The organism is Streptomyces xingningensis (genome assembly GCF_054957865.1).
In genome coordinates this window covers 1-49,294 of the sequence record NZ_JBDJPF010000056.1, presented here as the reverse complement: position 1 = coordinate 49,294, position 49,294 = coordinate 1, and the positions used below count along the sequence as shown (strand labels likewise).

Sequence of the window (49,294 nt, the reverse complement as noted above, 5' to 3'; positions counted from 1 at the left end):
AACCAGGTCTTGGGAACCGACGTCACGCATGGGCCCGGATTAACCAACAGGGTCCCCCGAAGGGCGCCGGGCCTCGGCGTTTCTCAGTTGGGCCCGTACTTGCGGCCGGTCGTCGACGACACCCGGGACAGCGCCGCGCGCGGTACGAACTTCGACAGGCCGGTCAGCGCCTTGTAGCGGGGATCGGGGACGGACAGCGACTTGCCCCGGGCCAGGTCCTTCAGCGCGGCGTCGACCAGCCGGTCCGCGTCCAGCCACATCCAGCCGGGAATGTTGTCCGTTCCCATCCCGGCCCGCTGGTGGAATTCCGTCCGCACAAAACCGGGGCACAGCGCCATCAGCCGCACCCCGCTGCCCGCCAGGTCCCGCGCCGCCCCCTGGGTGAACTGCACCACCCACGCCTTGCTCGCCCCATAGGTGCCGCGCGGGACGAAGGCGGCCACCGAGGCGACATTGACCACCCCGCCGCGCCGCCGCTCGCGCATCCCCTTGGCCGCGGCCGACGTCAGCCGCAGCACCGCCTCGCAGTGCACCTTGAGCATGGTCAGCTCGTCGGCCATCGGCACTTCGAGAAAACGGCCCTTGTTGCCGAAGCCGGCGTTGTTGACCAGCAGATCCACCGGGTTCCTGCGGTCCGAGAGCCGGGCTTCGACGGCCGCGATGCCCTCCTCCCGGGAGAGGTCCGCGCGGAGCACCTCCGCCTCCACCCGGTGCCGGTCGTGGAGTTCGGTGGCGTGCTCGTGCAGCCGCTTCTCATCGCGGGCCACCAGCACGAGGTTATGGCCGTCGGCCGCCAGCCGCCGGGCGAAGGCCGCGCCGATGCCGGCCGTCGCCCCCGTGATCAGTGCAGTCGTCATGCGGGAACGTTAGTGCTCCGCGGCTGCTCCGTGTGCTCCGGCGGGAGCCTGCTGACGCGCCAGATACGCCAGCGCCCGCTCCCGGAGCTCGGTGTTCAGCCCGTCCCCGACGGCCAGCAGCCGGGGCAGCAGCGCCCGCTCGGTCGTCAGCGAGCGGAAGACCAGCGAGACGGTCACCTGATGGGCCGGGCGGTGGGTGACGGTGACGGGATCACCCGCACGGACCTCCCCGGGCTCGATGACTCGCAGATACGCGCCGGGAGCCGCGGTCCGGGTGAACCGCTTGATCCAGCCCGTCTCGCCCAGCCAGTCCGCGAAGGTCCGGCAGGGGATGCGCGGCGCGGTGACCTCGAGCAGCAGCCTGTCGCCTATCCGCCAGCGCTCGCCCAGCAGCGCGCCGGTCACCTCCAGGCCGCTGGTGGTGAGGTTCTCGCCGAAGGAGCCGCTCGGCAGGGCGCGCCCCAGCTCCCGCTCCCAGGAGTCGAGGTCCTCGCGGGCGAACGCGTACACCGCCTGGTCGTTTCCGCCGTGGTGGCGCCAGTGGGCCACCGTGTCACCGGCCAGACCGCTGCCCGCCGTGCCCTTGGGGCCGGGCGCGGCCACCGCGACCGGGCCGTCGGCCGGGCGCTTGTCGATGCCGGTGGCGAGGCCACCGGTGAATTCGCCACGGTGGCCCGGGCGGTCGTCCGCCGTCCGGTCCCGGCCGATGTTCACGGAGAGCACGCGCATGACAAAAGGGTAGTCCGTCCTCAAAGCCCCGAGCGGCGATTTTCCGCCATCCCCAAGCTGGGCTTATGCTCGGTGGCATGATCGAGGCTCGCCATCTGAGGGTGCTGCGCGCGGTGGCCGCCACCGGTTCGTTCTCGGCCGCGGCCCGCGAGCTGGGCTGCACCCAGCCCGCCGTCAGCCAGCAGATGAAGGCCCTGGAGCAGGCGACGGGCACGCCGCTGCTGATCCGTACCGGCCGCGAGATGCGGCTCACCGAGGCGGGTGGCGCGCTGGTCCGGCACGCCGCGGGAATCCTGGCCGGGCTCACCGCCGCCGAGGAGGAGATCGCCGCGATCGCCGGGTTGCGGGCGGGCCGGGTGCGGCTGGTGTCCTTCCCCAGCGGCAGCTCCACGCTGGTGCCCAGTGCCCTCGCGGAGATGCGGTCGGCGCACCCCGGCACCCGGGTCTCGCTGGTCGAGGCCGAGCCGCCGAAATCGGTGGACATGCTGCGCTCGGGCGACTGCGACATCGCGCTGTCCTTCCGTTACCCCGAAGTACGCGGCGCCGATCCGGCCGCGGGTTCGGAGTGGGAGGGCCTGGTCGTACGGCCCCTGCTGACCGACCGGCTGATCGGCGTGATCCCGGACGGCCACCGGCTCGTGGGCGCCGAGCGGATAGGGATCGACGAGCTGGCGCGCGAATCGTGGATCGCGGGCTGTCCGCGGTGTCGCCGGCATCTGGTGGAGGTGTGCGAGAGCGCGGGCTTCACCCCGCGGATCGACTTTGCGACGGATGACTATCCGGCGGTGTTCGGGCTGGTGCGGGCCGGTCTCGGGGTTGCGGTGATGCCCGAGCTGGCGCTGGAGTCGGTACGGCCCGAGGGGGCCCGGACGGTGCCGGTCGAGCCCGTGGTGGAGCGCGAGATCGTGGCCCTGACCCTGCCGGACCTGGCGCGGGTGCCCGCCGTCTCGGTGATGCTGGACCGGCTGGTGGCGGCGGCGCGCCGCTGAGCGGTGCCGCCGGGTGACGGCGGCTGAAGCTCCTGGCCGATGAGGTGCTTGGCCGATGGGGGGCCTGGTCGGCGAGGCGCTTGGTCGGCGAGGTGCTGGCTGAAACGTTTCTTCGCTGAGTGGCGCCAGTCAGGCGCTCAGGGTGCTCGTCGCGGAGATGGGCCGGTGCCGGGCCCGTCCCATGAGCTCCTCGCGTTCGTCCTCGGTGAGACCGCCCCATACGCCGTAAGGCTCGCGCACCGCCAGCGCGTGCGCCGCGCACTGGGCGCGCACCGGGCAGCGCATGCACACCTCTTTCGCCGAGGTCTCGCGGGCGCTGCGGGCCGCGCCGCGTTCGCCCTCGGGGTGGAAGAAGAGGGAGCTGTCGACCCCGCGGCAGGCTGCCAGCAGCTGCCAGTCCCATAGGTCGGCGTTGGGGCCGGGGAGGCGGGAGAAATCTGCCATTGCTTGTCCCCTTCGAAGCGAACCGTCGAAGTGATCTGTTGCCATATGAGCAGATGAAAATATGACTCTTTGTCGAATCTAGCCACAGTCACCAATAAATGGGAAGAAGAGCGGGTCCAAGCGGGCAAATGGTGCATGGATCGAACGATGAGCCGAGCGCCCCCCGTGCGCCCTGCTCCGTGTCCGCGCCCTCACGTAGAGTGCCGAACACGGCCGACCGAGCCCGTAACTCTTTCGGGTGACCGTCGTTGAGAGGGCGGAGGCGGTTGGCGAAGCAGTGGTCGGTCAGGTGTGTGAGCCGACATCCACGCTCGCCAATCGCACAGGTGACGATCAGTACCAGCCTGGAGGCTCAAGGTGACGCGCATCAGCTGCGGAGGACGGCCATGACATCCGTCCTCGTCTGCGACGACTCCCCGCTTGCCCGAGAGGCGCTCCGTCGCGCGGTGGCGACCGTGCCCGGCGTCGAGCGCGTGACGACGGCGGCCAACGGCGAGGAAGTCCTCCGCCGCTGGGGCGCCGATCGTTCGGATCTCATTCTGATGGACGTACGCATGCCCGGTCTGGGCGGCGTGGAGACCGTGCGGCGGCTGCTCTCCGCCGACCCCGGTGCCCGCATCATCATGCTCACGGTGGCCGAGGATCTGGACGGGGTCGCGCTCGCGGTCGCCGCCGGGGCGCGGGGCTATCTGCACAAGGACGCCTCGCGTGCCGAGCTGCGGGCCACCGTGACCCAGGCGCTCGCCGACCCGACCTGGCGGCTCGCCCCCCGGCGGCTGCGCTCGGCCGAGATGGGTGCGGCCCCCACCCTCACCGCACGGGAGATCCAGGTGCTCGAGGGCATGAGCCACGGCCGGTCCAACGCCGAGATCGGCCGGGAGCTCTTCCTCTCCGAGGACACCGTCAAGACGCACGCACGGCGGCTCTTCAAGAAACTGGGCGCTTCCGACCGGGCGCATGCGGTGGCGCTCGGATTCCGCTGGGGCCTGGTCCGCTAGGCGCTGTGACGTGCAGCGCTGTGGGGGAGTGACGCACCCCGCCCGCCCCGGGGCGGGCGGGGCGAAGCGTTGCGGCTCCCCGGCCCGCTGCATGTTTCCCGCGCGCTGCCGCATCCTTGAGCTATGGAGTTCCTCGGGGACGGCTCGGTCAGGCGTGATGGGAGGGCGCGGGAAATGACGGTCGGCGCACCCGCTCAAGACGTGACGGTGCACAACCACGGACACGATGCCGCGGAAAGTCCGGCGCCAAGGCACCATGGACCGATGCGCGACAACGACGAGGCGAGTCCCACGGTGGCCGCGGGCCCCGGGGAGATCGGCACCCTCGTCGCCCGCGCCGTCGAAGGCGACCGGCAGGCGACGCACGACCTGCTCGCCCTGGTGCACCCTCTCGCGCTGCGCTACTGCCGCACCCGGCTGTCGCGACTGCCGGGCGACGCCCGCCACTTCGTGGACGACCTCGCGCAGGAGGTCTGCCTCGCGGTGCTGTGCGCCCTGCCGCGCTACCGCGACACCGGGCGGCCCTTCGAGGCCTTTGTGGTGGCCATCGCCGCGCACAAGGTCGCCGATCTGCAGCGGGCCGCCATGCGCCACCCCGGCAGCACGGCCGTGCCCTCCGACGAGATGCCCGAGCAGCCCGACGACTCCCTCGGCCCGGAGGAGCGGGCGCTGCTGAGCAGCGATGCGGAGTGGGCCAAGAAGCTGCTCGCCAACCTCCCCGAGAATCAGCGCGAGTTGGTCCTGCTGCGGGTCGCGGTGGGGCTGACGGCCGAGGAGACGGGGCAGATGCTGGGCATGTCCCCGGGCGCGGTGCGGGTCGCCCAGCACCGGGCGCTCAGCAGGCTCCGGGCGCTGGCCGAGCAGTAGCGGGGCGGCGGTCCCCGGGGCCCCGGTGCGTCTCGGGGATTCTCCGTAGGAACCTCCAAGTGACGCGAGACTCAGCACTCGTGGAATGGGACACCTGTTGGCGCCCGTTAGCATGGGAGTCCTCGCTGAGGCAAGGGGGTCCGGGGGCCGCGGCGGTAGCCGCCACAGTTCACGCCCCGGTCAATACCGCATTTGGGAAGGTGTCATGACTGACAACATCGACGGAATGCCCGAGAAGTTCGCGATGCTCGGTCTGACTTACGACGACGTCCTGCTGCTGCCGGGCGCCTCCGAGGTGCTGCCGAACGCCGTCGACACCTCCTCCCGGGTCTCGCGCAACGTCAGGGTGAACATCCCGCTGCTGTCCGCCGCCATGGACAAGGTCACCGAAGCGCGCATGGCGATCGCCATGGCCCGCCAGGGCGGCGCCGGTGTGCTGCACCGCAACCTCTCCATCGAGGATCAGGCCAACCAGGTCGACCTCGTCAAGCGTTCCGAGTCCGGCATGGTCTCCGACCCGATCACGGTCCGCCCCGACGCCACCCTGGCCGACGCGGACGCGCTGTGCGCGAAGTTCCGCATCAGCGGGGTGCCGGTCACCGATGCGGCGGGCAAGCTGCTCGGCATCGTCACCAACCGCGACATGGCCTTCGAGCTCGACCGCGGCCGTGCGGTGCGCGAGGTCATGACCCCGATGCCGCTGGTCACCGGCAAGGTCGGGATCTCCGGCGAGGACGCGATGGGGCTGCTGCGCCGCCACAAGATCGAGAAGCTGCCGCTGGTCGACGACGCGGGTGTGCTCAAGGGCCTCATCACGGTCAAGGACTTCGTCAAGGCCGAGCAGTACCCCAACGCCGCCAAGGACGCCGAGGGCCGACTGGTCGTCGGTGCCGCGGTGGGTGTCGGCGCGGAGGCCTTCGAGCGCGCCCAGGCGCTGGTCGAGGCCGGTGCGGACTTCCTCGTCGTGGACAGCGCCCATGGCCACAGCCGGGGCATCCTCGACATGATCGCCAAGGTCAAGTCCAACATCAACGTCGATGTGGTGGGCGGCAATGTCGCCACCTGGGACGGCGCCCAGGCGCTGATCGACGCGGGTGTGGACGGCGTCAAGGTCGGCGTGGGCCCCGGCTCGATCTGTACCACCCGGGTGGTCGCCGGCATCGGCGTGCCGCAGGTCACCGCGATCTACGAGGCCGCCCAGGCCTGCCACGCGGCGGACGTGCCGCTGATCGGCGACGGCGGTCTGCAGCACTCCGGCGACATCGCCAAGGCGATCGCGGCGGGTGCCGACACGGTGATGCTCGGCTCGCTGCTCGCGGGCTGCGAGGAGTCGCCGGGCGAGATGGTCTTCATCAGCGGCAAGCAGTTCAAGTCGTACCGCGGCATGGGCTCGCTGGGCGCGATGCAGTCGCGCGGCCAGGCGAAGTCCTTCTCCAAGGACCGCTACTTCCAGGACAACGTCCTCTCCGAGGACAAGCTGGTGCCCGAGGGCATCGAGGGCCAGGTCCCCTACCGCGGGCCGCTGGCCTCGGTCGCGCACCAGCTCATCGGCGGCCTGCGCGCCTCCATGGGCTATGTGGGATCCGCCAATGTGCAGGAGCTCAAGGACAAGGGCCGCTTTGTGCGGATCACCTCGGCGGGACTGAAGGAGAGCCACCCGCACGACATCCAGATGACGGTCGAGGCGCCGAACTACTCGTCGCGCTGAGACGATAGCTGTGGTCTACCTGACAAGGGGGTCAGATGCTGTATGCGGTGAAGTTCAGCGAGGACGCTGCCCGTGTTCGCGACTCGCTGCCTGCTGATCGCAGAACGTTGCTCGAGCGGGGGCTCGAATTGCTGGTTCGGGATCCGCGGCCGGAGATTTCGGTCCCCCTCTCCAAGGACGAGAGCGCGCGATCTCTGGCGCTGACGCAGAACATCGCCATCGAGTACTTCGTCAGCGATGGGCTGCTGATGGTCCTCGTGATTCACGTCGTGGACTTCACCCAGGTTCTCTACGAGCAGTGACAATGGTCCCCGCCCCGCACCGTCCCGCTCGGGGATACTGGTGGGCGGTAGACCGTATGGAAAGGCCACAATGTGACTGAGATCGAGATCGGGCGCGGCAAGCGCGGCCGCCGGGCGTACGCGTTCGACGACATCGCCGTCGTCCCGAGTCGCCGTACCCGCGACCCGAAGGAGGTCTCGATCGCCTGGCAGATCGACGCCTACCGCTTCGAGCTGCCGTTCCTGGCCGCCCCGATGGACTCGGTTGTCTCGCCCGAGGCCGCCATCCGCATCGGTGAGCTGGGTGGCCTGGGTGTGCTCAACCTCGAGGGCCTGTGGACCCGGTACGAGGATCCGGAGCCGCTGCTGGCGGAGATCGCCGAGCTGGACGAGCGCACCGCGACCAGGCGCCTGCAGGAGATCTACGCCGCTCCGATCAAGGAGGAGCTGATCGGGCAGCGCATCAAGGAGGTCCGCGACTCCGGTGTGGTCACCGCCGCCGCGCTCTCCCCGCAGCGCACCGCGCAGTTCTCCAAGGCCGTCGTCGACGCGGGCGTGGACATCTTCGTCATCCGTGGCACCACCGTCTCCGCCGAGCACGTCTCGGGAGCCGCCGAGCCGCTGAACCTCAAGCAGTTCATCTATGAGCTCGATGTGCCGGTGATCGTCGGCGGCTGTGCCACGTACACCGCCGCGCTGCACCTGATGCGCACCGGTGCGGCCGGCGTGCTCGTCGGCTTCGGCGGCGGCGCGGCGCACACCACCCGCAATGTGCTGGGCATCCAGGTGCCGATGGCCACCGCGGTGGCCGATGTGGCCGCCGCCCGCCGGGACTACATGGACGAGTCCGGCGGCCGGTACGTCCATGTCATCGCCGACGGCGGCGTGGGCTGGTCCGGCGACCTGCCCAAGGCCATCGCCTGCGGTGCGGACGCCGTGATGATGGGCTCCCCGCTGGCCCGGGCCACCGACGCACCGGGCCGCGGCCACCACTGGGGCATGGAGGCCGTGCACGAGGACGTGCCGCGCGGCAAGCGCATGAACCTGGGTGCGGTCGGCACGACCGAGGAGATCCTGCTCGGCCCCTCGCACACCCCGGACGGGTCGATGAACTTCTTCGGCGCGCTGCGCCGGGCGATGGCGACCACGGGCTACAGCGAGCTCAAGGAGTTCCAGCGGGTCGAGGTGACGGTCGCACCGTCCTCGCACGACAAGCGCTGACGCATCGTAAGGACGGGGCCCGGTCGCTTCGGCGGCCGGGCCCTTGCCGTGGCCGCACCCGTCAACTCCGTATAAAGGTTCGGGGATAGGGGATACTGGCGACTTATGGCGCAAAGTAAGTCGTTCAGCGGCAGGGACATGGGCATCGACCTCGGCACTGCGAACACGCTGGTGTATGTGCGGGGAAAGGGAGTGGTGCTCAATGAGCCCTCGGTGGTCGCCGTCAACGCCGATGACGGCAGCGTGCTTTCGGTCGGTTCCGAGGCCAAGGAGACCATTGGGCGGACGCCGTCCAACATTGTGGCCGTGCGTCCGCTGCGCGATGGCGTCATAGCCGACTTTGAGATAGCCGAGCGGATGCTGCGGCACTTCATCAAGAAGGTCACCGGCAACCGCCGCCTCTCCCGGCCGCGGGTGGTGGTGTGCGTGCCCTCGGGCATCACGGGGGTCGAGCGCCGGGCGGTCATCGAGGCCGCCTCCCAGGCCGGGGCCCGGGCGGTGCACCTGGTCGAAGAGCCGATGGCGGCCGCGATCGGCGCGGGGCTGCCGGTCAGCGAGCCCACCGGCTGCATGGTCGTCGACATCGGCGGCGGCACCACCGAGGTCGCGGTGATCTCGCTGGGCGGCATCGTCACGGCGCGCTCGGTGCGGACGGCGGGCGATGCCATGGACACGGCGATCACCTCCTATGTGAAGAAGGAGTACGCCCTCGCGATCGGTGAACGCACCGCCGAGGAGCTCAAGATGAGCATCGGCTCGGCGGCGCCGGTGGCGGACTGGTCGGCGAGCGGCGGCTCCGAGGAGACGCAAGGCCTGCGGCCGGCCGACCGGTTCACCATCCGGGGCCGCGACCAGGTCAGCGGTCTGCCCAAGACGCTGGAGCTGACCACCGATGAGGTCCGGCACGCACTGGCCGAGCCGGTGGACGCGATCGTGATGGCCGTGCGCCAGACCCTGGACGAGACCCCGCCCGAGCTGGCGGGCGACATCATGGACCGCGGCGTCGTGCTCACCGGCGGCGGCGCGCTGCTGCGCGGGCTGGACGTCCGGCTGAGCAGGGAGCTCGACATCCCGGTGCTGGTCGCCGACGAGCCCCTGGACTGCGTGGCCATCGGCACCGGCCGGTGTATCGAGGACTTCGCCTCGCTGCGGACCCTGCTGGACGCCCAGCCCCGGCTGCCCGCGAGCGGGCGGCTGTAGTAGCTGTAGTACCAGCCTCGTTCACAGCCGGTGTGCCGCACCGGCGGGGCTCGCGCCCCGGGTGTCCAGCAGCAACTGGGCCTTGACCGCGAGCCCCTGGAGGTCATACGTGCGGTGCTGCTGGAGCAGGACCGTCAGATCGGCGGCGGCCGCGGCCTCGTAGAGGCAATCCGCGCGCGGCACCGGCCGGCCGAGGACACGCCACTGCGCCACCTGGGGATCGTGGTAGCTGAGCTGCGCGCCCAGCTCCATCAGCCGGGAGGCGATCTCACGGGCGGGTGAGCCTTCCTGGTCGGCGACATCGGCCTTGTAGCCGACGCCGAGCAGCAGCACCCGCGCGCCGCGTGCCGACTTGCCGTGCTCGTTCAGGAGCGTGGCGCAGCGCTGGGTGACATAGCGCGGCATGCGCCCGTTGACCTCCTGGGCCAGCTCCACCATCCGTAGCGGATAGCCGAGGCTGCGGCCCTTGTACGAGAGGTAGTTGGGGTCGATGGGCACGCCGTGGCCGCCGACGCCGGGCCCGGGGCGGAATGCCTGGAAGCCGAAGGGCTTGGTCTCCGCGCAGCGGATGACGTCCCACAGGTCCACGCCGATGTCGTGGCAGAAGACGGCCATCTCATTGGCGAGCGCGATGTTGACGTGCCGGTAGTTGGTCTCCCAGACCTTGACCGCCTCGGCCTCGCGGGGGCCGCGGGCGCGGACGACCTTCTCGCAGAAGCGCCCGTAGAAGGCGGCGGCGGCCTCCGTGCAGGCGGGGGTGAGGCCGCCGATGACCCTGGGGGTGTTGCCCAGGCCGTATTTCCGGTTGCCGGGGTCGGTGCGGCTGGGGGAGTAGGCGAGGTGGAAGTCGCGTCCGGCGCGCAGCCCGGAGCCCGATTCGAGGAGGGGGCGCAGGAACTTCTCGGTGGCGCCGGGGTAGACGGGGGACTCCAGGAGCACGGTGGTGTGCGGGCGCAGCCGGGCGGCCAGCGCCCGGGCGGCCTCGCCGACGGCGCCGAGGTCCAGCGCCCGGTCCTCGCCCAGCCTGGAGGGTGCGCAGATGACGGCCGTACGGACCCTGCCGAGCTCGGCATCCTCGGTGGTGGCGCGGAAGCCGGCGGCGAGCATGCGGCGCAGTTCGGCGGCGGTCAGGGTGGTGCAGCCGTGTTCGGCGGGCAGTCGTCCGGCGCGCAGCTCGGCGACGGTGTGCGGGTCGGGGTCATAGCCGACGGTGACCAGGGACGCGGCGGTGGCGGCCTGTGCGAGGGGAAGGCCGAGGTGGCCGAGTCCGATGACGGCGAGGTCTGCGGGCATGGCGTGATGCGGTCCTTCCCGGGGAGAAGCCGATGGGCCCGGCGGGGGTGGAGGCCGGTCCGATGCCCGGGCGAGTATCAGGTTAAGCGGATATATGACAGATATTCGGCATTTCTGCCCTGGGCTCTCCCGGCGGGTCTGTGTCCGGTCCGCGAACCGGCCGGAGCGGCCGGTTTGGGGCAGCATCGTAGGAGGACGGGCACCCCGTCCGTGGTGGGCCGACGTGGGTCGGTGTACGGCGGCACCGGAAGCGGGAGGCAGTGGTGAGGACAGCGGCACTCGGTCCGGCCGAGCGGAGCGCGGCGCTCGCCCGAATGGCGGAGCGGGAACTGGACATCTTGGTGGTCGGCGCCGGTGTGGTCGGCGCGGGCACCGCACTGGACGCCGTCACCCGCGGGCTGACGACCGGGCTGGTGGAGGCGCGGGACTGGGCGGCCGGCACCTCCAGCCGGTCCAGCAAGCTCATCCACGGCGGGCTGCGCTATCTGGAGATGCTGGACTTCGCCCTGGTGCGGGAGGCGCTCAAGGAGCGCGGACTGCTGCTCCAGCGGCTGGCCCCGCACCTGGTGAAACCGGTGCCCTTCCTCTACCCGCTGCAGCACCGGGGCTGGGAGCGGCTCTACGCCGGTTCCGGCGTCGCGCTCTACGACGCGATGTCCGTCTCCTCCGGCCATGGCCGCGGACTGCCCGTGCACCGCCATCTGACCCGCCGCCATGCGCTGCGAGTGGCGCCCTGCCTGCGCAAGGACGCGCTGGTCGGCGCCTTGCAGTACTACGACGCGCAGATGGACGACGCGCGCTATGTCGCCACCCTGGTGCGCACCGCCGCCGCCTATGGCGCGGACGTGGCCAACCGGGCGCGGGTGGTGGGCTTCCTGCGGGAGGGGGAGCGGGTGGTCGGCGCCCGGGTGCGGGACCTCGAACAGGGCGGCGAGTTCGAGATCCGGGCCCGGCAGATCGTCAACGCCACCGGCGTGTGGACGGACGACACCCAGCAGCTCATCGCCGAGCGCGGCCAGTTCCACGTCCGGGCCTCCAAGGGCATCCACCTGGTGGTGCCCAAGGACCGGATCCACTCCACCACCGGGCTGATCCTGCGCACCGAGAAGAGCGTGCTGTTCGTCATCCCCTGGGGCAGACACTGGATCATCGGCACCACCGACACGGACTGGGACCTGGACAAGGCCCACCCGGCCGCCTCCAGTGCCGACATCGACTATCTGCTGGAACACGTCAACTCGGTGCTGTCCGTGCCGCTGTCCCGCGACGACGTACAGGGTGTGTACGCGGGGCTGCGCCCGCTGCTGGCCGGGGAGTCGGACGCGACCAGCAAGCTCTCCCGCGAACACACCGTGGCGCACCCGGTGCCCGGGCTGGTGGTGGTGGCGGGCGGCAAGTACACCACCTACCGGGTGATGGCCAAGGACGCGGTGGACGAGGCGGTGCACGGGCTGGCGCAGCGGGTGGCGGACTGTGTCACCGAGGAGGTGCCGCTGGTGGGCGCCGAGGGCTACAAGGCGCTGTGGAACGGGCGGGCGCAGCTGGCGCAGCGCACCGGGCTGCATGTGGCGCGGGTCGAGCACCTGCTCAACCGGTATGGCTCGCTGGTGGACGAGCTGCTGGAGCTGGTCACCGCCGATCCGTCGCTGGGCGAGCCGCTGGCCGCCGCCGAGGACTATCTGCGGGCGGAGGTCGTCTATGCGGCCTCGCACGAGGGTGCCCGTCATCTGGACGATGTGCTCACCCGCCGTACCCGCATCTCGATCGAGACCTTCGACCGGGGCACCCGCAGCGCCCGCGAGGCCGCCGGGCTGATGGCGCCCGTCCTGGGCTGGGATGCGGAGCAGGTCGAGAAGGAGGTCCGGCACTATGAGAAGCGGGTGGAGGCGGAGCGCGAATCACAGCGTCAGCCGGACGACCTGACGGCGGACGCGGCCCGGCTGGGCGCCCCGGAGGTGCAGCCGCTGTAGGGCCGCGCGGCGTGCCTCGGTGGCACGTCCGGGTGGCATGCGTCAGCAGAATTCGGCCGTCAGCAGCCGCTCTTCGGCCGCGCCGCCGATCCGGGTGTCGCTGTTGAGGCGGTAGCTGACGACATGCCGTCCGTCCGCCGTGCCCAGCACCTGCACATAGGACCCGCTGATCGCGCCGTTGTGCCCCCACAGGGTGACCCCGCACGGCAGCCGCACCGGAAACAGCCCCATCCCATGGCGGCCGTGTGCCGCCGCGGTGTCCCGTATCGTCCCCAGCTCCGAGGTGGGCAGGAGCGCACCGCGGAACAGCGCGCCGAAGAAGCGGTTGAGATCGGGGAGGGTGGAGACCAGTTCTCCGGCGGCACCGGCGGCGGAGGGGTTGAGGTCGGTGACGTCCGTGGGGCCGCCGGGGCCTGACGAGGAGTAGGCGCGCCCGTGCGGAGCGGGCAGCGTGATCCGGGTACCGGGGAAGCTGGTGCCCGTGAGGTGCAGGGGGGTGAGGATCCGGCGCCGGGCCTCGGCGGCGTAGGAGCGTCCGGTGACCTGACGGATGACCATGCCGAGCAGCAGGTAGTCGGTGTTGGAGTAGTGGTACCGGGTGCCCGGCGGGGCGTATGGCGGGTGGGCGAGGCCGGTCCGTACCAGGGACTCGGGCGCATGGGAGGCAAAGCGGTGTGCCGCGGCGCCCGGCCCGAGGAATTCGCGGAAGAAGACCCGGTCGTCCGTGTAGGAGAACAGCCCGCTGGTGTGGGTGAGGAGTTGGCGCACCGTGATGCGGCTGTGCCTGAACCGGATGGAGACGGACGGCGGGAGGTGGTCGGCGACCGGGTCGTCGAGGCCCAGCCGGTGCTCGGCCGCCAGTTGGAGCACCACGGTGGCGATGACCGTCTTGGTGATGCTGCCGGCACGGAAGTGATCGGTGGGCAGGATGCGACGCCCGGTGCGTACGTCGGCCACGCCTGCGGTGGTGAACCGGGCTGCCCCGTGAGCATCTTGTGACAGCTCGGCCGCGCCGGGAACCGAACTTGGCGAAACGAGGTCCTCTACGGGGGAGCGGCCGTCTTCGAGCCCGCCGCCGTCGCACGCCGTCGTCGCGAAAGCCGTTACGGCGCAGCACAGCGCGGCCATGGCCACCGCGAGGCGCGAGAGGGCGGTGCGCGTCGGCATGCGTTTATCTTCCATGGTCGCTCGGACCCTGGCCTTCCACTGGTCCGCGGATGAGAGACAATGGTCGCTCTGCCGGGGTCGGTTGGTCGCAGAGCTGGATGCCAGAGGGGACGCATGTCGGACGCGGAGCAGACGCAGGGCACGACCGGGCGCCTCCTCGCCGGGCGATACCGTCTCGGGGACGTTCTCGGCCGGGGTGGCATGGGCACCGTCCACCGGGCGACGGACGAGACGCTGGGCCGGGTGGTCGCGGTCAAGGAGCTGCGTTTCCCGGCCAATATCGACGAGGACGAGAAGCGCCGTCTGATCACCCGCACGCTGCGCGAGGCGAAGGCGATCGCCCGGATCCGCAGCGCGGGCGCGGTCACCGTCTTCGACGTGGTGCACGAGGACGACCGCCCGTGGATCGTCATGGAGCTCATCGAGGGCCGTTCGCTCGCCGATGTCGTCCGCGAGGACGGGCCGCTGAACTGGCGGCGGGCCGCCGAGGTCGGCCTGGCCGTGCTCGATGTGCTGCGGGCCGCGCATCTGCAGGGCATCCTGCACCGCGATGTGAAGCCGTCCAATGTGCTCATCGCGGACGACGGCCGGGTGGTGCTCACCGACTTCGGCATCGCCCAGGTCGAGGGCGACCCGTCGGTCACCTCCACCGGAATGCTGGTCGGAGCTCCCTCGTACATATCGCCCGAGCGGGCGCGGGGCCAGAAGCCCGGCCCGCCCGCCGACCTGTGGTCGCTGGGCGGCCTGCTGTACGCGGCGGTCGAGGGCGCCCCGCCGTACGACAAGGGGTCGGCCATTGCGACGCTGACCGCCGTGATGACCGAGCCGCTCGGGCCGCCGAAGAACGCGGGCCCGCTGGAGGGGGTCATGTACGGGCTGCTCGCCAAGGACCCGCAGAAGCGGCTGGACGAGGCGGGCGCCCGGGCGCTGCTGACGGATGCGATCAACTCCCCCGACGAGCGGCGGCCGAAGGCGCCCAAGATCGCGGCCACCGATGTCACCCAGGCGATGGCGCTGCCGACGGCCCCCGGCAAGCCCGCGGCGGACCGGTCCGCGAAGGAGGCGCCGAAGCACTCCCCGGCACGGCCCCAGAAGCCGGCCCCGAGATCCGGGCCCAGGGGTTCCGCCACCCCGCCGTCCGGTGCCCGCGCCGAGGACGAGCGGGGGGAACGCACGGCGAGCGCCTTCCGGCCGCTGCGCGATGCCACCCCGTCGGGCTCGGCAGCCTCGACGGCCGCCTCCAGGACCGAGCCGGAGCCGGTCCCGGTGCCGGGCGCATACACCGAGACCCTGGTCCGGATGCGCGTCCCGGTGCAGCGGCGCGTGCTGGTCCTCGTGGTGGCCGTCGTCCTGCTGGCCGTGCTCGGCACGGTGCTCGCCGTGGCGCTGGGGTAGCGCCGCTCCGGCGGGGCCCGGGCCCGGCTGATCCGACGAGCTGAGGCGTACGGCCCCGAAGGGGGCTGTTCTGCACGTATCGTGAGTGTGGGTGGACGGTGCGCAGCCGCAAGGGGCGGCAGGGCGGCCGGATTTGGCGGCTGGCCGGTTGTGGCGGTTGTTCGGGCGATACAGGGATCGCGCGCTTGGGGAGGCGTTGTGGACGACTATGCGGGCCGGGTGCTCGCCGATCGCTATCGCCTGCCGTTGCCCCCGTCCGATGCGTTTGAACTGGTCGAGGCCCGGGCCTTTGACACCTACAGCGGGCAGGAGGTGCTGGTCCGGCAGATCCCGCTGCCGGAGGTCGTGGACGCGGAGCTCGTCGAAAGCGCGGGCGAGCCGGGCGCGGCGGTCGGCGGCCGGGGCGGGCGGCCCGGGGCGGTGGGCACCGGGCGCGGCGGCCGCACGGTGCCGGAGGCCGGGGACCCCGCGGTGCGCCGGGCGCTGGCAGCGGCCACGGCCGCCGCGCGGATTCCCGACCACCCGCGGCTGGACCAGGTCTTCCACGTCTTCGCCGAGGCGGGCAGCCTGTGGATCGTCAGCGAACTCGTCTCCGCCCGCCCGCTGGCGGCCGTGCTCGCCGAGCGCACGCTCTCGCCCCATCGCGCCGCCGAGGTGGCCGCCGATGTCCTCACCGCGCTGCGGGCCCTGCACGCCCAGGGCTGGACGCATCGCAACATCACCACTCGCACCGTCCTCATCTGCGAGGACGGGCGGGCGATCCTCACCGGCCTGGCCGCCGGGGCGGCGGAGGAGGCGCTGTGCGGCTATGACCCCGTCCCGGCGGACGGGGAGCGGGAGGGCGGTCCGGCGCCGGGAGCCACGAAGCCCGGCGGGGCGCCGGGCGTCCCCCGGCAGGTCGGGCCGGGATACCGCGACCAGGGCACCGCGGGCGGACTCGGGCCGCCGTCACCGGGCGGGGCGCGCGGGCCACGGCCCGCCGAGCGCCCCGGTCCGCAGAACGGGCGCACCCGGCCCGGGGCGATCGCCGCGTACCGCGCGGGAGCCCGGGCCGCCGCCGCTCGGGCGGCGGCCGAGGGCGGCAACTCCCGCCCGCCGACCGGCTCCTCCACCTGGGGCGGCGGCAGCGCCGCCAGCGGCACCGCGCCCGCGCCCGACTCCACCGCGCCCTGGAGCGCCGATGTGCTCCTCCAGGGCACCTCCTCGGGGCGCACGGACCCGCCGCGCAAGGATCCGCGCAAGGACACGGGCAAGGATCCGGGCAAGGATGCGCAGGAGCAGGGGCGTACCAACCCGGGGGGCGCGGACCCGGAGCGCACGGACGGCGAGCCGGAGCCCATGGCCGGCGGGCAGGTGCCTTCGCCGCGTGCCGCCGCGGACTGGTCGCGCACCGCCGCGTCCGGCGGCGCCCTCGCCGCCGAACGGGCCCGGCAGGCCCGGATGGTGGTGGTCGGGCCCGTCACCGAGCGCTGGGCCCCGGAGCAGGCCTGGCCCATACAGGAGAACTGGCAGCTCGCCCCGCCGGTTGGGCCCGCCGCCGACCTGTGGGCGCTGGGCGCGCTGCTCTTCCGCGTCGTGCAGGGGCACGCCCCGTATCCGGAGGACAGCACGGCCGACCTGGTGCAGCTGGTCTGCGCCGAGCCCCCCGCATACGCCGAGGAGTGCGGCGCGCTGCGCCCCGTGGTCGAGTCGCTGATGCGCAAGGACCCGGATGAGCGGCCCGACGTCGAGGAACTCCGCGGCTGGCTGCGGTCGTTGATCCGCTCTGCTCCCGAGCCGGACATCGGCAGCCGCACGGTCACAGTGCCGTCGATCGGGCCGAGCGCGCCCGCCGACCCCGGTCGGCTGCCGATCATCCGGCGCCGCGGCGAGCTGGTGCTGCGGCGCCGTCGAGGGCGTACGGTCGGTGCCTCCGCGGCGGCGGCCGCGCACGGGCGGCACAAGAGATCGGATGCCACCGGACAGCTGCAGGAGCAGCGGGCACCGGGCCCGCACAGTCCGCATCGGCTGGGACGCCTGTTGCTGGGGGTGATCTTGTTGGTGCTGATTGGGGCCGTGCTGTATGCGCTGCTGTTTATGCCGCGTACGGCGGAGAGCGCGGAACAGACCACTCCGGACCGTACCGGCTCACCGGGAGCACTGAGTGCCACCCCCAACGGCCCCGGCCCGGACGGCAAGGCGTCCGCCGAGGGGGCCGGGGAGCGGCGGACCGAGGGGAGCGGCGAGGTCGCCCAGGGCTTCACCCTGCGCCGCGACCCCAAGGGCTTCTCGGTGGCCGTGGCCAAGGATTGGCAGCGCCGCGGGGCCAACGCCCACGGCCAAGTCGTCTATGCGGGCGGTGGTTTCGAGCTGATCGTGGTGCCCGGCCGGGACAAGGCGTCCGAGTTCGGCACCGATCCCATGGCCTACCAGCAGGACAAGGAGCCCGAACTGGACGCCTTCCGCGCCTCGTCCTGGTCGGGCGCCTCCGGCCTGCGCCGGGTCGACATCGGCCGGACGGCCGGTGCGGAGGGCACCTTCAACTGGGGCAACGGCAACGGCCACCAGGTCTATGTGCGCAACTCGGCGATGATCCTGGGCGGCCGCTACCATGTGCTGCAGGTGATCGGGCCGATGGACGGGCAGCACTCGGTGGACTCCTTCTTCGACCAGGCCACCGCCACCTATCGGACGGGCAGTTGAGCGCGGGGCGGCCGGGCGCGGGGGCAGCCCTCAGGAGAACCGTGCCCGCAGTTCACCCTTGACCACCTTGTGCAGTGCTCCCTGGCGTGGCAGCGCCTCGACCAGCTCCAACCGCTCGGGCACCTTGTGCACCGCCAGCCCCGCACCACGCAGATGCCGGATGAGATCCGCCAGCGTCAACGGCGCCGTACCGGCGCGCTGCTGGACGACCGCGCAGACGCACTCCCCCCGCGCGGGATCGGGCAGCCCGATGACGGCGGCGTCCTCGATGGAGGGGTGTTCGCCGAGCAGACGCTCGATCTCCGGCGCCGAAATGGTCTCCCCCTTGCGGATGATGATGTCCTTGGCGCGCCCGGTGAGTACCAGGTGACCCTCGGCGGTGAGGTGACCGAGGTCGCCGGTGAGGAGAAACCCGTCCTGGTCAAAGGCCTCGGCGGACTGGGCGGGGTCGAGATAGCCCCGGCACACGGCCTCGCCGCGCAGCCGGATGTGCCCGTCCGCCCCTGGCGGCACCGGTGCCCCGTCCGCATCGGTGATCCGGATCTCCAGGCCGGTCGGCGGCCGTCCCTCCGTGGTGGCGAGCAGCTCGGCCGGGTCGGCCGGAGAGCCCATGGTGATCAACGGGGCTTCCGTCATGCCGTAGCCATGGACCAGCTCGCAGCCCAGTTCACGGACCACCTCGGCGTACAGGGCGGGCGGTTTGGGGGCGCCGCCCCCCGCCAGCAGGCGAAGGGCGGGCAGCAGTCCGCGGGCGGGATCCTTGCGCTGTTCGGCGAGGAACATGGCGTAGAACGCGGTGGAGCCGCCCGCGATGGTGACGCCATGGCGGCGGTAGGCATCGAGCGAGCCGGGCAGGGCGAAGTGCTCGACGAGGAGGGCGGGAAAGCCGCGCAGGAGCAGCATCACGGTGTACTGGGCGCCGCCGATGTGCGCATAGGGGAAGGCGATGGAACCCAGGTCGCCGGGCGTCGGCTGCAGGGCCTCGGCGAGGGAGCGGCCGGAGGCGATCAGGGAGCGGTCCGTGTGCAGGACCCCCTTGGGGGCCGCGGTGCTGCCGGACGTCCAGTGGATCCAGCGGACGGTGCTGCCCTCGGCGGGCGGCGGGGGCAGGGCGGCCGGGCGGTCCTCGGCGTCCGGCATCGTCAACACCTCGGGCTCGGGGCGCAGTTCGCTGGCGAGCCGACAGGCCATGGCCAGGTGGTCGAAGCCCCGCCATACGCCGGGGACGACGAAGAATTCGGCTCCCACGGCCCGTAGGGCATGACCGGCCTCGTGGTCGCGGCAGTGCGGGATGAGCGGGCTCTGGACGGCACCGAGCCGGGCCAGGGCGAGACTCAGGACCACCGTCTCGATGCGGGTGGGCAGTTGCCACAGGACCCGGCTCCCGGCCCGGACGCCGAGCCCGTGCAGCCGGGCGGCCGTGCGCTCGGCCCGGTCGCGCAGGGCGGCGAAGGTCAGCGTCCGGTCGTCCTCGGCCTGGACGAGGGCGGGCGCGTCGGGGGTCAGGGTGGCGCGGTGGCCGAGGAGGCGCCACAGGGTGCCGGACATGGTCCCCCCTCGAACGGAGCTGACGCTACGTCAGAACGGAGGAAGCGTAGGCCGCCGTGGCTTGCCGGTCCAGAGGGTGCGGGCTAGCTTCTCAACTGACGGTACGTCAGAAACCTGGGGAGGCCTGTTGTGGATCTGCCGCGCATCGTCAGTGTCGACGACCATGTGATCGAGCCCGCCCACCTCTTCGACACCTGGCTCCCCGCGGCCTGCCGCGACCGCGGGCCCAAGCCGCTGACCGCCGGCATCGGCGGCCTGGAATACACCGGCGGGAAGTACCGCTTCACCATGGACCCGGACGGCCCCCCGGCCGACTGGTGGATCTACGAGGACCTCGCGTTCCCCTACAAGCGCAACATCGCCGCCGTCGGCTTCGACCGCGAGGAGATGACCCTGGAGGGCATCACCCGCGAGGAGATGCGACCCGGCTGCTGGGACCCGGCCGAACGGCTCAAGGACATGGACCTCAACCATGTCGAGGCGTCCTTGTGCTTCCCGACCTTCCCGCGCTTCTGCGGGCAGACCTTCGCCGAGGCGCGGGACAAGGAGGTCGCCCTGGCGTGTGTACGGGCCTACAACGACTGGATGGTCGAGGAGTGGTGCGGCGACAGCGGCGGCCGGCTGATCCCGCTGTGCCTGATCCCGCTCTGGGACATCGGCCTCGCGGTCGCGGAGCTCCGGCGCAACGCCGCGCGCGGCGTACGGGCCGTGACCTTCAGCGAGTTGCCCACCCATCTGGGGCTGCCCAGTATCCACACCGGCCACTGGGACCCCTTCTTCGCCGTCTGCCAGGAGACGAGCACCGTCGTCAATATGCACATCGGCTCCTCCTCGCAGATGCCCGCCGCATCCCCCGACGCACCACCGGCCGTGCAGGCGGCCCTGTCCTTCAACAACGCCATGGCATCACTGGCCGACTTCCTCTTCAGCGGGGTGCTGGTGCGCTTCCCCGAACTCAAACTCGCCTACAGCGAAGGCCAGATGGGATGGATCCCCTATGCCCTGGAGCGCGCCGACGATGTCTGGCGCGAGCACCGGGCCTGGGGCGGGGTGCGCGACCTGATCCCCGAACCGCCCTCCTCCTACTACTACCGGCAGGTCTTCTGCTGCTTCTTCCGCGACCGGCACGGGATCGCCTCGCTCGACGCCGTGGGCCGCGACAACGCCACCTTCGAGACCGACTACCCCCATGTGGACTCGACCTTCCCGCACACCAGGGAAATCGCCCTCGACCAGGTGCGGGGACTGGACGAGGCGACCGTCCACCAGCTGATGCGGGGCAATGCGATCCGCATGCTCGGGCTGGACCTCGACGGACCGGCCGCGTGACCGCCATGGAGCCGACCCACCCGGCCGATGAGGAGGAATTCCGGCGGCAATTGCGCGCCTGGCTGCGCCGGACGCTGCCGAAACTGCCCGCCAGGCCCGCGCCGGACGACTGGCCCGCCCGGCGCGCCCATGACTGCGCCTGGCAACGGGCGCTGTACGACGCCGGATACGCGGGACTGGACTGGCCCCGCGACGCGGGCGGCCGGGGCGCCGGGCCCATCCGGCACCTGATCTTCCTCGAGGAGGCGGAGCTGGCGGGCGCGCCCCCGGCGGGCGCGGGCTTCGTGGGACTGCTGCATGCCGGCCCCACCATCGCCGCCGAGGGAACCGCCGCCCAGCGTGCCCGCTGGCTGCCGCCGATCCTGCGCGGCGAGGAGGTGTGGTGCCAGGGCTTCTCGGAGCCCGACGCGGGCTCCGACCTCGCCGCCCTGCGTACCCGGGCGGTCCGCGACGGCGACGCGTACCTCGTCACCGGCAGCAAGGTCTGGACCTCGCATGCCGAGGTCGCCGACTGGTGCGAACTGCTCGTCCGCACCGACCCGTCGGCCCCCAGGCACCGGGGACTCAGCTGGCTCGCGATGCCGATGGACGCACCCGGGGTGACGGTGCGCCCGCTGCGCACCCTCGCGGGATCCACCGAATTCGCCGAGGTGCTCCTCGACGGGGTGCGGGTGCCGCTCTCCCACCGGGTGGGCGCCGAACACGACGGCTGGCGGGTCTCGATGGTCACCCTCTCCTTCGAGCGCGGCACGGCCTTCGCCGGCGAGGTCGTCGCCTGCCGCCGGACCCTGGCCCTGCTGGCCCGGGCGGCCCGGGAGAACGGCCGGTGGGACGACGCGGTCCTGCGCCGCCGACTGGGGCGGCTGAGCGCCGACTTCACGGCGTTGTGGCGGCTGGTGCAGGCGAATGCGAGCGAGGCCGAGCATGCGCTGCGCAGCGGCGGCAGCGGGGTGCCGGGCGTGGGCGGTTCCGTCTTCAAGCTCCGCTACTCGCAGGCGCGCCAGGAGCTCTACGAGACGGCCGCCGAAATCCTCGGCCCCCGGGCGCTGGATGCCGACCAGGAATGGACCGTTGGCCGGCTTTCCTCGCTCGCTTACACGATTGCCGCCGGAACGTCCCAGATTCAGCGGAACATCATTGCCGAGCGCATTCTCGGCCTCCCCCGCGGAGGTTAGCGGTGATCATGGATTTCCGGTTGACCCCCGAACAGCAGGACCTGCGAACGGGAATGCGGGAACTCTTGGCGGCGCGATTCCCGCGGGAACGGCTGCGGGAGGTGGTGGACGGGCAAGCGCCGGGACCGGGCCCCGACCGGGCGCTGTGGCGGGAGTTGGGGGAGGCCGGGCTGTTCGCCCTGCGGTTGCCCGAGCGGGACGGCGGGGTGGGGCTCGGCCTGCCGGAGGCGGTGCTGCTCTTCGAGGAGGCGGGGCGGGCGCTGCTGCCCGGCCCGCTGGTCGCCACCCATCTCGCGGCGGGCCTGGTGGCGGGCGCGGCCGAGGGCACCGGGATGGTGACGGCCGTGGACCGGCCCGGCGTTGTGGAACACCTCGCCACCGCCGACGCCGTGCTGCTGCTCGACGGCGAACGGGCGCGGCTGTGGGAGACGGGATACGGAGCGGGTCCGGACGCCCTGTCGGCGAGCCCCCTGCGGTCGGTGGACCCGGCGACCCCGCTGCACCTGCTGGATGCCCTGCCCGGGACGGTGCAGGGCATCCGGGAGGTGGGTGCGGCCGCCCCGTTGCGCCGGGAGGCGGTGCTGCTGACCGCCGCACAACAGCTCGGCAGCGCGGCCCGCACCATGGAGATGGCCGTCGCCCACGCCAAGGCCCGCACCCAGTTCGGCCGCCCGATCGGCGCTTTCCAGGCGGTCCAACACCTCTGCGCCGACATGCTCGTACGCACGGAACTCGCACGAACTAGCGTGTATGCGGCATCGCTCACGGTAATGGCGGGGGAAGTCGCCGGAGCGAAACTTCTCGCCGATGAGGCCGCCGTTCGTAATGCTCGTGACTGTTTGCAATTGCATGGCGGGCTGGGTTTCGCCTGGGAGTCGGACGTGCATCCACACTTCAAGCGAGCCTGGCTGAGGGCCGCCCAGTGGCAGTCGGCGGCGGAGGCCGAGGAGGAGATCGCCGATGGACTCCAGGTGCTCCCGGCCGACTTCGGCGGGCTTCCCGGGGGAGGGCGCGGAAATTCGCTCGGGCGAAATCATGAGCGATGAGAATGCAGAACGTAATCAACTCGGGCGAAATGCCGGTGTTGCCGCACATAAAGATCACGCTCCGTTGATATCGAGTTGTGTTCTGCGTGTAACTCGCCACGGGGCGGAGTCGGGTCCGTGCTCGGGTACTCTCCCTTGGATGCGAGTGGTTCGAAGGCGCAATGAAACCGGTGTTGCCCATGTGGTGATGCCGCATTCGGGAACGCCTCTTGCCCGTATCGGCGCGGGGTTCATGAATCCCCCGTGTTCGAGACCCCACGGCACGCATCGCACAGTTGGTGATGCGCATACTCCTTGGCGCCGGAATAGGTCTGAAGCGCTTGTTGGGGTAACTCTGCGTCAATCAGGCTGTCGTGGAAGGAGATCACGCTCCGTGACTCCTCTCAGGCGCGAGGCGTTGTGTCCGCCGGTTCGGATGGTGTGAGCGGTGCAGGTGCTTCAGATGCAAATGGAGGTTCGGGCCGACCCCGCGGAGGTCGGGCGGGCCCGGAAGTGGGCGCGGTCCCGTCTGGCGGGCCATGGGATAGGGGTTGATGAGCCGCTGGCCGAGACGCTGATCCTGTTGATCTCCGAGCTGGTGACCAACGCCGTGGTGCACACCGGATGCCCGGCCGTGCTGCGGATGTTCTTCCCCGGGGTGAGCGGCGGCGGGGTGGGTGGCGGCGCCGGAGCAGCGGCCGGACCTCGCCCGGACACCGTACGGGTGGAGGTCGCCGACATCAGCGCCCGGCCGCCCCGGCAGCGCTGCGCCCGGGGTGATGAAACCGGGGGTCGCGGCCTGGAGCTGGTGGAGGGCCTCGCCGATCGCTGGGGCTGGCAGCCGGAGGGTACGGGTAAGCGCATCTGGTGCGAGATCGACCGTGGCTCGTCGGCTCTGCCGCGGTGGAGCAATGCTTTTGAGCCACAACACGCCGTCGCAAATAGGGCGTAGGCGGCAAAGTCCAGACCAGGTGTTGACGTGAAGTGGTCACGTGATCACCCTTGGATGCAGCGATTCGTTGCGAGGGGACGTCGAGAGGCCCATGTGACCCGGGCTGCCTTGGCGAGTGCGGGTCGCGGTCCGGCGCGAGAACAGGGCTCCAGCGCCGGAGCTGGGCGGCGGCGTGTGGTGCCGTGCTCGGGGTGCGCATCAGCGCGCCGCCGCCCGCCCATCCTCCCGGATGGCGCATTAAGACCGTGGGTCAACCGTGGGTCAGAGGACTGCGACCGGTGCGACCGGTGCCCCGACCCCGCCGACGAACGGCTCGGGGGTGGCCGTCAACAGGAACGCATACCGCCGCTCCTGTGCACACACCGTGGACAGCTCCTCAAGATTCCAGTTCTGACCCTGCGGCATGCCCATCTCGACCAGATCCAGGGCGTGAACGGCCAGCCATAGGTTCTCGATCTCCGGCGGGACGATCTCGAAGGTGAGGGTGTCATTGGCGACCGCGGCGACATCCCGGGCGTGAAACCACTCGGGGGTGTGGATCGACAGGCCGGGCGAGGGGTGGGCGTATGCATGGCTGTCGCCCTCGAGATACCGCTGGATCTGCCCGGTGCGGACGAGCAGGATGTCGCCCGCCCGCACGGTGGTGCCGGCCAGTTCCTCTGCCGCGTCCAGATCCTCGGCGGTGACGGCGTGCCCGCCGTCGAGCCGTTGCACGCCGCGGGCGCGCGCGACATCGAGCAGCACACCGCGCGAGACGATCGGCCCGGCCTTGTCCACGCTGCTGAAAGCGGCCCGGCCATGCGCCGTGATCGAGCCCGCTGGGCGGCCGTTGTAGATCCGCCCGCCATGTGCGACATGGGCCAGCCCATCCCAGTGAGTGCCTGCCTGGAGGCCCATAGTCACCGCATCGTCGCTGGTGGCCACGGTGCCGGGGCCGAATAACTCCACATTGACCGCGACCATGGTGTGCAGCGGGTTGACCCGGCCCGGGATCAGCCCGGTCTGCACCCCGTCCTGCCGGAGAGGCAGCGCCAGAGGAACCCGGTGGCCGCTGATGACGCTCTCGGCGGCGGCTCGTACCACGGTGTCGGTGATGAGGTTCAGCGTGCCGATCTCATCGGACTCGCCCCAACGGCCCCAGTTGTTGACCCGTTTGGCGATCTCATGGAACTCGGCCGGAAGTGACATAAGCGCCTTCCCTCTTTCCTGGGCTTGTGCTCGGGCCTACTCTGCCCAAAAATCTAACGGGCCGTCAGAACTTGCGGGAAGGGGTGCCACCGTGGCGAACTTCTTGACAGGCAAGGTGGTTGCCGTGACCGGAGCCGGACGGGGAATCGGCCGGGCGGTGGCCATCGCCTCCGCCGCCGAGGGCGCCAGGGTCGTCGTCAACGACCGCGGCGTCTCGCTCTCCGGCGGTGAACCGACCGGCGAGGTCGCTGCCGCCGTGGCCAAGGAGATCGAGGCGGCGGGCGGTGAGGCGACCGCCGTCGTGGACGATGTGTCAACGATGGCCGGTGGACAGCGGATCGTCGACACGGCCCTGCAGCGATACGGGCGGCTCGACGGCGCGGTGTGCGTCGCCGGAATCCTGCGCGAGCGCATGCTCTTCAACATGACCGAACAGGAATGGGATCCGGTCATCGCCACCCACCTCAAGGGCACCTTCACCGTCTTCCGGGCCGCCTCCGCCGTCATGCGTCAACAGCGCACCGGCACCCTCATCGGCTTCACCAGCGGCAATCATCAGGGCAGCGTGGCCCAGGCCAACTACTCGGCCGCCAAAGGCGGCATCATCTCCCTCGTCCGCAGTGCGGCACTGGGCCTGCGCAGATACGGGGTCACGGCCAACTGCGTGGCCCCGGTGGCCCGTACCCGGATGTCCGCCGAGGTGCCGATGGAGCTGACCGAGATCGGCGAACCGGAAGACGTGGCCGCGCTGGTCGTCTACCTGCTCAGCGAGCGGGCCCGCGAGGAGCGGATCACCGGGCAGGTCTATACGGTGGCCGGGCCCAAGATCGCGGTCTGGGCCCAGCCGCGCGAACTACGCGCCGCCTACACGGACGGGACCTGGACCCCCCAACGGATCGCCGACGTCCTCCCGGGAACCGTCGGCACCGACCCCATGCCGATGCTCGACCGCCTGGATGCGATGGCCGAGGCGGCTGCCGCCAGAGCGCGGCCCAACGCCTGACGGCACCCGGCAGGACAGGCCGCCAAGGGACGTGAAGGGAGAGGCGTGGACTTCGCATTCGGGCCCACGGACGAGGCGTTCCGGCAGGAGGCGCGCGCCTGGCTGGCCGAGCGCCTCACCACCGGACCGGCCCGCGCCCCCGACCGGGACTGGGAGCGCGAACTGGGCACGGGCGGCTGGATCGGCCTCGGCTGGGACCGGGCCCGCGGCACCTACGGCAACCGCCCGGCCACCCTGGCCGAACAGGTCGTCTGGGCCGAGGAGTACGCCCGTGCCCAGGCCCCCGAACGCCTGGGGCACCTCGGCGAACGGCTCCTGGCACCCACCCTCCTCGCCGACGGCGACGATGCGCAGTGCGCCCGCTTCCTCCCCGCCATCGCCCGCGGCGAGGAGATCTGGTGCCAGGGCTACAGCGAACCCGGCGCCGGCTCCGATCTCGCCGCCGTACGCACCACCGCCACCCCTGCCGACGGCGGCCGCAGCTACCGGATCGACGGACACAAGATCTGGACCTCGCTCGCCCACCAGGCCGACTGGTGCTTTGTGCTGGCCCGCACCACCAAGGGGTCGCACCGTCACCACGGGCTGTCCCTGCTGCTCGTCCCCATGGACCAGCCCGGCCGGATCGAGGTCCGGCCGATCCGGCAACTGCACGGCACCGCCGAGTTCAACGAGGTGTTCTTCGAGGGCGCCCGGGCCCGAGCGGACCACCTCGTCGGGGGTGAAGGCAGCGGCTGGCGGGTGGCCGTGAACCTGCTCGCCCGCGAGCGAGGCGTGTCCACCCTCGCCCAACAAGTCGGCTTCAGCACCGAGTTGGCGCAGGTGATCCAGCTGGCGGTGCGGACGGGTGCCGCAGCGGAGCCGGTGCTGCGTGACCGGCTCATACGGCACTGGGCCGAGTTGCAGACCCTGCGCTGGAACGCCCTGCGGACCCTGGGCGCGGCCCGCGACCCCGGTGCGCCCAGCGTCGCCAAGCTGCTGTGGGGCCGCTGGCACCAGCGGCTCGGCGAACTGTCGATGGCGGTGCGGGGAGCTCCCGCCACCGTCGGGCCGGACGACTGGTGTGCCGACCGTCCCTATGAACTCGACGCCCCGCAGCGCCGGTTCCTCTTCTCCCGCGCCGACACGATCTATGGCGGGTCGGACGAGATCCAGCGCACCATCATCGCCGAGCGCGTCCTCGGCCTGCCGAAGGAGGCCCGGCCATGACCGCGCACACCCCCTATGGGCACTGGATCGGCGGGTCTTGGCGCACACCGGAAAAAGGGCACTATGCAGTTGTCAATCCGGCGACCGAGCAGGTCGTCGGGGAGGCCCCGGAGGCGACCCCCGCCGAAGTCGCCGATGCCGTGGCCGCCGCACGGGCCGCGCAGGGCGGCTGGTCCCGTACCGATCCGCGCGAGCGCGCTGCCGTGCTGGACCGGATGGCGGATCTACTCCTCGAACACGCAGGGGAGCTGGTCCCCTTGCTCCAGGCCGAGACCGGCGCGACGATGCGCGTCGCCTCGACCATGCAACTGCCGGTGGCTGTGGACCGCTTCCGGCGCTATGCGCGGGGCGCGCTGGAGCCGGCTGCCGTTCCGCTCGCGCCCTGGCCCGTCCAGGCCGGCCCGCTCGCCCCCGGTGGCCTGATCGGCGCCGCCGCGGTCCGGCGCCCGGTGGGTGTCGTCGCCTGCATCACCTCCTACAACTTCCCGGTCGTCAATCTCGCGGGCAAGGTCGCACCCGCGCTGGCCATGGGCAATGCCGTCGTCGCCAAACCGGCACCACAAGACCCGCTCTGCTGCCTTGAGCTGGGCCCACTGTTCAGTGAGGCCGGTTGCCCGGATGGGGTGTTCAATGTCGTCACCGGTTCGGGACCGGCCGCGGGCGAGCAGCTGGTATCCCAACCCGGCGTCGACATGGTGAGCTTCACCGGTTCGACCACCGTGGGGAAAAAGATCGCCGAATCCGCGGGAAGGTCGATGAAACGCACCCTGATGGAACTGGGCGGCAAGGGCGCTGCCATCGTCCTCGGAGACGCCGACGATGAAGTGATCACCTCGGCGGTCAACGCGGTCGGTTCGGTCTGGTCCTTCCACAGTGGGCAGATCTGCACGGCACCGACCCGCGTGCTCGTCCAACGGGCCCTGTACGAACGGGTCGTTACCGCTCTCAAAGACTACGCTGAGTCACTGACAATGGGAAGCCCTGTGGAAAACTCCACGATCGTGGGCCCGTTGATATCCGCCGCTCAGCGCGATCGCGTCGAGGAATACGTCGCCGGGGCCAGGGCGCAAGGAGCCAGGATCGTCACCGGGGGTGACCGGCCTGCCCTCAACCCCGGCTTCTATGCGGCCCCCACCCTCATCGCCGAGGTCACCCCCGGGATGACGGTTGCCCGCGAGGAGATCTTCGGGCCCGTCGTGGTGGCCCTGCCCTTCGACGATGAGGACGAGGCGGTCCACATCGCCAACGGCACCTCCTACGGCCTCTACGACTATGTCTTCAGCTCCGACACCGCTCGCGCCTGGGCCTTCGCGGCCCGACTGCACAGCGGCAACATCGGCATCAACACCGTTCAGCGGCACCCTGAGACGCCCTTCGGCGGATGCAAGGGGAGCGGCGTCGGCCGGGTCGGCGGCTCCTTCGGACTGCATGCCTACAGCGAACTCCAGTCGGTCGTATGGCCGTCCTGAGCACACCGGTCCTGCCGGAAGACCGGAAGGCCGGAAGGCCGGAAGGCCGGAAGGCTGGAAGGGCTGAGGGCGCACAGGACAGGGAGGGCGCACAGGACAGGAAGGACCGGGGGAAGAGAAGGGGGATCACCGCCATGAGAGGCGTCATCTTCGACGGCGAGCGGCCTCGGGTCGTCGACGATCTGCGGCTGCGTGCCCCCGGGCCCGGTGAGGTCCTGGTTTCCGTCGCCGCCGCGGGCCTGTGCCACAGCGATCTGTCGGTCATCGACGGAACCATTCCGCACCCCGTCCCGGCTGTGCTCGGACACGAGGGTGCCGGAGTGGTCGAGGCGGTGGGGCCGGGCGTCGCCCACGTCGGGCCCGGCGACCATGTCGTCCTCTCCACGCTCGCCGGCTGTGGCACCTGCGCCGACTGTGACCGTGGGCGGCCGACTATGTGCCGCCGGAGCATCGGCAGGCCCACCCAGCCCTTTTCCCGCCGGGGCGAGGCGCTGTTCCAGTTCGCGGGCAGTTCGGCCTTCGCGGAACGCACCCTCGTCAAGGCCGTACAGGCGGTCGGGATCCCCGCCGATGTGCCGCTGACCTCGGCGGCCCTCGTCGGCTGCGGTGTCCTGACCGGTGTCGGCGCCGTCCTCAACCGGGCCCGGGTGGGGCAGGGTGATTCCGTGCTCGTCATCGGCATCGGCGGCGTCGGGCTCAATGTGCTGCAAGGGGCCCGGCTCGCCGGGGCCTCGGCCCTGGTCGCCGTCGACGCCAACCCGGACAAGGAGCAAACTGCCCGCCGGTTCGGCGCGACTCACTTCATCGACGCCACCGCCTCCGACATCTCGGCGGCGGTGCGGGAGATCCTTCCGACCGGAGTCGATCACGCATTTGAGTGCGTGGGTGACGCCGGTCTCGTCCGGCAGGCCGTCGATCTCCTCGACCGGCACGGCCAAGCGGTGCTTCTGGGCGTACCGCCCGCGGGCACGGAGGCGTCCTTCCTGGTCTCCTCCCTCTACCTGGACAAGTCGATCCTGGGCTGCCGCTACGGCTCCGCACGTCCGCAGCGTGACGTCGCGCTCTATGTGCGGCTCTACCGCGAGGGACGGCTCCTGCTCGACGAGCTGGTCACGGCGGTCCACCCGGTCGAAGACTTCGCGCGGGCGGCGGAGGAGGTGCGGTGCGGCCGGGTGGCGCGCTGTGTGCTTGCCTTCTGAGTGCCGCCTTCGCGGGCCCGCCTGCTGGCCGCTGGACGTCCGGCAGACGATTCCGATTCCGGGCAATGAGGGTTATTCGGTAAGAATGGTCCGTCCGGGCAGTCCATGGTGATGTGTGGCGGGGCGTCCGGGCCTCCTCGTCGGCGGAATCGGAAGGCATCAGTGGGGTGAGTGCGGTCTCGAAACCTCGCGCCACGCAACCTCTCGGCCCTTGGGGGAATCTTTCTGGAAGAGAGGGGCCGATATGACACAGCAGGCGGAGCCGGACGCGATACCGGACGACGCGACAACAGCAAAGGGAGCGCCCGAGGAGTCCCGGGGGACGCCGCCGGAGAAAGAGTCCTTGAAGGAGTCCTCGAAGGAGCCTTCGAAGGAGTCCTCGCCGGAGCGAGAGACCCCGTCGGAACAGGAGGCGCCGTCGGAGCGGGCGATGCGCGGGGACGCCTTCGGGGCCGCGTTCTGCGCGTCGATGGCCGCGCTCAGCGCCGAGGTCGTCGTCGCGGCGACCGTCGGCCTGCTCGTGCTGCTCTCGCGGGAGCACCAAGGGCTGCCCCACGGTCCGATGCTGATCGTCGCGGTGGCGCTGGGCGTGCTGCTGCTGACCGTGCTGATCAGCGGCTTCATCACGGCCGCCGCCGTGATGCCCGCACTGGCGCTCGGCCGTCTCGCGGCTCGGCGCGCGGGGCACTCCGGGCGCCGGCCGTGGACCCTTGGAGCCGTGGCGGCGGTGTCGGCGGGTGCGGTGATCGCGTTCGGCGCGGTGGCGGCGCTCGGCAGCCGTTCGCTCGCCAGCCCGTTGTCGTATCTCACCTGGTGGGCGTCGCTCACCGTCGGGCTGCTGCCGGCGGCATTCGTGGCCCGTGCCGCCGCCCGCCGGGTGCGCGACGGACGTTCCGGAAGCGTGGCGCGGAGAGTGACGCGCGACGGCGCCATCGCCTGGCTGGCCGTCGGCCTGGTGGGTGCGGTGGTGTACGGCTCCGGCCTGGTGAACGTGTACAAGCCGCCCCGGCTGCACAAGTCGGACCTCGCCGGTGTCTGGGACGACGGCCATGGCGGTCAGGTCAAGCTCACCAAGGAAGGCGAAGCGCTGGCCAAGGGGCTCGACAGCCACCAATGGGACGGCGCGGGCAAGGACCGGATGAAGGACTGCGACGGGACCGGCACCTGGACGGCGCTCAAGGACGGCGGCCGGGTCCAGGGCCTCTCCCTGGTGATCAAGTCCTGTGAGGGGATGAACCCCCGTAACTGGAGCCTCGGTGGTACGACCAAGCAGCCGCGGATCTACTACGAGATCGGCAAGCCGGGCTCCGGCAAGCGCTATGAACTGCGGAAGGTCGTCAAGGGCAAGAAGTGAACGCGCCCCGGTGGAACAGCAGGGGCCCGGCGCCCGCCGCCTCCTCGTCCGCGCCTAGCGCCGCCACCCGGCCCACCACGATCAGATGGTCCCCGCCCGTGTGCACGGCGTGGATCGTGCAGTCGGCCCATGCGGGCACGTCCCTGAGCAGCGGCGAACCGGTCACGGGCGACGGCCCGTACGGCACATCGGCGAACTTGTCGGCGGTGTGCGAGCCGCTGACCGCGAGCCTCCTGCAGAGTTCTTCCTGTCCGGCCCCCAGGACGTTGACGCAGAAGACCCCGGCACGGGCGATGCGCGGCCAGGTTGTGGAGGTACGGGCCACCATGAACACGACCAGCGGCGGGTCCAGCGACAGCGCCGCGAAGGACTGACAGGCGAAACCCGCCGCCGGCTCCCCGCTCCCGCCCGGCGCGGTGATGGCGGTCACGCCACTGGCGAAGTGGCCGAGAACGCGCCGGAATTCACCCGGCGCGGGCGAAAAGGAGGTGTCCGCTCGCACCGGAGAAACCACCCGGAGCGGCGGCTGAGGTGTGGCGACGGATGCCGTCGAACCGCCCTGGATCCGCAGATGACGGACGGCGACGACGGCCATGCCCGCGTGTCCCATCATGAATCCATTGAATCTGATGGAGCGTCACATCGGAAGCGGTGCGCGGGTGAACGGACCCTGGCCACCACGGCCCGGGCCTGGGCCGAGCGGCTGGCCACCGGGCCCACCCGACCCATCGGACACCCCCTAGCGGCCCCGGTAGACCGGCGGGCGGCGGGCCAGGAAACTCACGATGCCCTCGGCGGCATCGGCCGTCGTCATATTGATCTCCTGCGCGGCCGCCTCGGCCGCGAAGGCCGAACCGCGATCGGCCTCCAGGGAGGCATTGACCAGCTGTTTGGTGAGGGCGAGCGCTCGGGTGGGCCCGGTGGCCAGCCGCTCGGCCCAGGCCCGGGCCGTGGTGGCCAGCTCGGCCGACGGCACCACACGGTTGACCAGCCCCAGCCGTTCCGCCTCGGCGGCGGTGAGCGCATCACCGAAGAACATCAGCTCCTTCGCGCGCCGCGGCCCGATGAGACGCGGCAGGAGGTACGCCCCACCGCCGTCGGGCACCAGGCCGCGCCGGACGAACGCCTCGACAAACGTGGCCGGTTCGGCGGCCAGGACCAGATCGCAGGCCAGCGCGAGGTGAACGCCGAGCCCCGCGGCGACGCCGTTCACGGCGGCGAGCACGGGCTTCTCGCAGTCGAGCACCGCACTGATCAGCCGCTGCGCGCCGGTGCGGAGGGTACGGGCGACATCGCCCGGGATCCGTGGTTCGCGTGGTCCGGCGCCGTCGGCCGACGGCGAGGCCGCTGTGCGCAGATCGGCGCCCGCGCAGAAGCCCTTGCCGGTGGCGGTGATGACCACCGCCCGGACCGCCGGGTCCGCGGAGGCCCAAAGAAGTTGTGAAATCAGGTGTTCGCGCTGGTCAGGGGTGATGGCGTTCATGACCTTGGGACGGTTGAGAGTGATCCACACCACCCCGTTGTCAGTGGTGTGGAGTATCAATGAGCCATCGGATCCGCCGGGTTCCACGGGATCGGCGGGGGATGGCTGTGTGCCTTGGGGGGAGTTGCTCATGGACGGGCTCCGGAAGTCATGGGGCGGTGTGGTGTGGACGGCCTTGCGTCGCAGGGTGGTTGGGGCCCGGCGAGCAAGCCGGGCGGCGAGTGGCCGGGCGGCGCGGGGTGGTTCGCCGTGCCGCCGGCCGGGTCAGCGGCAGCAGGCCAGCGCGTCGAGGGCCACCGCCCCCTGTCCGCGCTCCAGCACGACCAGCGGGTTGACGTCCAGCTCGGCGAGGCTGTCGCCCAGGTCCAAGGCCATCCGCTGGACGCGCAGCACCGTCTCGACGAGGGCGTCCACATCGGCCGGTGGAGCCCCCCGGGCTCCGGTCAGGAGTGCGTGGCCGCGCAGTTCGCCGAGCATCTCCCGGGCCTGCCGCTCGCCGAACGGCGGCACGCGCACGGCCGTGTCCTGCAGTACCTCCACAAACACCCCGCCCAGCCCGGCCGTCACGGTGGGGCCGAAGAGGCTGTCCTGCGAGATGCCCACGGTCATCTCCACGCCTCGTCCCACCAGTTGGCACACCAGCACACCGTCCAGCGGCAGTCCCTGACAGCGCGCGATGTCGATCAGCTCGCGATAGGTGTCGCGCACCTGGCTGGCCGAGGTCAACCCGACCCTGACCAGGCCGAGTTCGGTCTTGTGGGCGAGCTGCGGGCCAGATGCCTTCATGACGACGGGGTAGCCGACCAGCCCGGCCGCCCGCACGGCCGCGGCGGCGCTGGTCACCAGCTGCTCCCTGGGCACTCGTATGCCATACGTGCGCAGCAGTTGCTTCGCCGCGTGCTCGCTGAGCTGCTCACCCGGGCGCAGCAGCGCACGGGCCTTGCCCGCGGCGGGCGAGGGGGTGCGGGGTGCGTCGTCGAAGGGGGAGCGGTAGTCGGCGGTGAAGCGGTGATGGTCCAGGTAGGCGCGCACGGCGGTGACGCAGTTGGCGAAGGTGCGGAAGGTCGCCACCCGGGAGGAGCCGAGCAGGGTGGTGCGGTAGGCGTCCTCGGTGCCGACCGGGGAGCCCCACACCACGCACACCGGCTTGTCGGTCTCTTCCGCCGCATCCACCAGATCCTGCGCGAGTTTGTCGCTCAGCGGTGGAAAGGGTCCGGTGATCGGGCAGACGAGGACGCCGATGGCGGGGTCGGCGAGCAGCGCATCGATGATCTTCCGTCCACGCCAGTCACCCACCGGGTGGCCGCCGTTGTCGATCGGGTTGGCGACGCTCAGATACTCCGGAATCCACTGGTGGAGCTCGTTCTGCTTGGCGTCCGGGAGGGTGGGGAGTTCAAGGCCGGCCGCCGTGGCCAGGTCCGCGAAGTGGGCGCCGGTGCCACCGGAGATCGAATAAACGGCCACGCCGGTGGCGCGCGGTGGACGGGCGCGGGCGAGCAGGGCCGCGGTGTCCTGGAGCTCGTCCAGACCGGTCACGCGGATCACGCCGAACTGCCGCATGGCCGCGTCCACCACATCGTCCGCGCCGGTGAGCTTGCCGGTGTGGGTGGCGGCGGTGCGGGCGCCGGCCTCGGTCCGGCCGACCTTGACCGCCACCACCGGCACCCTGTTGCGGGCCGCGCGGTCGGCGGAGAGCAGGAAGGAGCGGCCGTCCTTGAGCCCTTCCACATATGCGGCGATGGCTCCGACCTCGGGCCGGGTGGCGAAGTAGGAGATGAAATCGGCGCACTCGAGGTCCGCCTCGTTTCCGGTCGGGGCCCAGTGCGAGAGGCGGATGCCCAGTTCTTGGAGGGCGAAGAGCGGGCGGCCCTGGTGGCCTGACTGGGTGATCAGGGCGATGGCCGGGCCGTCGAGGTCCTCACGGAAGGTCTCGAAGGCATTGAGATTGGTGTTGGGGCCGAGGAGGCGCACCCCGGAGCGCCGGGCGGCGACCGCCAGCCGGGCCTGGGCGGTGGCGCCGCCGGCTCCCGTCTCGGCGAAGCCGGAGGCGAAGACGACGGCGAACTTGGCCTTGCAGAACGGGAGTTCCTCGATGACGGAGGCCGGGTCGCCGACGAGGAGGGCAGCCAGGTCGATGTCCTCCGGCAGGTCATGAAGGGATGGATGACAAGGGAGGTTGAAGACGGAGGCACGGGTGGGGTGTACGGGGTGAACCCCGGCGCCGACGCGCTCGGCCCAGGCGATCAGCTGTCGGGTGATGCCGGTGTTGGGGTGGCCCTCGGTGTCCGAGGCGCCGACCACGGCCAGGGCTTCGGGGCGGAAGAAACGGTCGAGGTCCGGTACGTCCGAGTGCAGCGGGCGGCCGCCGACGTCCAGATCGTGGGGCGTGGTTGCCGTGCCGTGCACGATGAGGCCGGGCCGCTCGCCGCAGGCCACCACACGGGCCGGTCGGGAGGTGGTGGTGAGGGTGCCATGAGTCGATCCAAGCATCGTTCTCGCCCACTCCTGCTCAATGACCGATTAGCTGACGTAGAGTCAGATTAGCGAGCTGATAGCCGGTACAGGAACGTCCGGTACAGGAATGTGCTGTGCAGGAGAAGCTGCGCCGCGGAAAAGGAGGTGGATCTTGGCTCTGCCCATGGACCCCCGGCGGTACGACCTACCGGAGCCGGACGCCTTCACCCGCCCCTACTGGGAGGCGGCCGGCGAGGGGCGGCTGCTGATCCGCCGCTGTCGCGCGGCGGGTTGCGGCCGGGCGCATCACTATCCGCGCGAGTTCTGTCCCTACTGCTGGAGTGAGGAGGTGGTTTGGGAGGAGGCGAGCGGTCGTGCCGTGCTCCACACCTGGTCGGTCGTCCATGTGAACGACCTGCTGCCCTTTGGCACCCGGCTTCCGTATGTGGCGGCCGTGGTCGACCTCGCCGAAGGGCCGCGGATGGCGACCGAGGTGATCGGTTGTGCCGAGGCCGGGCTGTGCATCGGCATGGCGCTGGAGGTCGCCTTCCGGGGCGTTCCGCGTGCCCCGCGTGCCCCGCATGGCTCGTCGGGTTCGTATGTCCCGTTGGCGATACCGGTGTTCACGTCTGCCCGCGGTGCCCATGGGCCGGCTCATGGCCAGAGCAGTCCGGTGGTCCAGGAGCCGTCCGCCGACCGTCGGTAGACCAGTCGCACATGGCGTCGTTGTGCGTCGCCCTGGAAGAACTCGACCTCGTCGGCCGCCAGGGTGTACAGCCGCCAGGTGTCCACCGGGGCATCGGGCTCGTGCACCGCCCGCTCCCATGCCGTCTGCGAGGCTCGCTCCAACTCCTCGTAGCAGGCGAGTTCTTCGCTCTGGTGCCCCACCAGCGCGGCCGCCAGCGCACCCGTCGACCGCCTGCCCAGGTCGGCCCGGCTCTCGGCCGCATCCGCGGTGCTGACCCTGCCCTGCACGCGGACTTGGCGGCCGACGGCCGGCCAGTAGAACCCCAGTGCCGCCTCGGGTCGCACGGCGAGCTCCTGGCCCTTGCGGCTGGTGCAGTGAGTGCCGAAGTGCCAGCCGCGCTCATCCGCGTCGTGCAGCATCACGATCCGTACGGACGGCCGTCCGGATGCGTCCGCCGTGGCGAGCGTCATGGTGTGCGGCTCGGGTGATCCGGCCCGCGCGGCCTCGTGCAGCCAGCGCTGGAAGAGGTGCAGCGGATCGCCGGGGGCGGTGGCCGGGTCGAAGTGCGGCAGCCGGGTGTCCCAGACGCGCAGGGAGCGCAGGAGCTCACGGAATGCCTCCTGGCCGGGGCCGTCCGGTTGTTCGGTGTGGTTGGTGTGCTCGGTGCGTCCGGTGTTGATGTCCATGCGGCCATCCAACCAAGAACTCAGTCAACCAAGAACGTCAGTCGCGTCCGAGGATCACCGTTCCCGAGGAGCAGAACCAGCCGCCGGTCCCGGAGGCTATGGCGAGCCGGGGCGGCCGGCCGTCGCGCCCGTGGACCTGGCGCCCCTCCTCCGCCTCCCCGCGCAACTGCCGTACAGCCTCGACCAGCAGGAACAGTCCGCGCATGCCGGGGTGGCACGCCGAGAGCCCGCCGCCGTCCGTATTGACCGGAAGGCTGCCGCCGACCGTCAGCCTGCCGCCCGCGGCAAACGCGCCTCCCTCGCCCTTCGGGCAGAACCCGAGGTCTTCCAGCGTCACCAGCGTCATATAGGTGAACGCGTCGTAGAGCTCGGCCACTTCGATGTCCTCTGGGGTGACACCTGCCCGCTCGAATGCCAGGCGTCCCGAGACGGCCGCCGGGGAGACCGTGAAGTCTTCCCATTCCGACATCGCGGCATGGGATACGGCAGTCCCATGCCCTACTACCCATATGGGCGGTTTGGCCGCGTCCGCCGCATACTCCTCGGTGGCCAGCAGCACCGCGCAGCCGCCGTCCGACCGTATGCAGCAGTGCAGCCTGGTGAATGGGTCGGCGATCATGGGGCCGCCCAGGACGTCCTCCACCGTGATCGGTGACCGATGCAAGGCATGCGGATTGTGCGCGGCGTTGGCGCGGGCCTGTACGGCGATGTCCGCCAACTGCTCGATGGTGGTGCCGTATTGGTGCATATGCCTACGGGCCGCCATTGCGTACTTGGCGATGAGCGTATGCCCGTATGGCACCTCGAACTGCAGGGGGCCGCCCGCGCCGAAGGAGAGGTTCGCGGTACGGCGGCCGGCCTTGACGTCGGCTCGGGCGGTGGAACCGTAGGCCAGCAGAACGGCGTTCGCATGGCCGACGGCGATGGCGTCGGCCGCATGGGCGGCCATGACCTCCCAGGTCGAGCCACCGACCGAGGTCGAATCCACCCAGCTGGGCCGCAGTCCCAGATACTCCGCGACCTCGATGGGGGCGAGCGTGCCGAGTCCGGCGGAGGCGAAGCCGTCGATCACCGACCTGTCGATGCCCGCATCGGCGAGGGCACGGCGGGCCGCCTGGGCGTGCAGCGCATGGGGGGTGACGGTGTCGAGGCGGCCGCAGTCCGAGAGCGCCACGCCGATGACGGCGACCTTGCGGTGACCCGGTCTCATAAAGCTGACGGTACATCAGATTTGCCCTGGGAAACTGTGCTTGGACTCCCTAATATGACGGGCCCTCAAGGATGCGAGGGGGTCGGCCGGTGGATGCCGAACTGAGCGATGAGCAACGCGAGATCCAGCGCACGCTGCGAGAATTCCTCCATGAACGGTGCGGCCCGAAGGAGGTCAGGTCCGCAGTTCGCCTGGCGGCCGGCTGGGATGAGGAGTTATGGCAACAACTCGCGGGGCGGCTGGGGCTGCCCGGACTGGCGGTGCAGCGGCAGTACGGAGGAGTGGGCTACGGCCCCACGGACCTGGCGCTGGCCTGTGAGGAGACGGGCCGGGCCCTGTTGCCGTCACCGCTGCTGGCGACGGCGGGGCTGGCGATTCCGCTTGTCACCGCCCTCGGTACCGGGGCGCAGCGTGCCCGGTTGCTGCCCGAGCTCGTCTCCGGCGGGCTGACCGGCGCGCTGGTGGTGCCCGATGGCACGCTGTCGGCCGCCCTCGCGCTCACCGGACCCAACGAGGGGGGCTGGGCGGGTGGCGGCCGGGCCGGTGGTGTGCAGGCCCGGCGGACCGACGGCGGCTGGCGGCTGTACGGGGCGGCCGGGCAGGTGCTGGACGGGCACAGTGCGGACCTGCTGCTGGTCGCGGCTCACGCCGGGGGGTACGCCCCCGGCCGTAGCCGCACCCTGCTGTTCGTCGTGCGCCCGGCGGAGGTCCGCGGGGTGGCCCGGGCCAGGCTGACCTCGCTGGACGAGACCCGCCCCCAGGCCCGGGTCGAGCTGCGGGACGTACCGGCCGAGCCGCTCGGTGCGGACCCGGGTTCCCCGGGGACCGCGCTCGACGCGTGTGGCGCACTGGCCGCGCTGGGCGGGCCGGTTGCCGCCATGCTGGCGACGGAGGCGGTGGGCGCTGCGGATCGTGCGCTTGCACGGACCGTCGAGCATGTGCGCGTGCGTGAGCAATTCGGCAGGCCCATAGGGTCGTTCCAGGCGGTCAAGCATCGGTTGGCCGATCTGTATGTCGCGGTCCAGGCGGCCCGTTCGGCGGCGTACTACGCGGCCTGGGCCGTGGGGGACCTGTCCGCGGGCAGCCTTGGTGCCGGTGCCGGTGCCGGTGCCGGTGCCGGGTCCGGGAAGGTGGCGGCCGGGCTCGCCCTTGCCCAGGCGCTGGAGGCGTCGCGGACGGTCGCCGGTGAGGCCGTCCAGCTGCACGGGGGCATCGGGGTGACCTGGGAGCACGATGTGCAGTTGTATTTCAAACGAGCCGCCTCGGACGAGCTGTTGTTCGGTCCCGTACATCGATTACGGGCCCATGCGGCGGGCGCGGTCGGACTCTTCGACGTCGATGATCAGGCGGTGGCGCCATGCTGACCGCACTCGAACGGCTGGTGCAAAATGCCTCTGCCAGCAGGGTGTTCATGAGGATCGCCCCGCACTTCGTGCCCGCGCTGGACATCGCCGTGCACCGGCTGACCGGCGGCAGGACGCTGCTGAGCACCCGGATGCTGCCGAGCGTGGTACTGACGGCGACCGGCGCGAAGAGCGGACTGCCCCGGCGTACGCCCCTGGTGTGCATGCCGGAAGGCGGTGTCGGTGGTGCGGGCGGTGCGGAGCGTAGCTGGATTCTGGTCGGCAGCAACTTCGGCCGCCCGGCCCATCCCGGCTGGACGGCAAACCTGTTGGCCCACCCGGATGCGCACATCAGCCGGCAGGGACGGGACATTCCGGTGCGCGCACGGCTGCTGGGCGGGGTGGAGCGGGAGGCCGCATGGCGGGCGGTGATCGTGTTCTGGCCTCCGTATGCGCGCTATCAGGCGCGCCTGGAGCGGAAGATCCGGCTCTTCCGGCTGTCGGTGCGCTGACCGGAAAGCCGGAAAGGGGGCGCGTAGTCGGCCGTGGAACAGGGGTAGTTGGGCAGGTGGATACGCGGACCGGCCGCGCTCACCTGTCGCGTCGCGCTGCGGCGGGCCGGCCGGGCCCGGCCGGTGTGCCCGCCGCGGCGATGACAGGACGCGCGACGCCGCTACCTCGTCGGCTTCTTGCCCGTGATGCCCAGATGAACGAGCAGGGCGAGATTCGGTTTGAGCTCGGCCTGTTTGACGCCCCAGCTCTGGAAGCCCTTCTGGTGCGAGGCCACCGCGGCAAGCATCGCGACGAGCGAGCCGGCGACCGCCGCTGCGCTGACGTCCTTGTCCACCTTGCCCTTGGACTGGAGCTCCTTGACGGAATCCGTCAGCGAGTTGGTGACGGCGTTGAGGATCTTCATGCGGATCTTGTAGAACCGCTTGTCGCCCTCGGCCGCCCCCAGGTCGACGACGCGCAGAATGGCGTCGTTGCGCCGCCAGAAGTCGAGGAAGCCGTCGACCAGTTCCTCGGCCGCCTGCCAGCCGGCCTTGCCGACCCAGGACCGTCCGGCCACGAGTTCGGTGAGGCTTGCGCCCTCCTTCGCCATCTCCTCGGCGATGTCGAGGACGGCGCCCTCGACATCGGGGAAGTACTGGTAGAAGGTCGCGGGCGAGGTGCCTGCCCGGCGCGCGACATCGATGACCTTGACGTCGCGGTAGGGCGACGAGCTGAGCATTTCGCTGAGGCAGTCGAGCAGCTTCTGCCGCGTCGCCTGGCCGCGCCGACCGGCCACCCGGCCGTCGACGGTGCGTACTTGTCCTGTCATGCCGTCAGCTTACCGAGGGGTGATCGGAGCGCGATTCGGCCGCATGCAAATGGGGGCGGGGGTGTGAAATGGGGTGTAAGGCCAGCTCAGAGGGGGTTCTGGGGGGCTGGGAGAGAGCCCGGGCGGATTGGCCCGTACCGGTGAATCGTCTTATCAACAAGCTGTGGACAAGGGTGGCCGTCGACCTGGGTTCCCGTTGGGTTCCCGCCGGGTTTTCGGCCCGGAATCCCGCCGGTTCTCTGCCCGGTTCCCGCTGGTTCTCCCGGTTGTCCGCAGACCGGGCGGGATTCGTGAACCGCCTATACCGTGGCAGCCGGAACACATTGCGCAGCCGGACAGTTCGCGCCGCTGAGCGGAGTGCCGTCGCGCAGAAGGAGACGGGTGCCATGGGCACAAAGGACGGAGTTCCGCGAACCGTGCCGTGCTGGGCGGACGTCATGCTGCCCGACCTTGAGGCGGGCAAACGCTTCTACGGCGAACTGTTCGGCTGGACCTTCCGAGTGGGCGACTCCGGCCGGGGGCAGTATGTCGAGGCCTTCCACGACGGCGGCAAGGTCGCCGCGCTCGCCCCCAAACCGGACGGCCGCCTGCCGACCGCCTGGTGCGTCTACTTCTCCTCCGCCGACGCGGTCGCCACGGCCCGTCGGATCCGGGCGGCGGGCGGGCAGATCGTCACCGGGCCGGTGGCCATCGGCGACTACGGCACCATGCTCGTCGCCGCGGACCCCGCCGGTGCCGTCTTCGGCGTCTGGCAGGCCGATGGCCACCCGGGCTTCGAGAAGCGCGGCGAGGTGGGCTCCTACGGCTGGACCGAGGTCTACACCCGTAACGCCAAGGCCGTCGACACCTTCTACGAGGACGTCTTCGGATTCGACACCCATGACATCAGCGAGCAGGCCGGCATCGAATTCGCCGTTTGGACGCCCGCCGGAAAACCCGCGACCCCCGAGTACGCCGTTGGTGGCCGGGCCGTCATGGACGACCGCTTCCCGGCGGAGATGCCCCCGCACTTCCTGGTCTACTTCGTCGTCGACGACTGCGACGCCGCGGCCTATCTGGTGCTCCAGTTGCACGGGAAGGTGCGGCGTCAGCCGGAGGACACCCCGCACGGGCGGTTTGCCGTGCTGGCCGACAATCAAGGTGCCGACTTCGCGATCATCGATCCATCCCGGGCGGTACGGGGATAGCCGGGGCATATGGGGGTAACAGGGGCAGGGGGTGGCCGATGGGCGGGCTCCCGGGTTCCGCTTGCGGCTCCGTTTGCGGCTTCGCTTCCGGCGGAGACCCGGACAGTCGTGCCCCGGGTTCGCAACCATGGCCGTCGCCAGGGAGAATCAGGGTGCGTATCCCGGGATAATTCGCGGTGAGACGCTGCACGGGGCTGGAACCCTTCAAGCCCCTACGGGGAGGTGGCAGGCCAGTTGGAGCAGCTTACGCAGCACGACCCGAGACGGATCGGCCCATTCGAGGTGCTCGGCCGTCTTGGTGCAGGCGGCATGGGGCTGGTCTATCTCGCCCGCTCGGCGTCCGGCCGACGGGTGGCGATCAAGACGGTGCGTACGGAGCTCGCCGAGGACCAGCTGTTCCGCGTCCGCTTCACCCGTGAGGTGGAAGCGGCCCGGGCGGTCAGCGGCTTCTACACCGCCGCCGTCGTCGACGCCGACCCACGGGCCGCCGTGCCCTGGCTCGCCACCGCCTATGTGCCCGCACCCTCGCTCGAGGAGATCGTCAACGAGTGCGGGCCCCTGCCGGCCCAGGCCGTCCGCTGGCTGGCCGCCGGCATCGCGGAGGCGCTCCAGTCCATCCATGGCGCGGGGCTCGTCCACCGCGACCTGAAGCCGTCCAATGTGCTGGTGGTCGAGGACGGGCCGCGGGTCATCGACTTCGGCATCGCCTCCGGGGTGTCCAACACCCGGCTGACGATGACCAACGTCGCCGTCGGTACGCCCGCGTATATGTCACCCGAGCAGGCCCGGGACTCCCGGAGCGTGACGGGCGCGAGCGATATCTTCTCGCTGGCGTCGACGCTGGTGTTCGCGGCGACCGGGCATGCGCCCTTCCACGGGGCCAACCCCGTGGAGACCGTCTTCATGCTGCTGCGGGAGGGGCCGGATCTTGGCGGCCTTCCCGATGAGCTGCGGCCGCTCATCGACTCCTGCCTGCAGATGGCCGCCGAGCACCGGCCGACCCCTGCCGATCTGCAGTCACAGCTCGCCCCGCATCTGTTCGCCTCCGGTGGGGGTGACGACAGCGGTACGGCTTCCGCGTGGCTGCCGGACAATGCGGTGGCGCTCATCGAACGGCGGAGGGGCGGGAACCGGGTGGTGAGCGCTCCGGCTGCGCCGCCGGTTGCCGAGGCTTCGCCGGTGTCGGCACCCGCTCCGGTTGTGGCCTATGAGCCGAGGGCGGTGCGGCCGGAGGGCACGGCCGACCCGCGCGGTGGGATCAGTGGGGGTGCGGGGCATGGGCGCCATGCCGCGCCCGCTTACGCCGAGGACGGATCCGTACGGTTCCCCGCGTCACAGGTGCCGATCGGCCCGGGGCCGCGGGTCGCCGATACCCGGGAGCCGCAGGCTCCCCCGGGCGCCGGGTCGGCCACCGGGTGGGTGCGTCCGCCGGGTGGTGCGTCGCCCTCCGTGCCCGCGCAGCTGGGCGGGGGTGCGCCGGGGGCAGGTGGCGGCACCGTCAACCCGTCGGCGGACCTTGAGCGTTGGCGGCCGTGGCGATTCCGGATGTCCAACGATGTGTGGGGCACTCCCGCTGTCGCGGGGGATCTGGTGTACGTCACCTCGTTTGAGGTCCACGCTCTTGATGTGGCCAGCGGGCGACGGCAGTTCAAGACGCGTGATGTCGCCTGGGCGATGGCCGTGGCCGATGGCCGCATACACGCTTCCGACGGGCCGACGCTCTATGCCCTTGACGCCGGTGACGGTGCGGAGCGGTGGCGGCTTGCCACGGATGGGTGGGTCTACTCGCTGAAGGCCGACCGGGGAACCGTGGTGACGGGTACGCGCGGTGGTGGCGTACAGGCCTGGGAGGCCGGTAGCGGGGAGCTGTTGTGGGAAAAGGGGGGACTGCAGACCGATTTCGAGACGCCTGACTGTGGGCCGATCGTGCATGACGGGGTTGTCTATGTGTGGTCGGACGCGCGGTTGCGGGCCCTGGAGGCGCGTACGGGTGCCGAGCGCTGGTCCTGTCAGGTAGGGGATGCCGCTGCCTGTGGTGGAGTGCCGGTGCGACTGGTGGCTGCGCCTGGTGGCGCGGTGTATGTGACGGCGGGGACGCAGGTGCTGGCGATCGATGCCGCACGGGGGGATGTGCGGTGGCGGTTTGAAGCGCCGGCCGTCTTCCTCAGCCCGCCTGCGTTTGCGGGGGGCGCCGGTGTTGCCGGCGGTGGGGTCTATGCCGTGGACTACCTCGGCACGGTGTATGCGCTGGATGCCGGGAGCGGGCGTGAGCGCTGGCGTATCGCCACGGAGGGGCGGCAGTCCACGGAGCCCGTGTTGGTTGTGGGTGGGCTGGTGCATCTGGGCAGTGGTGGAGCTCTGTATACGCTCGATGCGGTGAGCGGGACGCCTCGGTGGCGCTTTGCCGCCGGTGGTGATGTGGTGGGTTCGCCTGTTGTGGCCGATGGGCGAGTGCACTTCGGGTCTGCTGACCATTGTCTGTATACGCTCGATGCGGTGGGTGGGCAGTTGCGGTGGAAGCTGGCCACGGGGGGTGAGATCACCGGGTCGCCGGTGGTCAGGGGCGGGGTTGTCTATGCGTGCAGCAAGGACCGGTGTGTGTATGCGTTGGATGCGGCCAAGGGGACGGGGCAGGGGCGGCGTTAGGGGTGCGGCTGCGTTGTCGGGTGCCGGCGCCCCCGGACGCCTCCCGCCGGTGGTCCCGGCCTATCGGGTGCGGTGGTCGCGGGGGCGGGTGGCGAACAGGGCTGTCTGGCGGTTGCCGGGGACGTTGCCCAGGGAAATAAGGTGCGGTGCCAATGCGTTGGCGTGCGAACGGGCGGCCTCCTTCGCTGCCCATAGCGCTCGTACCGTTCCCTGGACCGGGTCGGTGGGGTGCGCGGCGATGACGGCGGCGACTCTTTGTGCCGCTGCCAATTCCTGGCCCGGCGGGGTCACTTCCGATACCAGGCCTATCTGGTATGCGCGTTGGGCGGAGATGCGTTCGGAGCTTCCTGTCAGGGCCATCCGTGCCACTTCGCCGAGGGGCATTCGCTGGGCCATGCTGATGGCCTCGTAAGCGCTGACCATGCCGTATGAGGTGTGCGGGTCGAAGAAGGTGGCGCTCGCGGAGGCGATGATGAATTCGGCCTCGCCGAGGAGGTAGAAGGCTCCGGCACAGGCCATTCCGTTGACTGCGGCGATGACCGGTTTCCAGAGGTCATTGGATTTGGGGCCGATGGTCAGGAGTGGGTCGTCGATGCTGTAGGGGGAGTTTGGCTGGGGTGTGGTTGCGCTCCGGTCGATGCCGGTGCAGAAGGCGCTGTCCCCGGCGGCGGTGAGGATGATGACGCGGGTGGCGTCGTCGGTACGGAAGGCCTGCCAGATTGCGGACAGTTGGGCTGCGGTGGGCAGGTCGATCGCGTTGTGGCGGTCGGGTCTGTTCAGGGTGACTGTGGCGATGCCATTGGCTGATTCTGTTTGGACGCTCATGTGTCCTCCAGTAGCCAGCGGGGGACGGTGATCCCCGGTGCGATGGTGGTGAAGGCGACCTTCAGCGCTGCGCCTATGTGGAGGCGGGATGGCGGGATGGAGTCGAGTGCTGCCTCGGGGGAGGCGACCACATTTCCTACCAGACGGATTCCGGGTGGGTCGCTCAGTTGGATGACCGCGACGTTGTACGGGGCCAGTTCGGCGTATTCGGGAAGCAGGGGTGGGTGAGGGATGACATATGACCAGAGGTGGCCGCGGCCGTTTGATATGAGCCAGACGCTCTCGAAGGACTGGCAGTGCGGACAGCAGGGGCGGGGTGGGAAGCGCGGTGCACGGCAGGCGGTGCAGGTCTGGATGCGTAGTTCACCGCGGGCCGTGTAGTTCCAGAATGGGGTGCTGTCCTGGTCCGGGATGGGGAGGAGCATGGTCAACTCCGGAGGAGAAGCGCTGAGGTGGGAACTCCCTCGCCTGCGGTGACCAGACAGGTGGTGGGGTGGGCGAGTTGTGCGGTCGAGGAGCCGCGGAGTTGTCTTACGCCTTCGTTGATGAGATTGAAGCCATGGACGTATGCCTCGCTCAGTCCACCGCCGCTGGTGTTGATCGGCAGACGGCCGTTGAGTTCCAATGCATTGTCTTCGGTGAAGGCGGCGCCTTCACCGCGGGCGCAGAAGCCATAGCCCTCGAGGGAGAGGGGGATGAGAGGGGTGAACGCATCGTAGATCTGGGCGACATCGATGTCCTGGGGGCCGAAGTCGGCGGATTTCCAGAGGTGACGGGCGGCGGTCCAGGAAGGGCCGAGGAGCGGGTCTTCGGTCCAGTAGTTGACCATGCCATGGTGTTGGGCAGGGAGGGCCTGGGCCGTGGCATGTATATAGACGGGTCTGCGGCGGCAATCCCGGGCGCGGTTGGCGGTTGTGACGACGCAGGCCAGGGCGCCGTCTGTTTCCAGGCAGTTGTCGAAGAGACAGAGTGGTTCGCTGATCCAGCGAGCGGTCATATAGGCGTCGCGGGTGAGCGGGCGATGACGCATGATTGCGGCCGGGTTTTGGTTGGCGCGGTTGCGGCAGGCCAGGGCGACATTGAAGAAGTGGTCGCGGGTCGCGCCGTACTCGTGCATATAGCGGCGGGCGAGCATGGCGATCTCGTCGACCGGGCGCAGGAGACCGAAGGGGCGGGTCCACTGGGCGGGGGTGGGAAGCTGGCGGGGGTTGCGCCAGGGGCGTGGGCCCGAGCCACGCTTGCGTGAGCGCCAGGCGACACCGGTGGTCGCCTGGCCGGCGACGATCGCGGCGGTGAGGTGGGCGACGGTCGCGCAGGAGCCGCCTCCGCCGTAGCCCACCTTGGAGAAGAAGGTGACATCGCCCGCGCCTATCGCCTTGGCGATCTCCACCTCGTCGGACTCCTCCATGGTGTAGGAGGCGAAGGCGTCCACTTGAGAAGGGTGGAGACCGGCGTCTGCCAGGGCGGCGAGGATCGCCTGGCAGGCCAGGGTTTTCTCGGAGTCGGGGAGATTCCTGGCGAACGGGGTCTGCCCTATGCCGACGATTGCCGTGGCATCCTTCATGCCGCCTCCCTGGGCCGACACTGCTGACAGCGTGGCAGGCTATCGTTAATCTGACGACGCGTCAGCTTGGGGGGTTGCGCCATGCACGGGGACCTGGAGTTCGGCTCGATACCTCGTTTGGTGCGGATGGCCGCGCAGCGGTTCGGTGATTGCGAGGCCGTTGTCGAGGGACGGAACCGGATCTCCTATGCGCAGCTCGGCGCCCGGGTGGAACGGGCCGCTGCCGCGTGTATCGCGAGCGGTGTGGAGGTGGGTGACCGGGTGGCCATCTGGGCGCCCAATACCCTGGACTGGATCGTGGCGGGGCTGGGGGCCGTCTCGGCGGGGGCGGTTCTGGTGCCCGTCAACACCCGCTTCAAGGGGGGTGAGGCAGTACGGGTGTTGGCGCGTACCCGGGCCAGGTTGTTGTTTGTCACCGGAACGTTTCTCGGTACGTCATATGTCGCCGCGTTGCGGCAGGAGGGACTGACCGGGCTGCCGCAGCTACGCGATGTGGTGGTTCTGGCCGATGCGGCGCCTGCCGACTTCCGGGCGTGGAAGGAGTTTCTGGCGGGGGGCGATGCGATTGCCGGTGGGGATGTTCGGGCGCGCGCTGATGTTGTGGAGGGTGGTGCGCCTTCGGACATTCTGTTTACGTCCGGGACGACCGGGGAGCCCAAGGGTGCGGTCACCACGCATGCCCAGACCCTGCGGGTCTTTGGAGTCTGGGGCGAGTTGGCGGGGTTGGCGGCGGGTGACCGGTATCTGATGGTCAACCCGTTCTTCCATACGTTCGGTTACAAGGCCGGTGTCCTTGCCTGTCTGATGCGCGGCGCGACGATGGTGCCACAGTCCGTCTTTGACGCGGATGCGGTGTTGGCGCATATCGCGGCGGAACGCATTTCGGTACTGCCCGGGCCGCCGACGCTCTTCCAGTCGCTCCTCGACCATCCGGCGCGGGCCGCACATGATGTGTCTTCGCTGCGGGTGGTGGTGACGGGAGCCGCCTCCGTTCCGCGTTCGCTGATCGGGCGGCTGCGGGGCGAGTTGGGGGTGCCGGAGGTGCTGACCGCCTATGGCATGAGCGAGGCCACCGGTGTCATCACCATGTGCCGACGTGGTGATCCGGAGGAGGTCATCGCCACCACGTCGGGGCGCCCTCTGCCGGATACGGAGGTCAAGGTGGTGGGCGATGACGGCCGGGAACTGCCGGTGGGCGAGCCCGGGGAGATCCTGGTGCGCGGCTATCAGGTGATGTCCGGCTACTTCGAGGATCCGGTCGCCACGGCGGAAGTCCGCGATGACGAGGGGTGGCTGCACACCGGCGATGTGGGGGCGCTGGATCGCCGGGGCAATCTCCGGGTCACCGACCGGATCAAGGACATGTTTGTGGTGGGTGGCTTCAATGCCTACCCGGCCGAGATCGAGCGGCTATTGGCCCGGCATCCGGGGGTGGCCGATGTCGCGGTGGTGGGGGTGCCGGATGTGCGGCTGGGCGAGGTCGGCAGGGCCTTTGTGGTGCGCTCGGCGGTGGGGGCGGGACTGACGGGTGAGGGGTTGATCGCCTGGGCACGGCGGGAGATGGCCAACTACAAGGTGCCGCGCGAGGTGGCATTTGTGGGCGAGCTGCCGAGGAATGCGGCGGGGAAGGTGGCCAAGGGGCGGTTGAGGCGGTGCTGAGCCGGCCTTCCCTGGGGGATGCGGGAAGGCCGACTCAGGTTTCGGGGGGTCAGGCGTGGGTGCCCATGGTGTGGTCGTCGCTGCCACCCATGGTGTGGTCGTCGAACGGCGTTGCCGCGACCTGAACGGCGCCGCGGTCGGACATGGTGTGGTCGTCGGCGGAGGCCGCCACGGTGCCGAGGGCCGTGGCGGCTCCGGCGATCGCGAGCACGACGAGGGTCTTCTTGGTACGCGACATGACGGTGCGGATCACTGTAACTCCCATGGCAAGCCAGTCAGTTGATGCCGGTGGTGCTGAAGGTGACAGTGAGGCTAACCGGCATGGAGGGAGAGCGCGAGTGTTGGTTTGTCAACCTCTCGGTGGAACGAGATGGTCAAAGTGTCAGGTGTATGTGAGCGCGGAAGCCGGCCCTCCCGGATGGATGTTCCGGGAGGACTGTTGACGCCTTTGACGTCAGCGGTCTATCGAACTACCGGTACCTGGCGAGTTGAGCGCAAGGAATTGAGCGCGGGCGGGCTCATGAAACGAGCCGGTTCAGGCGAGGGCGAGAAAGCCTTCGCGGAGCAGGGTCCGAATGAATGTCACCCGCGACGACTCGTCAAGTGAACCGGGGAGGGTGCGTGCGGTGAAGGGTTGACCGTTGGTTTCCGCGACATGACGGATCTGGTCTGCCAGGTGTCCAGGAAAATGGACGGACTTGTGGTGGAAGTGCAGTTGAGCAATATCCCCCTCGACACGGAGATACCACCGCGAGTGAGAGCTCCGCCGCATCGGTGTGTCGGCGTCGACGTTATCCAATTGCTCGAGATCGCTGAGGTGCGTGCTGAGCTCGGGAGCGGTCGCCGAGGTGGCGCGGCGCACTGACTCGGCGGTCATGGCAGAGGGCGAGAGGCTGGATCGCATGATGTCCAGCAGCTCAGTGAAGGTTTCTCATCCTGTGCCGCAGGGGTGATGATGGTGCGGACGAGGGCGTAA

At 70.6% G+C, this 49,294-nt stretch carries 42 protein-coding genes and 1 pseudogene; 25 read left to right on the top strand and 18 right to left on the bottom strand.

What is annotated here, in order from left to right; genetic code table 11:
* Positions 1-83 precede the first annotated feature (83 nt).
* Complete coding sequence (locus ABCR83_RS25070; protein WP_462697440.1) at positions 84-857, bottom strand: SDR family NAD(P)-dependent oxidoreductase; 774 nt, start codon at positions 855-857, stop codon at positions 84-86.
* 9 nt (positions 858-866) lie between these two features.
* Positions 867-1,586 carry an MOSC domain-containing protein gene (locus tag ABCR83_RS25065; RefSeq protein WP_462697439.1) on the bottom strand — a complete coding sequence of 240 codons (720 nt, stop codon included), beginning with the start codon at positions 1,584-1,586 and terminating at the stop codon, positions 867-869.
* A 77-nt stretch (positions 1,587-1,663) separates the two neighbouring features.
* Between ABCR83_RS25065 and ABCR83_RS25060 the strand changes: the two genes are divergently transcribed.
* The gene (locus ABCR83_RS25060; RefSeq protein ID WP_462697438.1) at positions 1,664-2,575 is read left to right on the top strand and encodes a LysR family transcriptional regulator; all 912 of its coding nucleotides are present in this window, start codon (positions 1,664-1,666) and stop codon (positions 2,573-2,575) included.
* A 129-nt stretch (positions 2,576-2,704) separates the two neighbouring features.
* On the opposite strand, the gene ABCR83_RS25055 is transcribed toward ABCR83_RS25060, so the two are convergent.
* Complete coding sequence (locus ABCR83_RS25055; RefSeq protein WP_462697437.1) at positions 2,705-3,019, bottom strand: WhiB family transcriptional regulator; 315 nt, start codon at positions 3,017-3,019, stop codon at positions 2,705-2,707.
* A 386-nt stretch (positions 3,020-3,405) separates the two neighbouring features.
* Between ABCR83_RS25055 and ABCR83_RS25050 the strand changes: the two genes are divergently transcribed.
* From ABCR83_RS25050 to ABCR83_RS25025, 6 genes are all read left to right on the top strand, one after another.
* A complete protein-coding gene (locus tag ABCR83_RS25050; RefSeq protein WP_003948568.1) occupies positions 3,406-4,017 on the top strand; it encodes a response regulator transcription factor in 612 nt (203 codons plus the stop codon).
* A gap of 264 nt (positions 4,018-4,281) precedes the next feature.
* Complete coding sequence (locus ABCR83_RS25045; protein WP_462697436.1) at positions 4,282-4,884, top strand: sigma-70 family RNA polymerase sigma factor; 603 nt, start codon at positions 4,282-4,284, stop codon at positions 4,882-4,884.
* A gap of 205 nt (positions 4,885-5,089) precedes the next feature.
* Positions 5,090-6,592 (top strand): IMP dehydrogenase, encoded by a 1,503-nt coding sequence (guaB, locus tag ABCR83_RS25040; protein WP_462697435.1) that lies wholly within the window; start codon positions 5,090-5,092, stop codon positions 6,590-6,592.
* Positions 6,593-6,627: 35 nt separating this feature from the next.
* Positions 6,628-6,894, top strand: coding sequence for a hypothetical protein (locus ABCR83_RS25035; RefSeq protein ID WP_462697434.1), 267 nt, complete (start codon positions 6,628-6,630; stop codon positions 6,892-6,894).
* Positions 6,895-6,966: 72 nt separating this feature from the next.
* Entirely contained in the window at positions 6,967-8,094 is a 1,128-nt protein-coding gene (locus ABCR83_RS25030) for a GuaB3 family IMP dehydrogenase-related protein (protein WP_462697433.1), read from the top strand.
* Between the two features lie 105 nt (positions 8,095-8,199).
* On the top strand, positions 8,200-9,294 hold the full coding sequence (locus ABCR83_RS25025) for a rod shape-determining protein (protein ID WP_462697432.1): 1,095 nt from the start codon (positions 8,200-8,202) through the stop codon (positions 9,292-9,294).
* Between the two features lie 21 nt (positions 9,295-9,315).
* Here ABCR83_RS25025 and ABCR83_RS25020 read toward each other — a convergent pair whose 3' ends face one another.
* Positions 9,316-10,587, bottom strand: coding sequence for a nucleotide sugar dehydrogenase (locus tag ABCR83_RS25020; protein ID WP_462697431.1), 1,272 nt, complete (start codon positions 10,585-10,587; stop codon positions 9,316-9,318).
* A 263-nt stretch (positions 10,588-10,850) separates the two neighbouring features.
* On the opposite strand from ABCR83_RS25020, the gene ABCR83_RS25015 reads away from it, so the two are divergent.
* Positions 10,851-12,557, top strand: a complete 1,707-nt coding sequence (locus tag ABCR83_RS25015) for a glycerol-3-phosphate dehydrogenase/oxidase (RefSeq protein WP_462697430.1) — start codon at positions 10,851-10,853, stop codon at positions 12,555-12,557.
* Positions 12,558-12,599: 42 nt separating this feature from the next.
* Here ABCR83_RS25015 and ABCR83_RS25010 read toward each other — a convergent pair whose 3' ends face one another.
* Positions 12,600-13,724, bottom strand: coding sequence for a serine hydrolase domain-containing protein (locus ABCR83_RS25010; RefSeq protein WP_462697429.1), 1,125 nt, complete (start codon positions 13,722-13,724; stop codon positions 12,600-12,602).
* A gap of 114 nt (positions 13,725-13,838) precedes the next feature.
* Here ABCR83_RS25010 and ABCR83_RS25005 point away from each other — a divergent pair.
* Together ABCR83_RS25005 and ABCR83_RS25000 are read left to right on the top strand one after the other, a co-directional pair.
* Positions 13,839-15,116: pseudogene (locus tag ABCR83_RS25005) on the top strand (serine/threonine-protein kinase); the annotation flags it as partial.
* A gap of 201 nt (positions 15,117-15,317) precedes the next feature.
* Positions 15,318-17,801: a protein kinase gene (locus ABCR83_RS25000; protein WP_462697428.1), complete on the top strand. Its 2,484-nt coding sequence runs from the start codon at positions 15,318-15,320 to the stop codon at positions 17,799-17,801.
* A gap of 30 nt (positions 17,802-17,831) precedes the next feature.
* Here the strand turns inward: ABCR83_RS25000 and ABCR83_RS24995 are convergent, their stop codons facing one another.
* Positions 17,832-19,349, bottom strand: a complete 1,518-nt coding sequence (locus ABCR83_RS24995) for a class I adenylate-forming enzyme family protein (RefSeq protein WP_462697427.1) — start codon at positions 19,347-19,349, stop codon at positions 17,832-17,834.
* Positions 19,350-19,478: 129 nt separating this feature from the next.
* On the opposite strand from ABCR83_RS24995, the gene ABCR83_RS24990 reads away from it, so the two are divergent.
* The 4 genes from ABCR83_RS24990 to ABCR83_RS24975 all read left to right on the top strand — a co-directional run bounded on the left by ABCR83_RS24990 (position 19,479) and on the right by ABCR83_RS24975 (position 23,830).
* Entirely contained in the window at positions 19,479-20,678 is a 1,200-nt protein-coding gene (locus tag ABCR83_RS24990) for an amidohydrolase family protein (RefSeq protein ID WP_462697426.1), read from the top strand.
* 5 nt (positions 20,679-20,683) lie between these two features.
* Positions 20,684-21,853 carry an acyl-CoA dehydrogenase family protein gene (locus ABCR83_RS24985; protein ID WP_462697443.1) on the top strand — a complete coding sequence of 390 codons (1,170 nt, stop codon included), beginning with the start codon at positions 20,684-20,686 and terminating at the stop codon, positions 21,851-21,853.
* Between the two features lie 8 nt (positions 21,854-21,861).
* Entirely contained in the window at positions 21,862-22,899 is a 1,038-nt protein-coding gene (locus ABCR83_RS24980) for an acyl-CoA dehydrogenase family protein (protein WP_462697442.1), read from the top strand.
* Between the two features lie 427 nt (positions 22,900-23,326).
* Positions 23,327-23,830 (top strand): ATP-binding protein, encoded by a 504-nt coding sequence (locus tag ABCR83_RS24975; protein WP_462697424.1) that lies wholly within the window; start codon positions 23,327-23,329, stop codon positions 23,828-23,830.
* A 261-nt stretch (positions 23,831-24,091) separates the two neighbouring features.
* Here the strand turns inward: ABCR83_RS24975 and ABCR83_RS24970 are convergent, their stop codons facing one another.
* On the bottom strand, positions 24,092-25,018 hold the full coding sequence (locus tag ABCR83_RS24970; RefSeq protein WP_462697423.1) for a cyclase family protein: 927 nt from the start codon (positions 25,016-25,018) through the stop codon (positions 24,092-24,094).
* 91 nt (positions 25,019-25,109) lie between these two features.
* On the opposite strand from ABCR83_RS24970, the gene ABCR83_RS24965 reads away from it, so the two are divergent.
* The 5 genes from ABCR83_RS24965 to ABCR83_RS24945 all read left to right on the top strand — a co-directional run bounded on the left by ABCR83_RS24965 (position 25,110) and on the right by ABCR83_RS24945 (position 31,252).
* Positions 25,110-26,021: an SDR family NAD(P)-dependent oxidoreductase gene (locus ABCR83_RS24965; RefSeq protein ID WP_462697422.1), complete on the top strand. Its 912-nt coding sequence runs from the start codon at positions 25,110-25,112 to the stop codon at positions 26,019-26,021.
* Positions 26,022-26,066: 45 nt separating this feature from the next.
* A complete protein-coding gene (locus tag ABCR83_RS24960; protein WP_462697421.1) occupies positions 26,067-27,230 on the top strand; it encodes an acyl-CoA dehydrogenase family protein in 1,164 nt (387 codons plus the stop codon).
* Positions 27,227-28,699, top strand: a complete 1,473-nt coding sequence (locus ABCR83_RS24955; protein WP_462697420.1) for an aldehyde dehydrogenase family protein — start codon at positions 27,227-27,229, stop codon at positions 28,697-28,699. The genes ABCR83_RS24960 and ABCR83_RS24955 overlap by 4 nt, the downstream gene beginning before the upstream one ends.
* Positions 28,700-28,833: 134 nt before the next feature.
* On the top strand, positions 28,834-29,898 hold the full coding sequence (locus tag ABCR83_RS24950) for a Zn-dependent alcohol dehydrogenase (RefSeq protein WP_462697419.1): 1,065 nt from the start codon (positions 28,834-28,836) through the stop codon (positions 29,896-29,898).
* 244 nt (positions 29,899-30,142) lie between these two features.
* Positions 30,143-31,252 carry a hypothetical protein gene (locus tag ABCR83_RS24945; RefSeq protein WP_462697418.1) on the top strand — a complete coding sequence of 370 codons (1,110 nt, stop codon included), beginning with the start codon at positions 30,143-30,145 and terminating at the stop codon, positions 31,250-31,252.
* Here ABCR83_RS24945 and ABCR83_RS24940 read toward each other — a convergent pair.
* The 3 genes from ABCR83_RS24940 to ABCR83_RS24930 form a co-directional block, all read right to left on the bottom strand.
* Entirely contained in the window at positions 31,236-31,865 is a 630-nt protein-coding gene (locus ABCR83_RS24940; protein WP_462697417.1) for a flavin reductase family protein, read from the bottom strand. The genes ABCR83_RS24945 and ABCR83_RS24940 overlap by 17 nt on opposite strands.
* A gap of 126 nt (positions 31,866-31,991) precedes the next feature.
* A complete protein-coding gene (locus tag ABCR83_RS24935; protein ID WP_462697416.1) occupies positions 31,992-32,867 on the bottom strand; it encodes an enoyl-CoA hydratase/isomerase family protein in 876 nt (291 codons plus the stop codon).
* Between the two features lie 132 nt (positions 32,868-32,999).
* On the bottom strand, positions 33,000-35,225 hold the full coding sequence (locus ABCR83_RS24930) for an acetate--CoA ligase family protein (protein WP_462697415.1): 2,226 nt from the start codon (positions 35,223-35,225) through the stop codon (positions 33,000-33,002).
* A 148-nt stretch (positions 35,226-35,373) separates the two neighbouring features.
* Between ABCR83_RS24930 and ABCR83_RS24925 the strand changes: the two genes are divergently transcribed.
* Positions 35,374-35,895 (top strand): Zn-ribbon domain-containing OB-fold protein, encoded by a 522-nt coding sequence (locus tag ABCR83_RS24925; protein ID WP_462697441.1) that lies wholly within the window; start codon positions 35,374-35,376, stop codon positions 35,893-35,895.
* Here ABCR83_RS24925 and ABCR83_RS24920 read toward each other — a convergent pair.
* Both ABCR83_RS24920 and ABCR83_RS24915 read right to left on the bottom strand, forming a co-directional pair.
* Positions 35,844-36,563: a pyridoxine/pyridoxamine 5'-phosphate oxidase gene (locus ABCR83_RS24920; protein WP_462697414.1), complete on the bottom strand. Its 720-nt coding sequence runs from the start codon at positions 36,561-36,563 to the stop codon at positions 35,844-35,846. The genes ABCR83_RS24925 and ABCR83_RS24920 overlap by 52 nt on opposite strands.
* Before the next feature lie 37 nt (positions 36,564-36,600).
* Positions 36,601-37,773 carry a thiolase C-terminal domain-containing protein gene (locus tag ABCR83_RS24915; protein WP_462697413.1) on the bottom strand — a complete coding sequence of 391 codons (1,173 nt, stop codon included), beginning with the start codon at positions 37,771-37,773 and terminating at the stop codon, positions 36,601-36,603.
* An 89-nt stretch (positions 37,774-37,862) separates the two neighbouring features.
* Here ABCR83_RS24915 and ABCR83_RS24910 point away from each other — a divergent pair, with 89 nt between their 5' ends.
* Positions 37,863-39,137: an acyl-CoA dehydrogenase family protein gene (locus ABCR83_RS24910; RefSeq protein ID WP_462697412.1), complete on the top strand. Its 1,275-nt coding sequence runs from the start codon at positions 37,863-37,865 to the stop codon at positions 39,135-39,137.
* 47 nt (positions 39,138-39,184) lie between these two features.
* The gene (locus tag ABCR83_RS24905; protein ID WP_462697411.1) at positions 39,185-39,628 is read left to right on the top strand and encodes a nitroreductase family deazaflavin-dependent oxidoreductase; all 444 of its coding nucleotides are present in this window, start codon (positions 39,185-39,187) and stop codon (positions 39,626-39,628) included.
* A 161-nt stretch (positions 39,629-39,789) separates the two neighbouring features.
* On the opposite strand, the gene ABCR83_RS24900 is transcribed toward ABCR83_RS24905, so the two are convergent.
* The gene (locus ABCR83_RS24900; RefSeq protein ID WP_462697410.1) at positions 39,790-40,437 is read right to left on the bottom strand and encodes a TetR family transcriptional regulator; all 648 of its coding nucleotides are present in this window, start codon (positions 40,435-40,437) and stop codon (positions 39,790-39,792) included.
* Positions 40,438-40,823: 386 nt separating this feature from the next.
* On the opposite strand from ABCR83_RS24900, the gene ABCR83_RS24895 reads away from it, so the two are divergent.
* On the top strand, positions 40,824-41,624 hold the full coding sequence (locus tag ABCR83_RS24895) for a VOC family protein (protein WP_462697409.1): 801 nt from the start codon (positions 40,824-40,826) through the stop codon (positions 41,622-41,624).
* 234 nt (positions 41,625-41,858) lie between these two features.
* A complete protein-coding gene (locus ABCR83_RS24890; RefSeq protein WP_462697408.1) occupies positions 41,859-44,270 on the top strand; it encodes an outer membrane protein assembly factor BamB family protein in 2,412 nt (803 codons plus the stop codon).
* Between the two features lie 60 nt (positions 44,271-44,330).
* Here ABCR83_RS24890 and ABCR83_RS24885 read toward each other — a convergent pair whose 3' ends face one another.
* From ABCR83_RS24885 to ABCR83_RS24875, 3 genes are read right to left on the bottom strand one after another with little or no spacing between them, the layout of a single operon-like run.
* The gene (locus ABCR83_RS24885) at positions 44,331-45,095 is read right to left on the bottom strand and encodes an enoyl-CoA hydratase/isomerase family protein (RefSeq protein WP_462697407.1); all 765 of its coding nucleotides are present in this window, start codon (positions 45,093-45,095) and stop codon (positions 44,331-44,333) included.
* On the bottom strand, positions 45,092-45,520 hold the full coding sequence (locus ABCR83_RS24880) for a Zn-ribbon domain-containing OB-fold protein (RefSeq protein WP_462697406.1): 429 nt from the start codon (positions 45,518-45,520) through the stop codon (positions 45,092-45,094). Before ABCR83_RS24880 ends, ABCR83_RS24885 begins: the two co-directional genes overlap by 4 nt.
* A 2-nt stretch (positions 45,521-45,522) precedes the next feature.
* Entirely contained in the window at positions 45,523-46,659 is a 1,137-nt protein-coding gene (locus tag ABCR83_RS24875; protein WP_462697405.1) for a lipid-transfer protein, read from the bottom strand.
* A gap of 81 nt (positions 46,660-46,740) precedes the next feature.
* Between ABCR83_RS24875 and ABCR83_RS24870 the strand changes: the two genes are divergently transcribed.
* Complete coding sequence (locus ABCR83_RS24870) at positions 46,741-48,318, top strand: FadD3 family acyl-CoA ligase (RefSeq protein ID WP_462697404.1); 1,578 nt, start codon at positions 46,741-46,743, stop codon at positions 48,316-48,318.
* Positions 48,319-48,367: 49 nt separating this feature from the next.
* Here ABCR83_RS24870 and ABCR83_RS24865 read toward each other — a convergent pair whose 3' ends face one another.
* Together ABCR83_RS24865 and ABCR83_RS24860 are read right to left on the bottom strand one after the other, a co-directional pair.
* Positions 48,368-48,556, bottom strand: coding sequence for a hypothetical protein (locus ABCR83_RS24865; protein WP_462697403.1), 189 nt, complete (start codon positions 48,554-48,556; stop codon positions 48,368-48,370).
* A 297-nt stretch (positions 48,557-48,853) separates the two neighbouring features.
* Positions 48,854-49,195 carry a hypothetical protein gene (locus tag ABCR83_RS24860; protein WP_462697402.1) on the bottom strand — a complete coding sequence of 114 codons (342 nt, stop codon included), beginning with the start codon at positions 49,193-49,195 and terminating at the stop codon, positions 48,854-48,856.
* Between the last annotated feature and the right edge of the window lie 99 nt (positions 49,196-49,294).

Coding starts and splice junctions, on each gene's coding strand:
- ABCR83_RS24875 (WP_462697405.1), bottom strand. CDS start 46,659: ATGAAGGATGCCACGGCAATCGTCGGCATAGGGCAGACCCCGTTCGCC.
- ABCR83_RS25060 (WP_462697438.1), top strand. CDS start 1,664: ATGATCGAGGCTCGCCATCTGAGGGTGCTGCGCGCGGTGGCCGCCACC.
- ABCR83_RS25065 (WP_462697439.1), bottom strand. CDS start 1,586: ATGCGCGTGCTCTCCGTGAACATCGGCCGGGACCGGACGGCGGACGAC.
- ABCR83_RS24920 (WP_462697414.1), bottom strand. CDS start 36,563: ATGGACATCAACACCGGACGCACCGAGCACACCAACCACACCGAACAA.
- ABCR83_RS24860 (WP_462697402.1), bottom strand. CDS start 49,195: ATGACCGCCGAGTCAGTGCGCCGCGCCACCTCGGCGACCGCTCCCGAG.
- ABCR83_RS25010 (WP_462697429.1), bottom strand. CDS start 13,724: ATGCCGACGCGCACCGCCCTCTCGCGCCTCGCGGTGGCCATGGCCGCG.
- ABCR83_RS25025 (WP_462697432.1), top strand. CDS start 8,200: ATGGCGCAAAGTAAGTCGTTCAGCGGCAGGGACATGGGCATCGACCTC.
- ABCR83_RS24885 (WP_462697407.1), bottom strand. CDS start 45,095: ATGAGCGTCCAAACAGAATCAGCCAATGGCATCGCCACAGTCACCCTG.
- ABCR83_RS24995 (WP_462697427.1), bottom strand. CDS start 19,349: ATGTCCGGCACCCTGTGGCGCCTCCTCGGCCACCGCGCCACCCTGACC.
- ABCR83_RS25020 (WP_462697431.1), bottom strand. CDS start 10,587: ATGCCCGCAGACCTCGCCGTCATCGGACTCGGCCACCTCGGCCTTCCC.
- ABCR83_RS25035 (WP_462697434.1), top strand. CDS start 6,628: ATGCTGTATGCGGTGAAGTTCAGCGAGGACGCTGCCCGTGTTCGCGAC.
- ABCR83_RS24955 (WP_462697420.1), top strand. CDS start 27,227: ATGACCGCGCACACCCCCTATGGGCACTGGATCGGCGGGTCTTGGCGC.
- ABCR83_RS24940 (WP_462697417.1), bottom strand. CDS start 31,865: ATGATGGGACACGCGGGCATGGCCGTCGTCGCCGTCCGTCATCTGCGG.
- ABCR83_RS24895 (WP_462697409.1), top strand. CDS start 40,824: ATGGGCACAAAGGACGGAGTTCCGCGAACCGTGCCGTGCTGGGCGGAC.
- ABCR83_RS24935 (WP_462697416.1), bottom strand. CDS start 32,867: ATGAGCAACTCCCCCCAAGGCACACAGCCATCCCCCGCCGATCCCGTG.
- guaB (WP_462697435.1), top strand. CDS start 5,090: ATGACTGACAACATCGACGGAATGCCCGAGAAGTTCGCGATGCTCGGT.
- ABCR83_RS25050 (WP_003948568.1), top strand. CDS start 3,406: ATGACATCCGTCCTCGTCTGCGACGACTCCCCGCTTGCCCGAGAGGCG.
- ABCR83_RS24905 (WP_462697411.1), top strand. CDS start 39,185: ATGAGGATCGCCCCGCACTTCGTGCCCGCGCTGGACATCGCCGTGCAC.
- ABCR83_RS24925 (WP_462697441.1), top strand. CDS start 35,374: ATGGACCCCCGGCGGTACGACCTACCGGAGCCGGACGCCTTCACCCGC.
- ABCR83_RS24980 (WP_462697442.1), top strand. CDS start 21,862: ATGGATTTCCGGTTGACCCCCGAACAGCAGGACCTGCGAACGGGAATG.
- ABCR83_RS24930 (WP_462697415.1), bottom strand. CDS start 35,225: ATGCTTGGATCGACTCATGGCACCCTCACCACCACCTCCCGACCGGCC.
- ABCR83_RS24985 (WP_462697443.1), top strand. CDS start 20,684: ATGGAGCCGACCCACCCGGCCGATGAGGAGGAATTCCGGCGGCAATTG.
- ABCR83_RS24970 (WP_462697423.1), bottom strand. CDS start 25,018: ATGTCACTTCCGGCCGAGTTCCATGAGATCGCCAAACGGGTCAACAAC.
- ABCR83_RS24900 (WP_462697410.1), bottom strand. CDS start 40,437: ATGACAGGACAAGTACGCACCGTCGACGGCCGGGTGGCCGGTCGGCGC.
- ABCR83_RS24865 (WP_462697403.1), bottom strand. CDS start 48,556: ATGTCGCGTACCAAGAAGACCCTCGTCGTGCTCGCGATCGCCGGAGCC.
- ABCR83_RS24950 (WP_462697419.1), top strand. CDS start 28,834: ATGAGAGGCGTCATCTTCGACGGCGAGCGGCCTCGGGTCGTCGACGAT.
- ABCR83_RS24870 (WP_462697404.1), top strand. CDS start 46,741: ATGCACGGGGACCTGGAGTTCGGCTCGATACCTCGTTTGGTGCGGATG.
- ABCR83_RS25055 (WP_462697437.1), bottom strand. CDS start 3,019: ATGGCAGATTTCTCCCGCCTCCCCGGCCCCAACGCCGACCTATGGGAC.
- ABCR83_RS25045 (WP_462697436.1), top strand. CDS start 4,282: ATGCGCGACAACGACGAGGCGAGTCCCACGGTGGCCGCGGGCCCCGGG.
- ABCR83_RS24945 (WP_462697418.1), top strand. CDS start 30,143: ATGACACAGCAGGCGGAGCCGGACGCGATACCGGACGACGCGACAACA.
- ABCR83_RS25070 (WP_462697440.1), bottom strand. CDS start 857: ATGACGACTGCACTGATCACGGGGGCGACGGCCGGCATCGGCGCGGCC.
- ABCR83_RS24915 (WP_462697413.1), bottom strand. CDS start 37,773: ATGAGACCGGGTCACCGCAAGGTCGCCGTCATCGGCGTGGCGCTCTCG.
- ABCR83_RS24880 (WP_462697406.1), bottom strand. CDS start 45,520: ATGCTCCTCCCCATCCCGGACCAGGACAGCACCCCATTCTGGAACTAC.